The sequence below is a fragment of the Hyalangium versicolor genome (assembly GCF_020103695.1).
GTDB lineage: Bacteria > Myxococcota > Myxococcia > Myxococcales > Myxococcaceae > Hyalangium > Hyalangium versicolor.
Genome location: NZ_JAHXBF010000018.1, coordinates 228,603 through 286,273 on the forward strand (window position 1 = coordinate 228,603; position 57,671 = coordinate 286,273).

A 57,671-nucleotide genomic window follows, 5' to 3' on the forward strand; every position below is an offset into this window, starting at 1 on the left:
GATACAACCGTTCCTCCAATCAAGAGGCTGAAGATGCGCACGAATTATATCGCTTTCACCGCAACGGATGCGCCGTTCATCGTGAAGACGGGAGGGACTCCTGATCAACTGAAACAAGAATTCGTATTCAACATCCCGCAGAGCATTGATACCCAGCACAATGCCGTTCTCATGTTCATGGTCAACGGTACGGCTGGAAGCAACAACCTCGTGGCCCAGGTCGCGATCAACAACAATGTTGTTTCTACGTACGGCCCGGCCGATACAGCGCTCACCCGGCCTTTCCACGAGATCTTCCCGGGCGGATTCCTGAAGACGGGCAACAACAACAAGATTGCCGTTCAGATCGTGGGCGGCAGCGGTACGTTCAAGGTGTCGGATGTCGTGATCTGGTTCATGGATAATCAGCAGTAGTCAAGGCTGCACTGGCTGACGTGCCTTGCTGGCGCAAACCTGCTTGGAGGGACCCAAAAGGGTCCCTCCACAGCGACGGCCTGGATGCCTGAGAGGGTGTTGAGGTGTCCGTATAACGCAATATGATAACGCCCATGGAGAAGGATCAGTCGACGTTGCAGTCGAGCGGGCTCACGACTGGCAAGGACTCCTCCGGGGTGGAGTGCCGCCCCGGGCTGCTGCATCTGTTCTGCGCGGGCAAGGCCTTGGCTGCCGCCCTGCCCATGAATGGACAGGAACTGGTGCTGGGTCGAGGCACTGCAGCGCTGGGCGAACACCAGGATCCGCGGATGTCACGGCGCCACGCCCGGATCCGCTTCGACGGGCAGCGCTTCTGGGCCGTGGATCTCGGAAGCCAGAACGGAACCTTCGTGGACGGAGAGCCCTGCCCCTCCGGTACACCTCGAGAAGCCGAGCGGGTCATCCGCATGGGGGACTCCCTATTTGTGCCCTGCGCGGATGTGAATCCTCTCGCGCAGCGCGGAGTCAAGACCGTGGATGACTTCATTCGGGGCCCTGCCCTCCAAGCACTGCTGGCGGAGGTGGCTCGCGCGGCGCAAGCAGGTGGAGCACTGCACATCCATGGAGAGAGTGGTACGGGCAAGGAAGGGGTGGCTCGCGCGTTCCATCAGAGTGGCCCTCGGAGCGCGGGACCCTTCGTGGCGGTGAACTGCGCGGCGATCCCGCCGACGCTGGCCGAGAGCTTGCTGTTCGGGGCCAAGCGAGGAGCGTACTCTGGAGCCAATGCCGATGTTCAGGGCTACCTTCAGTCGGCTGATGGCGGCACGCTGTTTCTCGATGAGGTGGTAGAGCTGGACCTGGCGGTGCAGGCCAAGCTGCTGCGGGCGCTCGAGACCAAAGAGGTGTTCCCATTGGGAGCCTCGCGCTCAAGGACGGTCGATATCCAGTTCTGCTCCGCCAGCAATAAGGACTTACGCGCGCTGGTGGCCAACAAGCAGCTGCGAGAAGACCTCTACTTCCGCATGGGCCGCCCCCAGGTGACCCTGCCTCCGTTGCGGCAACGCCCCGAGGAAATTCCGCTCCTCCTCCAACGTGAGGTGCTGCAAGCACGCCATGAGCTGAAATTGCATGTTTCCCTGGTGGAGGCATGTCTGTTGCGGCCATGGCCGGGGAATGTCCGAGAACTCCTGGTCGAGATCCGCAGCTCCATCCAGACCGCGCTCCTGCAGCAAGCACAACGCGTGGAGGTGAGACACCTGCGCCCGAGCGCGGGTACCGCATTCGGGCCCACCGCGCCTTCCCAGGAACCCTCACGGCAGAGACAGCCTCTGAGAGAGCGCCCGGCGAGTGAGGCACCGTCTCGGGCCAAGCCTCTCGCGGACGAGGAGCGACATCGTATCGAGGAGACTCTCCGGCAACAGGGCGGTAACGTGGCGGCGACGGCCCGCGTCCTCGAGATGCACCGCACGCAACTTCGGCGGCTCTTGGAGCGTTACGAGATTGTCGTGCCCGAAAACGGCGAGTCAGAAGAGCCTTGAGGACAACACGAGGGGTCACCTGCTCCACGCCGTAGTGACCCGGCATCTTCCGATCCAGGGGACATCCAACGGACGCGGTCTCGCGAAGAGAGGCTGATATGCTCCCGCGTTCGACCCGGCACAGGGTAGAGGGAGTGAAGCATGGCCGCGCCCGCGCCGCCGGACGGCTCCGTACATGTCAGCCTCGGGCAGGTCCTCACCCAGACGCTGGTCGAGGAGATCCTCGGCACACTGCCTCGCTGGCATTCCGATACGGGGAGGATCCTCCGGGGAGAGGTCCAGTTCATCCTCGAACACATCCTCCCCACCCGCGGAGTCAGGTTGGGAGGGGCTCGCCACGTATCGCGCATCCCCGCAGCCCACTTGAAACGGGCCCTCCGTCCCATCGTGGAGAGCAAGAACCCCGCTTCGTTCATCCTCTGCTGCGTGTGGGCAGATCTGCAGGAGGAGCTGAAGCGGCACGGGGCCAGCGTCCTGCAAAACCTGGGGCGAGGGCTGTGGGACACCTTGCGCAATGCCCAGCCGGTCTTCGCCGGGTGGGAGCGGGCGCTCCTGGAGCAGGCCACCCAGGCCCTGAAGCAAGCCGTCCCGGGAGTGCGCGAGGAGCAGGCCCGCCTCTTCCTCTTCTTGATGGCCACGCGGGAGCCCAACACACTCTCCACCGAACGCGTGAAGCCGCAGCCGGGAGCCCTCAAGCCGGCGCTCGAACTTTTGACCGACGCGCAGGCTCAGACGCTCTGGCAGGTGCTGCGTCGGATGGAGGCACGGCTGGGGATTGGCCCGCTGCGGCAGGCGGCGCGGGAGGCAGCGTTCCTCGGCAAGGCGTCGCGGCAGGTCGACTTTGTCGCCTTCAAGCGGCTCATCCCCAACGTGGATGCGTTCGCGAGCCTCCTCGGGCAAGGGCTCGACAGCCGAGACTTCCAGGCGAGCTCGCTGCGGACCCTTCAGCTCTTTGCCTTCAGCGCCTGTGAGGACCCGTCGCTGGATCCCCGCGCTCGCAACGCCTTCCAGCGGGCGCGCAGGGCCTTCAAGACAGGGGACTGGGAGCAGCTCCGGCGCTCGGGGGAGGACCTCGCGAAGGTGCGCGAAGAGGAGCCGCACCCGCTCCTGGAACTGACGGAATACCTCCTCGCGTTCCTGTCCGGAGATCTCGAGCGGGTGCTGAACGCCCTCTCGCTGCCTCTCGCCGCCCCCTCCGAGCCGCCTCTCGCTCCAGAGCCCGCCCCGTCCGCGCTCCCCGCCACGGCCAGCCATGCCGCCTCTGAGAGTTCAGCGGCGCGCGACCTGCTCATGCGTTGGGCGGAGGCCGCAAAGGCGGACGCCCCCGTGCAGCCCCTGCCCCGGTGCCTTGCGTTCCTGGGCGAAGCCATGAAGCTCCGGGGGGAGGTCCGCGAGGGCACCTCAGCCATGGCCTTCGATCGGATCGTGGCCGCCCTCGCCCTCCAGTGCGCGGCCCGGGATCGGCTGGAGGCCCGGGGCCGGAGACGACTCGCGGCCCTTGCTGGCGCCAACGACGCCCAGGAGCTCGAGAGAAGGCTCGTGGAGTGCGCTCAGGCAGCCTGCCACTCGTCCGCACTGGCGCGGGTCTGCACCGAACTGGTGGCGCGCGGCCTCCACGCCCCCCTCGCGGAGGTGGGCGCCGCGCTCTCCCAGTCTTCACCGGCGACTGCTCGCCGGTGGGTGGAGGCCCTGGCCATTGCCGTGGCGCTGGTGGGCAGGGAGCAGAGCGCCGCCTGCCGCGCGGGCCTGCTCCGGGCGCTCGGCGCCCATCACCAGGACTTGGAGCCCATCGAGGACTTCCTGGACGATGCAGAGCGGCAGTCCCGGCGAGGCCCGCAGCCCGACGTGCTACCACTGAAGTCCACCGGGCCGCTCGTCACGAGCTTCGTCACGGCCATGGGCAGCCGCCTCTGGGAGCGAGGGCGGGAGAGCACCTCCGCCGCGAAGCTCAGCTTCTCGGTACCCAGGGCCGCCGCGCCGGGGCTCTTCTTCACCCCCGGCACGAGGTACATCGAAGTGCCCCTCCGTATCCGCAACGAAGGGGAACTCCCCATCGGGGGGCTGAGCCTCCAGGTCAGCAGGCCCGCGGGGGGAGACTCTCCTCTCGGCTCCGCTCCCGTCGAGCTGCACATCCCCTGGCTGGGTGGAAAGGGCCTGGAGGACTCCTCTTCGGTCATCATCGCCTGCCGGCTCGAGCTGGATCCCGACAAGACGGAGCAGTTCAACGAGCTGCGGCTGGTGCTCGAAGCCTCCTGGTTCGGCGGCGCCGCCCGTGAGACGTACGCCCTGCCGCTGCGCTTCGAGGAGACCCTCCCCGAGGACGCCGAGCTCGCGGGCTATGACGGCCAGCCGCTTGACCTCCAAGACGCGCAGACACTCCGGCTGTCCTCCGCCTCCGTGCAGGCCTGCTTCAGGAAGCTGCGCGAGCGGCTCCGCCTGGGCAAGAGCGTTCGCGCCGTCATCTTCGGGCGGCGCCGGCGAGGCAAGAGCTCCCTCTGCGTCTCCCTGGAGCGTGACGAGGAAGTGCGCAGGCAGTTCGCCGTCCGCTACCAGTCGTGGAACGGCTCCCGGATGACGACGGTCTCCACGGCCTTCTCGACGCTCTCGGAGCTCCTCGTGGGTGCGCTGGCCCAGACTGGCGTGGAGGCGAAGCGGCTGGACGTGTCGGAGCTCTCCCGCGCGGAGGAGGTGTCTCAGCGCTTCCTGTACTGGTTCGACACGCTGGCGGATTCGCTCCCGGAGAAGCGGCGCGTCCTGCTGATCCTGGACGAGTTCCAGAGATGGATCGCGGGGCTGGGCTCCCCACAGGAGCGGCTGGCGCTGCTGTCGGCGCTGAGGCACTTCAACGATCGGAGCGGAAAGCTCGAGGTGTCCCTCGTCCTGAGCGGGCTCCAGAGCCTGAAAGGACTCGTGCAGGAGTCCACGGACCTGGCCAACGCCGTGGAGTTCTTCGAGCTGAGAGCGCTGACCGAGGAGGAGGCAGACCGCTACCTGCGAGAGCAGGTGCCCCTGGAGCTGGATGGGGCTACCCGCCGGCGGCTCACCAGTCTGAGCGGTGGCAACCCCTACGTGCTCAACCGCCTGAGCACCAGCCTCCTGGAGCTGTTGCGGCACCAGCGGCGCCGCTGGTGCACGACCGCGGACGTGGACCTGCTGCTGCTGGATGACGATGTCCGGACGGGGCGCCTGGCGGAGTTCGTCCGGTACATGCTCCACGAGGATGAGGACGATGGAGCCCCGACGCTCCGTCAGCTCACGGTCCTCCGAGCCGTGGCCTCGCTGCTCCACGAGCGCGGGGACTTCGACGGAGACACCCGCCTCGCGGACGTGGAGGCCTGGCTCCAGCGCAGCGGCGTGGAGTTCGAGCCCGGGGAGCCCGAGCGTCAACTCGACGAACTGGCGCGGATGGGCCTCCTCCAGCCGCGCGAAGGAGGGCGCTACGCCCTGCGGGGCGAGTGGCTCTGCAGGCAGCTCGCCGCGCTCGAGGTTGGCAGGGTGAAGCTCCTCCCCGTCACCTCGCGACCGGATCCGGATCTGGTGCTCGGGCGCTATCGGAAGAAGCAGCAGTTGGGACAAGGCGGAGAGGCGGCCATCTGGCTCGCCGAGGACGTGCACGAGGGCGGTCCTGACGTGGTGCTTCGCCTCCACCCCCCGAGCACCCTCGGGCTGCACCAGCGCATCGAGCGGGAGCGCGACATCCTCTCGCGGATCCGCCACCCGAATGTCGTGGGGTTCCTCGGAACCGGCATCGACGAGCGCCACGGAGGGGTGGTGGTCCTCACCCATGTCCAGGGACACACGCTGGAGCACCTCCTCGAGGCGAATCCGCCCGCCGCGCGCTCCTTCCTGCCGGGCGGAGAGCTGGCCACGCAGGTCCAGCTCCTGAAGAAGATCGTGGGTGCCGTCGGGGCGTGTCACGCGGCGGGCATCGTCCACAAGGATCTGTCACCGCGAAACATCATGGTGGCCGAGGAGCTCGGCGTCTGGGAGCCCAAGCTGATCGACTTCGGGCTCTCCGGGCTGGACAGCCGGCCGATGTCGGAGACGACCGTGCTCGGCACTCCGGGCTACGTCGCGCCGGAGAAGCTCCGGGGCGAGCGACGGACGCCAGCGGCCGACATCTACTCGCTGGGTGCGCTGTTCCTCCGGCTGGTGACAGGGGGTGAGCCGTCCGAAGGCGCCCTCACGGAGGAGCGGGTGCGCCGCCGGTGCGAGGACGCGAAGGTGCCCGCGCGCCTCACGAGCCTGCTCCAGCAGATGCTCGCGGAGGAGCCGGGGCTGCGTCCCTCGGCCTCGGAGGTCCGTGGGTACCTGGAGACGGTGCTCCAGCCGCTCTCGTGGCGAGAGCTCCGGGAGCAGGCCGCCGCGGCCTTCATCGATGATCGGGACGATGATGCCATCCACCTCTTCGGGCAGGCGCTCTCAACCGTGGCGGGCAACGAGCGCCGCGGCGAGCAGTACGAGCTGCTGCTGGGAGAGGCCGCGGATGCGCTGGAGCGCTCGAGCCAACCGGTGCCGTGGGATGCGCAGTGGCTGGACCAGTGGCTCCTGTTGGCCCGGACGGCGTCCAAGCCGCTCGGGAGCGCGGAGAAGATTCCCTCAGCCCTGGCGAGCTACAGGGTGAGGTTCCCGCGGGAGGGTGCCAGGCGGGTCCATCAGCTCGCCACCGCGCTGGCCCAGCCGCCGAGCTCTCTCGCGTTGGCCCCGCTGTTGAGTGCGATCGCCAGGCAGGATCTGTTCCGGGAGCCGGAGTCCGCGACTGCCACCTTCGAGGCCCTGGCCCGCTACTATGCCGAGAAGCTCTTGGACGTAGGGGTGCTCGAGAGCTTCGGCACCGCGTGCGCCAGGCACGCGCGGGTGCGTCTCCAGCAGCCGCTGATGGCGCAGCTCTGGCTCCAGCGCGTCCGCAGCCTGGGGCACCCGGCGCGGGGAGATTACGAGCAGGAGCTGCAGGCGCTCATGGAGTCTCGTCGGAAGACCGGCAGTCTCCAGGCCCTGCCCGAACCGCGGCAGCAGGAGCCCATGAAGGTAGGGGCCGACGAGCGTGCGCACCTGGTCATGGCGAAGCTGGAGGAATTCGACCGGCGCGTCTTGCGGCTGTTCCCGTTCATCTACCGCCTGGAGCGGGTCGCCAAGGATCGACACCTCAAGGCCTCACGCCCCACGCTGCTACGGCTGGACAACATCGCCAGGCACCTGCCGCAGGGGAGCGAGGACCCGGGGAACCTCATCCCGCTCGCGCTCGACGGCTCCTTCACTGCCGAGGGCATCGCCCTGCGGATGAACATCGTCCTGCCTGCCCACAGCACCTCTTCTCAGCGAGACGCCGCGTTCGCGGTCCTGCAGGCGTCGGCGGAGCTCTTCGACTTCCACGGGTAACCCGACCTGGCCCCAAGCACCGTGTCCAGCCAGACGGCCTGACCGTCCGGGGGGTTCACAGCGGCTGTATCGAGTCGAGGATCGCCAGGTTGCGCGCCAGGGTTCGCTCGAGATGAGCCAGCGGCGACTTGGTATCCATGCACAGGAGCATCGTTCTGTAGGTGCGCACCTCGCGAATGCGCACGGTCGGGTAGGTTTCCTGGGTGCCGTAACGCATGGCTCGCGACCCGGCGTAGCGGACCAGGTCCGGGTGATCGATGGTCGTTTCGACGCCGAAGCCCTCGAGGTTGACCTCGGCCAGTTCCTCCAGCTCCGCCGGGTCCACGTCGCGGACAACCTGCAGGAGAAACTCGTTGCGACAGGGATTCTTCGATTGCTCCAGCCAATCGATCGCCGGCGCCGAGAACGTCACCGCATCGGCCACTTCACGAGTGATCTGCCAGGTCTCCGGAAGCTGGAATCGAAACCCCTTCGCCTCGACTGCACGCATCGGCACCTCGTAGGACGCTGCCAGCGCACGCAATGCCAGCAAGCCCGGCTCGGCAAGCCGGGTGATGAAGGCGTTCCGGGTTCTGGCCAGCTTGTCGTCGAGCCGTTGCAGGGTCGCCGCGTCCAGCGGCGCCTGGTTGAGGAAGAAGCGCATGCAGTCGTACTCGACCCAGTCGAAGCCGTCATCCAGGTGCCGTAGCGCCAGCGGCGCCGCGTCGGCGTACCAGCGATGCGCGATGGCCTCCAGCGCCAGGCTGCCCAGGCGCCGCATGTGCGGCGAAGCCCGAGCGAACAACTGGCGGATCACGGCGAAATCCCGTTCGTCCTCCACCATGCCGGCCAGTTCCTGGCCGACACGCAACTGCTCTGCGAAATCGGCAATGCCGTCGCCTTCCTCCAGCTTCTTCTCGAACCCGCCGATGCGGTCGTTCATGCCCTCGAGTTGACTCGACATCATCCGCTCTGTGTCAGCGACCAATCCATGAGGGTGAGGCGTTGCGAGTTCGTCAGCATCGTGGGTCAATCCGGGCTCTGATCGTCGCTGCAGCACGTAGCTCCGGCGGCAGGTGCTGTCGTGGCGGTCTACCACAGAGAGAGCCCACCCCGCCCAGGAGCTGAAGAATGCCGGGAGGGAACTTAGAAGAACGCGCGCGGGTTCTTTGACTCCGGCGGAATCGGCTGGAGCACATCCCAGTGCTCGACGAACACGCCATCCACCACTCGGAAAAGATCCACCACGGCGAGGCCAGTCGGGTGGGCGGCGTTGACCAGGCGATAGTGAACCATCACCAGCTCCCCGTCTGAGAGCATGCGCTGAATGTCGACCTTGGCTCCGTCGAGCGGCGTACTTCCGCGTTGGAAGTAGGCGAGGAAGGCCGCTCGACCTCCATCGGAGCGATCCGGCAGCGGAGCGAGCTCGGGGCTGTGATCGACGAAGCCGGGGCTGAGCAGTCGCTCCACCTCGTGCCAGCGCTTCGCCACCACCGCCTGGTACAGCGACATCAGCAGTTCCTTGTTGTGTTGGGTCGAGATCATGCGCGAGACGGTACAAAGCAGCCGCGACGATGACTTGAATCTGCGCGCCAACCTGCGCGATGCCCCGATGAGTGCATCTCTCGACGCATCGCGGACGAACACGCCCGCAGCACCTGTCACCGCCGCCGCGCGACTCGCCTGTACTCGCTGGGCGTCATCCCCGACGCGGCTCGGAACGATCGGCTCAGGTGCGCGGCGTCGCTGAAACCGGTCTCATGCGCAACCTCGGTGAACGAGCGCTGCGTCTGCGCGATCGCCAGCGTCGCCGATCGGATCCGTAACCGCCTCTGCATCACGCCAATCGTCTCACCGCGTGACTGGAAACGGCGATTCAAGGTCCGCAGCGACTGGTGGGTAGCTGTGGCGAGAAGGCGCGGCGTCCAGTCGGCTTCGGGCGCGGCCTCGAGAGACGCGACCACCTGGGCCACAGCGCCCTCCGTTGCTTCCGAGAGCCGAAGCCGGGGCGAGGTGCGCGTCGGTCCATGGCTCCAGGAGATCCGAATCGACTCGCCGTCATCGAGATCCATCGAGACGTCTCGATACCCCTGCGCCCGCAGCAGCCCCAAGACCGCGCCACAAATCATCCAGCGCTGCGGTCCGGACGGCCTCCTTCCGTCGAACGGCAGAGACGCCAGCCGCACGGAACGCGGGCTTTCCCTCGAGAACGCAGTCAGATGCTCCACGCCCCAGGCGAACTCGAGAGCGCGCCAGCGCAGCGCGAGTGCCTCAGTGTCGTCCGCACCCTCGAGCAGGTACAGCGCCGGCGAGAACGACAACCGCGACAAGCTCGAGCCGAGTGCCACGACCGCATCCCGCCCGCCGATTCGGGCCACCTCCGCGACCTGCGTCCTCAACAGCCCCACCGGCTGCAAGGCGAGCAGACACGGGTCAACAAGGTGAGAGGGGGCCGCCAGCTGAACGAGCATGGCACTGACGCTCTGTTGCACGCGCACGAAGCTACCTCACCTCTCGCCCAACCCCCGCTTCCAATGCACAGGGGTCGGCGGCCTCGGCCCCTCAGGAGCCGCCGCTCTGCAGGCATCGTGCGGAATCCGCAGCGGCTCGTGCGGGTCCTGCATGGACGAGGCAGGCTGAGGACATAACCGCGCGAAACCACGGGCTCGCCGTGGTTGGTGCGCGCCTTGCTCAGGCTCGCGAGGCCAAGGAGCCCGGAGGCTCCTTGCGAAACCCACCTGAGGACAAGAGACACGCCATGAGGAATTCCCGATCGCCGAAGACGAACCTGTTCCTTTTGAGCCTGGCCATTCCCTCGCTCGCCGTGCTCCTTCCAGCCTGCGGGGCCGAGATGGAGAACGGCTCCGAGAAGATTGAAAGCGTGGAGCTTGCCATCTCCAGCATCGCTCCTCCCATGCAAACCGGGAAGACGTTCTGGGGGACCGGCGGGCTCAAGGAGTTCCGCGCGATCACCGCGTCGGACTGCTATACGCCCTGCTTCAACGACGCAGCCTGCTCGGGCGGTACCTTCAACCCGGACAAGCAGTACTGCTGGCTCCGCACTGGCTCAGGCACCGTCGGCGCCGGCCTCGTCTCGGATAGCGCGTTCACGATGCCGTCCGACCTGCGCAACTCGTACTTTCAACCGCTGCTGAGCTCAGGGCAGACGTTCTGGGGAACGGGCGGAGTGCGCGAGTTCAGCACGCCCAACGCGGCGGACTGCTACCTGGCCTGCGTCAGCGAAGCGTCGTGCACGGGCGGCACCTTCAACCCGGCCAAACAATACTGTTGGCTCCGCGGCGGGGGCGGAAGCGCGGGCGCTGGGCTCCCCTCGGACTACGCATTCAGGATGACGCCCGACATGAGCGACATCAACACGGTCGTCCAGCGGTACTCGCCCGTCGTCGTGCTGCACCCGTCCGAGACGTACATGCCCGACAACGTCCAGCACTACCTCCAGAACGTGGAGCTCCACGCGGGGCTGCTGCTCTCCGGCGAGGCCGACTCCGATTACGACACGTTCAACCTGCTCCACCTGGCGTCCTACTCCACGCTCCCTCAGGGCCTCACCCAGAGCGCGAGCTCGCTCCGAAGCACCGTCAATGACTACGTGACGAGCAGCAGTCACTTCCGCTGGTCGCCGAGCGGCCCGATCGCCGGCATGACCTGCACGCAGATCACCGAGGGCGCCGACCCGTACACCTGGAACGACAACTACTTCTGCAACGACCTCGGGATCACATTCTCCTGGTCGTCCTCGGGGCCTATCGCAGGCAAGAAGACGTGCATCCAGGTCAACGAGCCTGCGGACCCGCACACGTGGAATGACAACTATCTCTGCCACGACTCCGCGGTGGAGTTTCAGTGGTCCTACGGTGGGCCTATCTCCGGGATGAACTGCACGAACTGGAGCGAGGGGGCGGATCCGCACGGGTGGAACGACAACTACCTGTGCAACAAGCCGCTCTCCAACTACACCAAGGTGTGGACCCAGATCCCGGCCGACAAGGACAGCCTGAAGAACGGCGATGTCGTGGCGGCGAAGAGCTATGTCGCCCTCGAGCAGGCTGCCGGTTCGAACGAGCTCAAGATCCAGTACTGGTACTTCTACCCGTACAACGGCCCTGGCCGGGTCGAGATCTGCGCCTCCGGCAATCTCTGCAACAACTACCAGCTCCCGAACGTCGGCCGCCACGAGGGAGACTGGGAGCACGTCGACGTCGTCGTCAACACCCAGACCGGTAGCGTCGTCTCGCTCTTCCTTTCGCAGCACGGTGGAGGCAGGACCATCGGCACGAACGAGCTCCAGTCGAGCATCGGCTGGCTCGGTGGCAGGCACCCGGTCGTCTACTCCGGCTACTACTCGCATGCGTTCTATGCGAACGCGGGGCGCCAGGAGTACGAGCGCGCGTGGAACTACGATTACTGGATTGGGACGGCCTCGGTGGACCTCTACGATCTCACGGGCGAAGGGACTCGGTTCTCGGCCTACAGCCCCGCTCAGTTCCAGGTCGTGGCAGCAAACGTCCCGGGGCTCCAGGTCACGAAGCCGGAGTGGGCCTCCTTCTCCGACCGGTGGGGCAAGTACGAGAGGAACCAGGTGACCTTCGTGATCGATTATGGGGTTGGCACCTATAACTACACCCAGAAGATGATCGGAACTGGCCCGTACAAGTCGTTCTGAGCGCTGGGTGCGCAGCCGCTCTCAGTCGGGGTCCGGGTGACCGTCCACCCGCAGCTGAAAGAGGAAATAGGGAGGAATGCAGGCGCCCTGGGTCTCCGAGACCTTGGCGCAGAGGTAGTCATCGCGGCAGAGCTGGGTCTCGTCACAGGACTGCAGCGCCCCAGGCCGCACGTTCTCCCTCAGGCACCTCGCGAACGGCAGCCGCCCGCGCGACAGGCACTTGTTGAACGTCTGGAGCACGGCGATCGAGCCACACACTTCGCCCGGACGCAGGTTCTCGCAACCGCCCGAGCACATGCCTCCGGGAAAGCCCACAGCCGTGTCCTCGCAGTGGCGACCGGGGCCGCAGCTGACTTCCGCGCCGGGCAGGAAGCGATCCACGCGGGGATCTTCAGCGGGCTCCACCTGACCAGGTTGGCAGAAGGAGCCTGCTCGGGCCTCTCGTGGCATGCACACACCCGTGGGGCTCCCTCGCGGGTCCCTCACGAGCGCTCGGCATTCGAGCCCCTCGGCGCAGCTCCAGTCGCGGAACGATGGATCGCCCAGTCCGCAGTGCGCCCCGATGCCTCCCTCCCCCGCCGGGGCCTGGGTAGAGGGCGCACGGAAGGCCTCGGGGGGACGCTCGGCCAGCACATCCTGGAAGAAACGCTGGCGTCGTGCCTGGTCGAGCAGGAAATGGGGCGAGGCCGAGACGAAGATGGAGTTCACCGCGTCCGTCTCGCGCCTGTCCTTCCCCAGGAAGTGGAAGCCCGCCGCGGTGCGGCCCTGATGGCAACCCATGCAGGTGAGATCGTCCAGGCGCCGCAGGAGTCCCTGGGGCGATCGCACCGTCTTCCTGCCTGTGAACGAGAGCTGCGCGAAGTCGCTTTCCTGGAAGAGCCGATGGGAGGGCGCGTTGGCCAGTCGATGGGGACCGGCCAGCGCCACGGACTGCGCGCGGGTGGCCAAGAACTCCTGCGGTAACTGGACCACGCCTTCGTCAATCTTCACCAGGTTCCTGGGCTCGGCGATCCAGGCGCGCAGCCGCTCCTTCAGGCCCGGCTCCGCCTGGAGGCGCTCCACGTCGGGAGTGTTCTCGAGGAAGCCCGGCTGGAAGCGGTCCCCGTCCTTGAGGAAGACGCGCAGGAGATACTCCGCGTAGCCCCCGAAATCCGGCCGCACCGTGGACGGCCAGCGCACGGACTGCAGGTTGAGCTCGATCGACTTGAGTTCGAGTGGCCCGAGCGAAGCCGGGGTGACGGAGCGGGGATCCCACGCGAGCGCCTGGAGGAAGTCCTGCCAGGCCCGTGCTCCCTCGACGCATGAACCCGCGTCTCCGGGTCCCCAGAAGACCACGCTGAGGGTGAATGGGAGGCGGGAGTAGATCGGCTCGCTCGCGGGGATGCGGTAGGCCAGACGGTAGATGAAGCGAAGCTCCCCACAGTGCTCGGGATGGAAAGGCGCGCGGTCGAGCCGGTTCACGATGCCGACCAGCTCGAAGAACGCATGGGGTGATTGCAGCCATTCGCCATCGAAGAGGCGGTGGGGGTGGCGCATGGAGACGCCCAGGGAGTCATCTCCGTCTTCCAGCTCTTCGAGCTCCTGCGTCACGCTCTCCGCGATCGAACGGTAGGCACCATTCTCGAACAGGCTCTGGTTGTCCGGGACGCGCTTGGGAGTAACGAAGGCCAGACGCGCCAGGTCGAAGCCTTGGCTCTCCAAAGTCTGCAGCAGGGCAGGATCATCCACGCGCAGAGGAGCCTGCACGCACACAGAAGCCAGCGTCAGCCATACTGCCAGGTGAGACACCACTCAGCCCTCACAGGAGAACGCTCAGCTCCGCGAGCGGTCAATCGCTGAGGGTGACATCTCCCCAGAAGCCAATCCATTGGTCCACCTGCTTCATGAAGGTCTGCGGCTTCTCGTAGGACCACGCGGCGCGCTCGCTGCGACCGCTGGCGTCGGCGACGTCGTAGAACTGGACTCCGTGCGGACACACCTTGTCACTGGCGTTCTTCGGCGCGGCCGTGAGCAGCTCCATCCTCACCGCCGAGCGCGGGAAGTAGCGGTAGCCGCCCACCTCGAGGGTCTGCGCGCTGTCCGCGATCACCTGACCATGCCATGTCGCTTTCATGGGCTCGACGCTAGCCTGCGGGAGGCGAAATCGCGAGGTGGGCTCCCCTCCCCAAGTTCGCCTTCGGGGACGCTCCTGAATCAGTGGAGGCCCGTTCTCGACGAGCCAAGACATGCTCCGGGTGGCCGAATGCGAGGCTCGCAGGGCTCCCAACAGCGCCAGCGCGTCGGCGAACGAGAGCGCATCGAGCACGATGCGCGTGAACGTATCTCCCGCGTCCAGCTTGCGCGCCCCTACCCGGGCCCACTCAAGGAACTCTCCGTTCCCAGCCAGGAGCCATCGAGCGACACCAGCGAGAAGCCCGAGGCGAGCAGCTGGCTCTGGGACAACCAGACGTTCATGAAGCAGATCGGGCTCGCGCAGTAGCGCTGTCCGCTCAGGCAGCTAGCTTCGCCAGCTGCGCTTCCATGGCCGAGAGCGAAGGCCGCGCAGTTGGAGCCGGCGACAGTCCCGCAGAGAGCAGCGATGCCAGCGCGGAAGGAGCCGAGGTGCGGCTCCACGTGCCAGTCATCATCGCGGCCATGCGATCCGCCACCGTGTTCCCGGGGAAGGGATACGCGCCCAGCGTCGTCCACGCCAGGATCGCCGCCAACGAGAAGACGTCCGCGGCAGGCTCCGGCGGCCGGAGGGCCAAGATTTCGGGAGCTTGATACAGGGTCTCGAAGGGCGGACCGAACCCGTGACAAGGCCGCTCCGCGGTCTCCATGAAGCGCTCGTAGCGAGGCACGACTCCGGTCAGCCGTGGCCGGAGCGTGCCCCAGCCAGGGAGATACTCCGGATCATCCGGGGACGACCCGGTGAGCGCCGCGAAGAGGAGCTCGGGGCGCAGGCCCACGAGGACCCGCCCCTGCCGGTGGGCCGCGGCCACCCAGCCCAGCATCGGCAGCAGGAGGCGCGCGGCCCGCTTCACCGAGATCGCGCCCGGCAACAGCTCGGGGAGCGGAACTCCCGCGGGCCGAGCCTCCAGCATCGCAGCGTACTCGGTCCCTTCGTGGTCGAACCTCACGAGGCCAAGCAACTGCGCGAACCCCTCCTTCGGCAACTCGAGCTCGGCACGCTTCAGTTCCAAAGCCGCCGTCTGCCGCAACCCCAGCGAGACATAGGCCTCCTGCTCCTCCGCCCCCACGCGCCGCGCCTCGTACAGCCCGCGCTCCCGGATGCCACCGATGAGACGGACGATGCCATACGCACCGTGCTCACCGCCCACGTCGAGCACCTGACCTAACGGGAACTCCTGCACCGGAGGCGGCTCCACGGGCCGGTCCGGGGGCGCGGGCGCCCGCCGATTCGCCACCGCCACATAGGCACCCATCAGCGAGGCGAGATCTCGATAGCGAAGGTCCGAGAGGAGCACGTACCCCGGAACGCCAGCATCCGCCAGAGACGCGCCACTCAGCTCCCCGGCCATATCGGCCCTGGCGTAAAGCCCGGAAGCGCGATCCTGCGCACGCGCCCTGGCCCAGAGGAAATACCGCGAGCGCTCCACGGCCCCCAGCAAGCCATGTCGCGCGAGGGCCTCGCGCACCTCCGTGCGCCCGGCCGTCATCCAGATCACCCGCGCGCGGAGCTCCCGCGGGACGTCCGCCAGCGTCTCCTCGAGCGAAGGACAGAAGAGGATGAGCACGCCCTGGGGTGGTGCCTCATCGAGCGTGCCGTGGAGGACCTCGACCTGCTGCCCCAGACGTCGTCCGAGCTCCACCTGCAGCTCGTCCACCCGGTGCGAGGCATGGAGCGCCGTGCTGTCCGGACCGCTGGATCCACGAGCTCCCACCACGACGATGGTGACATCCGAGCTCATTGCTTTCCTCCCGGCCTGGGCGCGGAGTCGATGACGATGTCGAAACCGGAGAGCACCTCCGTGCTCGGATCCAGCTTGTATTGTTCCGGGATCCGTGCCGCAAGCTCCGCCGCCTGAGCCGTGCTCTCCTGGTGCTTCGCCACCACGTCGCTGAGCTTCATCACCTTGCCGCCCTCCGCCTTGGCGCCGACCACCTGGTGTCCGCTCTGGGTGAGGAGCGTCTCGGCGTAGAAATATGAAGCGCTCTGGGCCACCACCTTGGACACGTTCTCGGGCGTGGGCTGCAGACCGAGCTCATGCAGCTTGACCGTGATCTGGCAGATGGCCTCCACGTTCTCCACGGTCTTCAACGTCACGCGGCTGACCTCGCCTGTCTTCGCGCCGAAGCGCTTCATCTGTTGCGTCTGCACCCAGACATGGGTGGGCGTCGCCGTGCCCACCATGGGCTTGTCCACGCCGTCGAGCTTGCTCGGGATGCCCGCCAGGTTGATCTCGCGAAGCTCCATCTCCACCGTGCCGTCCGGCTTCCGCCGGAAGGCTCGCTCGACGTACCCGTGCACCGAGTCTCCGCCACCGGTCGGCTTGAACTCAACCAGCGTGGTGTGCACCTGCCAGCCTTTGTCATCGTACGGCTCGAGGTGCTCGAACTCCACCCTCCCGCCATCCGGGTTGGTGTGGGCGTTCTTCGCGCTGGTGGGCACCACGTCGTAGAGCCCCTCGGTCATGGTCTGGACACGAGCGCCCTTCTCCGTCCCGCTCTTGGTGGCGCCACCCTTGGGCTCCGCGCCCTTGATGCCGGCCTCCGTGCCCGGGAGGGGCCTGGCCTCCACCAGGCTGCCAATGGCCGGGTGATCCACCGTCCACATGGGGCCACGCCAGATCTCCTTGCCACCGGCGCGGGCGACCATCTCGGCCTTGTAGACAGGAATGTCCTGGTTGCCGAAGAACGAGCCGACGTGCTCGGGCTTCCCGATCTCAATGTCGATGCGCGGCTCGTTGCCCCCCGGCGTGGGATTGCCCACCACGCCCTTGCCCTTGTCCACGTAGGGTGTGTGCACCACGTGGCCCTCGATGTTGTTGCGAGCGCAGAACGCCACGTCCGCGGCCGAGGGCGCCAGGTTGACGCGGTTGGTGGAATTGCCCTTCTCACCGCTCATGATGTCTCGGATGTGCAGATCCTTGGGCTCACCCGAGATGTACTTGCCGGGCACGAGCGGGTGGCTGTGCGCCACGGGCTTGACGCCGGGGAACGGAGCCCAGTCCACGTAGCCGCCATGACCGCGGATGACGATGAACGAGCCATCCGGTAGCTGCCCGAGCCCCCACTCCACGGTGCGCGGATCGAAGCCCTCGGGCATCTCCACTCCAAGGACCCGGAAGCCCTCCGGGTCTCCGCCGGAGACCTGGCGCATCACCTTGTGCGCGGCGGCCTGATCCATCTCCAGCTTGTTGCCGACGATGATGTTCGCCTTGCCCTTGATGTCCGCGGCGCTATAGGTGGGCCGGTAGATCGGCGGGCTCACGTCGGGGCGGGTCGCTCCGGGCTCGCGCGCGCTGCGGTGGGCCCACGCCGCGTCCAGCGCATCCTGGAAGCCCTGGCCCTCGCCCACGGTGACCTTGTAGCCGCCCTCGGGTGTGGCCTCGACCTGGGTCTTGGCGCCGCGCACCACGTCCACCTTCTCTGGGCCGGTGCCAAGCATCTTCGCGAGCTGCTCTGTCCTGGTGGCCAGGTCGGTGGCGTACGTCTTCTTGATGCGCTCGAGCTGGAGGATGCTGAGTTCCGGTAGGTGCTGGGTGTCGATGTGGAACTTGCCCGTCGAGGGATCGTATCTCGGCTCCTTGAGCCCAGGGGTATGCTCGAACAGCCCCATGCCCTGGAGCTGACCCAGCTTTGCCCCCATCACCTTCTCGGTGATCTTTCCGAACACGATGTTGGGCGCCAGCATGAGGAGCCCCTGTCCAGCCATCTCCAGGAACATCTTCGTGCCGGCGGTGCGCGTCTCCAGGATCTTCAGCTCGAGCTCGCGCCGCTTGGCCCTGAGGTCTGGGTGCGCGGGGTTCTTCTCGAGCTTGCGGACCTCCTCATCCAGCTCCGCGATCTGCTTCATCTGCCCGTCGCGTAGGTTCTTGAGCTGCTCGAGCCCGGTGTCCCGCATGATGACGACCATGCCGGCCATCTGGACGCCGTCGATCACGAGGAAGGTCGCGCGTGCCGTCTTGGCGAAGACCTTGGCGCGGCCCACGTAGGGCAGCAGGTCCATACCAATCATCGCCACGCCCTTGGCCACCTCTTTCTTCGTGAGGAGGCCCTTGGCCTCCATCTCGGCCATGTTGTCGATGGTGCTCACCGCGTTGTACGACGCCAGGACGCCGAGCACGATGGGCGCCGACACGGGGAGGAAGATCATCACCGCCGTGCCGGCCACGTTCACGATGATCTGCGCCGGCGTGCTGTAGAGCACGCCCTTGACGGACTTCCACGCCGTGCCCGTGCCCAGCTCGAAGCCCAGGCGCTTGCCCGTGGTGCGCTCGCCCTTCTCGTCGAGCTGCTCGAAAGCAGCGGAGACCCTGCCCGGGGGATAGGTCTTGGCAAGCTCGTAGAAAACGGCCTCCAGCGCCTTGTCGAAGGTGTCCTCCGTGGCGTGGAAGTGATAGTCCACCTGCTCCCAGATCTTACTGAGGTCGTGGAGCTTGACCTCGACCTTGCCGTCCTGGGTCTTCCGGGCCATGCCGAGGAGGGTCAGCGGGCCCTCCTTCATGCCCGTCTCGCGGGTGGAATACACACCGCGAGCCTCGAAGGAGTGGTAGCCCTTCGTCGCCTCGGTGCCCAGCAGGGTCCTGGACTCGTCGAGCCGCTTCAGAGCCTCGGTGGCGTACTGGAGAAGATCCGCGTTCGCGTCGGACCCTTTGTAGTGGTCGACGAGCTGCTTCAACCGCTCACGGTCTTTCTCGAGGAACTTGATCCGAGCAGCGAAGGTACGCCGCCACTCCGCGGGGAGCTTGCCCGCGCCTTGGTAGCCCTCGGTGTTGGCGTCCAGGCCCACGCCGAAGGACTTCTTCTCCCACTCGAGATCCCCGAACCCCGCCTCGGCCTCCATCTGCGAGATGTGCTCGCGCTCGCTGAGCACCTCGACGGGGATTTCGAAGTGCGCCGGGTAGAAGAAGTTGTGATCGACGAAGGCGTGGATCTGGTAGAGGCCCGGCTTCTTGAGGATCTGGTCCGCGTTGAAGCGCTCGGACTCCGACTCGCGGTCGATGTAATGGGCATGATCGCTCTGGACCTGCCCTTGGGGGATGAGCTGTCTCGGGTTCGTGTCGTCTCGCTTGGCCGCATGCGCGCGCCACTCGATGGTGACCCAGGGCACGGCAAAGACGACGTCGGTGTTGGTGACCTTGAAGAAGAACTCGGCCTTGTCCTTCTTGTCGGTGAGGATCCCGGAGCGATTGATGATCTGCCCCTTGAGCCGCGAGCTGGTGAGAGGCTTCTCTCCGCCCGGCTTGCGCTCCGGCATCTCGAGCGTCTTCCGGGCCGTCTCGAGGTCCACCTGGGCGATGAGATCCTCGATCATCTGGGCGCTGAGCGCATCCGGCGCGTCCTTGCCGCTGCCCTTGGCATTGCGGATTCGCTCGAGGATCTGCTGCTTGAGCGGGTGAGCGTCGAGCTTGCGCAGCAAGGAGATCTGATAGCTGGTAATGGGCTCGCGGTTCTTGTCCGGATCCGGCGAGGGCGGGAGGTTCAGCTCCTTCAGGAACTTGTCGAGGAACTCGCGATCTTCCTTCGACAGCTTCGGCGCCACAGGGACGCCGCCGACGCTCTCCTGCGTCGGCTTGCCACTGATGGTGCCCGTCTTGAGAAAGCTGGCCCACCGCTGCTGGCCGAAATAGTAGGCCCCCGCCTCCGGCATGAAGTTCCAGGTGGCGGCGCGAACGTCGTTGAGGACCTCGATCGTCCACTCGTTGTCCTCGGTCATCTTGCGGTTGAGCTCGAAGGTGCGGACGTTCTCCTGCATCTTCATGCCCACCTCTGCCTCGAGCGCGGTGAAGATGCGCTCGCGCAGGTTCCTATCCGGAACGATGCGGCTGCCAACCCAATAGCTCGAGCCCTTGAACGTGCCGAAGTCGACGATGATGTAATAGTAGTTGGCGACGCGCTGGCACTTGATCAGGGCGTCCTGCGGGGCGCCGATGTGGCGCAGCACGGTATGGAAGAGGGGGAGCCCCGTCCCCGGATCATCCGGCACGGGCCCCTGGAGCTTGACCTTCGGGTGCTTCACCGCCTCGTCGAGCACCTTGTCGTCGGCCCAGGCCAGGGTGCCATGGGCCTTGTACTGGGCGAGGATCCACCGCAAGAGATCGGGGATGTGGATCTCGGTCTTCTTGGCCTGCTCCTCCAGCAGCGGGTACTGGGAGAACAGCCACGCACGGCTCGCCACCAGGAGATCGCCCTCGAACTCGAAGGTGCCATTGGCCGGCGCAGGGCGCCGAGCGCCCTTCCCCTTCGAGCCCTCGGGTGGAGTGTCGCGCAGGAGCAGTCTGCTCGTGGGAGCCGCGGCAGGAGCAGGGGCGGCGGGGAGGCTCGGATGCGCGCCATGTCCCTGCGCCACGGTGGCGGCCCGCTCCTTCGCCTCTCGCTCCAACGTATCGCCCGGCTGGCTCATCCGGGCGCCGGTGGCCGTGCGGCCCTCGTAGGACTGCACCACGTGAGTCAGCTCGTGGGCGAGCAGCTCACGGCCTCCGCGCTCGTGGGGTGAGAGGGACTCGCTCGTGAAGATCTCCTCCCCGACCGTGAACGCCCGTGCGTGCACCGCCTGCGCAGCGCGCTGCGCTCCTTCGTCCGAGTGGATGCGCACGCGGCCGAGGTCGACGCCGAATCGCTCGCTCATCTCCTGCCGCACGCCCGCCGGCAGCGGCTCCCCCTGGCCTCTCCGTTGGAGCGCCTCGTGCACGGCGGGATGATCTGGATCGGCCTCGAGCCCGGAGGGCGCCTCACTCCGGAACAGCGTAGGAGCCGGAGCGGGAGCCGGGCGTACGGAGAAGTAGGCCTCTCTCTCCACCTGCGCTCCCGGCGGCACCTCGCCCCCCGCGCCCGCGGCCGAGCGAAGGACGTAGTTCCAGTAGGACGTCCCGGGCATCGACGCCGTGGCTTGTGGCGCGTTCTCGGGCTCGCGCTTGGGGGCTTCGATCTTCTGCGGCTTCCGAGACCCGAGCATGGAGTGAGTGGAAACCAGCCAGGGAAACCCCGTCAAGCAGAACGGCTCGAGTCTGGTTTCCGCAGTGTCCCAAGCGCACGTTTGAATTGCCTGTGGGAGGCCATCCTTCCCACCTGAATTCCTCGGCGAAGGGGCCTGACGAAACCATGACGCAATCATGGCTATGCGAGGGCCATCGCTCCTCCAGGAGTCTCTAGCTTGAGTGCGTGAGGAAGAGCAGCCCGTTGAGGCTCTCCTCCCGAACTCGGAGCCCCCATGTCCCTTTCCCTGTCATACCGCCTTTCTCCCTGTGTCAGCACCGTGCTGGCCCTGAGCATCGCCGCTGGATGCACGAGCCGGACTCCTTCGCCAGAAGCCACGCATGTGATGAAGGTCCCCGCCGCGCCGCCCGCCGTGATGAGCCCGCCCATCAAGGAGGTCCAGCTTCTAGAGGCAGCCGAGGACTTGCCCGCCGCGGAGGAGCACGGGGAAATCGTGGGTGGAGTCGAGGGTGAAGTCGTTGGCGGGGTCGTCGGCGGAGTGCTCGGCGGTACGGTGGGAGGAACCAGCGAGGAGGACGTGCTGGCCTTTCGCGCCGCGCCCCCCTCCCCGCCGGAGCACGATCCCCAATCCACCTCGGGCAACTCCTTCGAGGCCCATACACCCAACGCATTCACCGACACCCGGGCCGATCCCCTGTCCACTTTCGCCGTGGATGTGGACACCGCCTCCTACTCGCTGGCGCGACGCTACTTGGAGCAGGGCCGCCTGCCCCCGCCCGAGTCCGTGCGCGTCGAGGAGTTCGTCAACTACTTCAAGTACCGCTACTCCGCGCCCCAGAAGGAATCCTTCAGCGTGAACCTCGAGGGTGCGCCTTCTCCCTTTGGAAAGGGCCGCCACTTCCTCCGTGTGGGCATTCAGGGCAAGCAGGTCTCTCGCTCGCAGCGCAAGCGCGCCCACCTGGTCTTCCTGGTGGACACCAGTGGCTCCATGCAGTCCCCGGACAAGCTACCGCTGGCCAAGGAAGCGATGAAGCTTGCCGTGAAGAATCTCAATGAGAACGACACGGTGGCCCTCGTCACCTACGCGGGCTCCACGCAGGACGTGCTGCCGCCCACCCCAGCCACCGAGCAGGAACGCATCTACGCGGCCATCGACTCGCTGCGGTCCGGAGGTGGCACGGCCATGGGCTCGGGCATGCAGCTGGCCTACCGTCACGCGCTGAAGAAGGCCTCCGGCAACGTCGTCTCCCGCGTCATCGTCCTCACGGATGGGGATACCAACATCGGGCCCCACCTCTCGCCCGAGTCCATCCTGGAGAGCGTGCGCGGCTCCGTGTCCGAGGGTGTCACCCTGACGACGGTGGGCTTCGGCATGGGCAACTACCGTGACGACCTGATGGAGAAGCTGGCGGACCAGGGCAACGGCAACTGCTTCTACGTGGGCAACTACCAGGAGGCGCGCAAGGTTTTCGAGACGCAGCTCACCGGTACACTCGAGGTGATCGCCAAGGACGTGAAGCTCCAGGTGGAGTTCGACCCGGCGGCCGTGCGGCGCTACCGGCTGGTGGGTTACGAGAACCGGGACGTGGCCGACCGAGACTTCCGCGACGACAAGGTGGACGCCGGCGAGATTGGCGCGGGCCACAATGTCACCGCCCTCTATGAGGTGGAGCTGACGGGCGAGCAGCACGCACTGGCCACGGTGCGCATCCGCGCCAAGGCCCCCAACGGGGCCGAGGCCGCCGAGCAGGCCTTCCCCTTCGAGCGCTCGCGGGTGCGCTCGTCACTGGAGAGCGCTTCGCCGGACTTCCGCTTCGCGCTGGCGGTGGCAGCCACCGCGGACATCCTGCGCCACAGCCCCTCGGCCCAGGGCTGGAGCCTGGCTGCCGCGAGCAAGCTGGCCGAGCGCACCACCGAAGGCCAGGCCGAGCGCGCCGAGTTCGTGAAACTCGTGACGCAGGCCCAGACTCTCATGAGCGCCACGGCCTCCCACGAACGGAGGTAGAGCCAGGGGTCGAGCGCGCCGCGCTCGACTGCTCCTCGCACCGGGGCCAGCCTCGCACCTGCCGTGGCCAGGCCCAGTTGCAAAGGGAAGGGATGCCTCGGGCGAGGAGCGGCGCGCGTCCGGGTTGGTACTTCACTTGATATGTAAAAAGCCACGTGGGCCCAGACAAAGCACTCGCCGCTACATCCAAGGATTGATGACACACGTGACAGCTGACATGTCAGCGTGTGTCACTGACATGTCAGCGCCTATATCTTCTCGGGCGCGACGCTAATGCTTGAATCCTTCGCACGGCGCGTGGATAGATGCCGCCCGTGAGAGTTCGCCGCTCGGCGGCGACTCCGGATGGGGGAAGTCCTCATGAGAAGCGAATTCACGAGCGCCGTCATCGCCTTGGCATGTATTGGGGCCAGTGGCACGGCGCGGGCCGCCGCTCCGCAATGCACAAACACCGTCACCGCCAAGGTGGCTGCGATTGATCAGCCCCTGATGTTCAACCGGTTCGGCGCCGGTGAGCCCGGGGGCATGATGTTCGCGCTCCTGCGCGACGTCGTCTCCACGGATGGGGGCTCCACGCTCACGCCCGGCAAGGTGATGCTGCGCCCCGGCAAGCGCCCCAGGCCCCTCGTGCTGCGAGTCAACGAAGGCGACTGTCTGCGCATCGAGTTCACCAGCCTGCTCTACTCCCCACAGCCAGGACGGGCCCTGCCTTCTTACTTCGGCAGCCCCAATGGGACTGTCAGCGCGCTGCCAGGCGCTCAGGGAGCGCTCCCGATCCCCCCGCTGACGACCCTCACGGCGAGCGCCACCGTCGTCGGGCTCGATCTCGTCAACACGATCTCCAGTGACGGCACCTTCGCGGGAGCCAACCCGAACGCGCTGGCCGCATCGGGAGGCACGACCGTCACATACACGTACTACGGCGCGAAGGAGGGCACCTACCTGCTCCAGAGCTCCAGCGCCCTCTTCGATTACAAGGACCCCTCCACCGCGGGACAGCGGATGAAGGGCCTCTTTGGCGCCGTCATCGTCGAGCCCAAGGGCTCCGAGTGGTACCGCAGCCAGGTGACAGCCCAGGAGCTCTTGCTGGCGAAGACAGGGAGCACCTCGCTCAACCAACCCCTGCTGAACTACTCCGCTCGCTACCCCAGCGACACGATCCGCTCGGATGGCACCACCATCCCCAAGGGCACGCCCGTGCTCAGGATGCTCGATTCCAATAACGAGATCGTCTACAGCGACCTCAACGCGATCATCTCCGGACCCAACGGCGGCCGGCTCGCCGTGGCCTACCCGCCCAACCCCGTGCTGCCCGATCGTCAGCAGCCCTTCCGCGAGTTCACCGTCATCTACCACGAGGACCGAGACGCGGTTCAGGCGTACCCCGCCTTCAACGACCAGAACACCGCCAAGGGTGGCCTGGGCCCCGTGCTCTCCAACGGCTCGGACACCTTCGCCATCAACTACGGCGCCGCCGGTGTCGCCACCGAGGTCTACGCCAACCGGATCCGCAAGGGCCCCGCCAAGGACTGCGTGGAGTGCAAGTTCGAGGAGTTCTTCCTCAGCTCATGGCCACTGGGCGATCCAGCGATGATCGTCGACAACCCCGCCAACAGCGGCGCGGTGGCGACCCAGGCTCTCTTCCCGGACGATCCCTCCAACGTCCACCACAGCTACCTCAACGATCACGTCCGCTACCGGGTGCTCCACGCGGGCATCAACTTCTACCACGTGCACCACCTGCACGCGCACCAGTGGCTCTACGACGCCGACAGCGACACGAGCGCCTTCCTCGACAGTCAGGCGCTCGGGCCGGGCGCCACCTTCACCCAGGAGATCGCCTACAACGGCAGCGGCAACCAGAACCGCACCGTCGGGGACTCCATCTTCCACTGCCACTTCTACACGCACTTCGCGGGCGGCATGTGGGAGCTGTGGCGAGTGCATGACGTCTACGAGCTGGGGACGGCGCTCGACGGCCAGGGACGGCCTGTCCCCGGTGGGCGTGCGCTGCCGGATGGAGAGATCACCCGCGGCACGCCCATCCCCGCCATCATCCCGCTCCCGGGCCTCCCGCTGCCGCTGGTGCCCGCCATGGTGTCGCTGTCACCCGATGGCAAGACCGTGGGCACCGTCACTGGCACGGGCAATCCAGGCTACCCGTTCTTCGTGCCGGGCCTCGCCGGGCACCGGCCGCCGCACCCTCCCATGGACTTCGCCCTGGACGAGAAGGGTCAGCCGCTGAATGGCGGGCTGCCGCGGCACATCGTCACCGGGGGACAGGTCGGCCAGGAGGCTCACACTCCGCGAGACTTCACGAAGGAGAGCGCCCTGCTGACGGCGCAGGAGCTGCCCGAGCAGGGCACGAACCTCGAGCAGCGGGCCATGAAATTCCATAGTGAGGCCCAGCGCACCTTCACGCCCTCCAGCAGCACCGGGGGAACCGGCATCGCCTCGCTCTTCCAGACGAATGGACAGGCCCCGCAGCAAGGGGCGCCCTACGCGGACCCATGCCCGCCCAGCGCCTCGCGGAAGATTGTCTACAAGGGAGCCAACATCCAGCTCGACCTCACCTTCAACAAGAAGGGCTGGCACATGCCGCAGGGGCGCATCCTCACCCTGTGGGAGGACGCGCTCCCGGCGCTGCAGGGCAGTCGGGCGCCCGAGCCGATGTTCATCCGCGCCAACTCTGGCGACTGCATCGAGTACTGGCACACCAACCTGGTGCCCAGCACCTATAGGGTCGACGACTTCCAGGTCACCACGCCCACGGACATCATCGGCCAGCACATCCACCTGGTGAAGTTCGACGTGACGTCCGCGGACGGCGCCGCCAACGGCTGGAACTACGAGGACGGCGCCTTCAGCCCAGACGAGGTGCGCGAGCGCATCGTCGCCATCAACAAGGCCGGCGGCCTCAACGGCAACGCCAACCCCAAGCTGCTGACGCCGCTCCCGCCGCCGAAGGTGTTCGGCAACGATCCGGCCTTCGTGGGCGCGCAGACCACGCTCCAGCGCTGGTACGCCGATCCCATCCTGGACAACGCGGGCAACGATCGGACGCTGCGGACCGTGTTCACGCACGATCACTTCGGCCCGTCGACGCACCAACAGGCGGGCCTCTACGGAGGACTCCTGGTGGAGCCCGCGGGCTCGCAGTGGCTGAACGTGACGAGCGGCCAGGCCTTCGGCAACAGCCCCGGAGCCAGCACCCAGGCCAAGCGGGATGACGGTGGGCCCACGAGCTTCCAGGCCTATATCCAGCCGTCGCGGGCGGGCGCGTTCGAGCCCTACCGCGAGTTCGCCTTGGAGTATCAGGATCTCCAGCTCGGCTACCGGAAGGGCACGCCGAGCTCCACCACCGCGCTGACGCCGCCGCCGAGCGAGCAGTGTGGAGCGACGGGACAGGCCATCAGCCGGCCGTGCCCGCAGCTCATCTCCTCCACCCGCGTGGGCGCCGCCACGATCAACTACCGCAGCGAGCCGCTGCTCTACCGAACCAACCCGGTGCAGGGCGGACCGCAGGTCGCTGGCAACACCGATCTCTCCCACGTGTTCCAGTCGATGCCGCGGCAGGACACCGAGCTCAACACGCTGGGGCCATTCCCCATGGCGGGCGCCTCTCCCTACGATCCGTACACGCCGCTGCTGCGCGCCTATGAGGGAGAGAAGGTCCAGATGCGCGTGCTGGTGGGGGCACAGCTCACGCCGCAGCACCTGGGTGTCCAGGGGCTGAAGTGGCGCTTCCAGCCCTCGGAGGTGAACTCCGGCTACCGCAGCAGCCAGACGCTGGGCATCTCCGAGCACTTCGAACTCGAGTTCAAGATGCCGCAGGGAGCGGCCGCGACGGCGACCGGCGCAACGGACTACCTCTACACCGGGACCATGGCGGACCCGTGGATCACCCAGGGCCCCTGGGGTCTGCTCCGCGCCTACGCGTCACAACAGACGGCGGCCACCGGTGGAGCGCTCCAGCCCGTGCCGGCTTCTCTGAGCACCACGCCCAAGCCCGCCGCGCCGGATTGTCCGGCCGAGGCTCCACTGCGGCTGTACAACGTGAGCGCCGTCAGCGCCCGGCAGGTGCTCGGCTCGCAGCAACTCGTCTACTACCAGCGCGCGCTGGACAAGAGCGGGACCACGGACATCGTCTCGGATCCGGACGCTCTGCTCTATGTGCGGTCCGAGGATCTCGAAGAGGCGCAAGGCAAGCTCTCGCTGAAGCTCCTGCCGGGCCGCAAGCCCGAGCCCCTGGTGCTGCGCGCGAACGCGGGAGACTGCATCCAGGTGACCCTCTCCAACCGGCTGCCGGCCAACTTCTCCTTCAAGAACGGTGACATCCAGAAGGGGCTCAGCAACCTGGGCAACTTCGGCACCATCACCATGCCCTTCCCATCGCTCGAGGTGGGGCTGCACCCGCAGCTCGTGGACTACAACTCCAGCCAGAGCAACGGCTTCAACGTGGGCATCAACCCCGTGCAGACCGTGGCCCCCGGGGGCGCACCGAAGACGTACCGTTGGTACGCGGGGAGCCTGGACACGGGCGCCAGTGGTCAGGTGGTCGGCACGCCCATGGAGCTCGGCGCCAGCAACCTGGTCGCCTCGGATCCGCTCGGCCAGCCCGAGCATGGTCTCGCGGCGGCGCTCGTCATCGAGCCGGCGGGCTCCACCTGGCAGGAAGATCCCAACACAGCCCTCTCGGCCACCGTCACCCCGGGCTCGGGCAGCGCGTTCCGCGAGTTCGTCATCATCGAGCAGCAGAACCTGAACCTGAGCAACCCCGCCACCAAGAACAACGTCTTCGCCGCGCTCAACTACGGGACCGAGCCGATCACCAACCGCTACGGCGCCTCGACGGTGGTGCCGCCGGATCTCTCCTGCGCGTTCTCCAACCAGCTCGCGTGGACCGCGGAGCCGGTGGGGGATCCCCAGACGTTCGTCTTCAGCGCGCCCGCGGGCATGCCCGCGCGGTTCCGTGTGCTGCACTCCGGACCCTCGGGAGATGCCGTCATCACCCTGACGGGTCACTCCTGGCAGGAGGAGCCCTACACCCAGAGCTCCACTCGCATGGGTGACAACCCCAAGTCGCGCGTGACGACCAGTCGGGCCGGGTTCGGGCCGGGCGGGCACTTCGACATGGTGGTCCAGGCCGGTGGCGCCCAGGCCATCCCCGGGGACTACCTCTTTACCGACTATCCTGCCCAGAACCTCTCCTCGGGCACCTGGGGCATCTTCCGCGTCACCCCCAAGAACACGGACACGCTGACCTTCACTTCACAGCAGACACAGTCCGGCGCCAACACGATCCTCCGGCTCGCCGGCAATGTCACGCTGGGGCCCTCGGGACAGTTCGCTTCCGCCGTTGAGGTGTTCGGCGGCAGCACGCCCACCTCCGCCGACCCTTGCGGCACGCAGAGCCCGACGCGCACCGTCGCCAACGTGCCGGTCGATCGCACCACCGGCCAGTGGAGCGCCAACCTCTCGTTCCCCTCGAAGTCGCCCTTCCTGTGCGTGCGCTCCACCAACGGCGCGCTCAAGCCGCTGTCCAGCCAGACACCTCCGCCCACGGCCTGCTTCAAGCCCACGGAGAAGGTGAGCACTCTCAGGAAGATCGAGACACCTCGAGCCGAGCGCCCGGCCTTCAAGGAGTTCTACAGCCGGCAGCAGGCGGATGAGGAGAACGTGGTCCGCTTGAAGAAGCGCCAGAACGCTCCTCGCACGAAGTGAAGCCCACGCCGATGGACTCCAACACGAACATCGACTCGAACACGCCTCGACGCGCCGGCCGCAACGGCGCGGCGAGGTGGCTGTGGTTGGCGGCAGTGCTCGGAGTGGGGCTCGCCGCGTGCCTCCTGGTGCTGCGGTACCGGAAGCACGCTCCGGAGAGCGTGCACCACTGGCGGGCGGTCCGCGAGGGCGTCGCCTTGGAGCTGGAGATGGAAGCGCTGGACCCCGCCCAGCGAGAGGGGCCGCTGCGCGAGGGGCAGGATGTGACGTTCCGGCTGCGGCTCGCCGACGCCGAGTCGGGGACGCCGTACACCCGGGTCTGGCCCGCCGCCTGGATGGGTGGGCGCACCCCGGATGAGCACGGCGGCCTCGCGGACTGCCGCGCCAAGGTGAAGTCCTACCTGGAGGACGGGCTGTTCCGCGGCAACGAGCTCGACCTGAACACGTACCAGATCCTCGTGCTGAATCAGGATGCCTCCATCTCCGTGGTGGATCCCCGCTTCAGCTTCGGAGGCAGCCGCCTGCTGGCCATGGCGCTGCTGCGCAGCCCCGGCGCGGACTGGGCGTTGACGGGCGATCAGTCCCGGCTCTTCGTCTCCATGCCCGGCAGCTCCCGCGTCGCGCTGGTGGACACACTCACGTTCAGGGTGGAGCGCGAGCTGGAGCTCTCGGCGCCGCCGTACCGTGTGGCTCTCCAGCCGGACGAGGGCTACCTGTGGGTGGGCGGCGGGGCCGAGCCCTCCGAGAGCGCCGGCATCGACGTGATCTCCGTCAGGCCCGAGCCTCGCCTCGTCCGCCACCTGCCCACAGGGCAGGGGCCGCATACGCTCGCCTTCACCGATGACAGCCGCTTTGCCTTCGTCGCCAACGCGGGGGCAGGCACGGTGTCGGTCATCGACGTGCGGACGCTGTCGATCGTCCAGACCGTCAAGACAGGGCGGGCGCCCACGGGGCTGGCGTACTCGGCCACGGCAGGCGCGGTGTATGTCACGGACGCAGTGGACGGGATGATCACAGTCATCGATCCACAGCGCGGGACGATCCGCGCGAGCATCGCCGCGGAGCCAGGAGTGGGGCCCATCGGGTTCGAGCGGCGCGGGCGGCTGGCCTTCGTGCTCAACCCGGAGAGCAGTTCGCTCCAGATCATCGACGCCGCCTCCAACCGCATCATCCAGAGCGGGAAGATGGAGCAGGGGCCGGATCAGCTCGGCTTCACGGACACGCACGCCTACGTGCGCCACAGCGGCAGCGAGACGGTCCTCATGGTGCCACTCGACGGAGTCGGAACACCCGGCGCGAGCATCCCCGTGGTGGATTTCCCCGCCGGACAACACCCCCTGGGCAAGTCCGCTCTCCCCGCTGGCATCCTCCCCGCCCCGGGCGCGTCGGCGGTGCTGGTCGCCAACCCCGCCGATCAGGTCATCTACTATTACCAGGAGGGCATGGCCGCCCCCATGGGCAGCTTCTCCACGCACGGGCACACGCCCCTGGCGCTCCAGGTGCTGGATCGCACGCTGCGCGAGAGCTCTCCGGGCGTGTATGAGACGACCGCCCGGCTCAAGGGCCACGGAGTGCAGGATGTGGCGATGCTGGTGAACTCGCCGCAGCTCGTCCACTGCTTCGAGGTGGAGGTGGCCCCCGCGCTGAACCAGACGCCCCCCGCCGCCGCGCCGCGAGTGGACCTGCTGACGGACACGCAGAACGTGCCCGTGGGCAAGCCTGTGCATGTCCGGGTCCGGCTCCGTCACCCGACGACGGAGGCCCCCTGGCAGGAACTGCCGGATCTGACGGTGCTCACGTACCTCGCCTCCGGGCTCTGGCACGAGCGCCAGCAAGCAGCTCCCCAGGGCGACGGCGTCTACGCGGTTGACTTCGTTCCGCCGAAACCAGGGGTCTACTACGTCGCCTTCGAGGCCCAGAGCGCAGGCCTGAGTCTCCACGGATCGCAGCGGGTGCTGGTCAAGGCCAGCGCTGAGGAGATGACGCAATGAAGCGAAGGACACAGTGGAGCCGAGCCGTGGTGCTCACCACGCTCATGCTCTTCATGGCTGCGTGCGAAGACAAGGCCAGCGAGCCCGTGGCCGCTCCCGCCTCCAGCACCTCCGAGCGAGAGGAGTCCCTGGGGCAGATCTCGCTCCCCGATGGCGCCTTCGTCGATCAGGACGGCAAGCCGGTGCATCTCCAGCAGGACTTCGTCCAGGGCCGCGTGGTGGTGATGAACTTCATCTTCACCCGCTGCACCACCATCTGCCCGCCCATGGGGGTGGGCTTCTCTCGCTTGCGGGAGCTGCTGGGAGAGCATGCAGGCAAGGAGGTGCAGCTCGTCTCCGTCAGCCTCGACCCGGAGTACGACACCCCCGAGCAGCTCCGCGCCTGGAGCAGCAAGTTCGGCTCGGGCTCGGGGTGGACGTTGATGACAGGGCCCCGAGCGGACACCGACGCGCTGCTCAAGGCGCTCAAGGTCTATACGAGCGCCAAGGAGCAGCACGCCCCGCTCGTCCTGGTGGGCAACGGCGTGTCGGGCGAGTGGGTACGCGTGCACGGTCTGGCCGCTCCTGCCCGGCTCAAGGCCGTCATCGATCGGATGCTCCCCCTGCCCCATCCAGGCCCCACGGCAGCTGGCGCGACGGCGGCCAACCCGGAGGATCTCGCCGCCCAGAAGTACTTCGGTGAGACACCACTGATCGATCAGGACGGGCGGCAGGTGCGGTTCTACAGCGACCTCGTCCAGGGCAAGATCGTCATCATCAACACCTTCTTCACCTCGTGCGGCAGCGTGTGCCCGGTGGTGTCGAGGACGCTCGGCAAGTTGCAGGAGCGGCTAGGGGATCGGCTCGGGCGAGAGGTGCGCATGCTGTCCATCTCCGTCGATCCCGTGGACACGCCCGAGAAGCTCAAGGAGTACGCCGGGCGGCTCCAGGCCAGGCCCGGCTGGTACTTCCTGACAGGAGACAAGCAGAACGTCTTGGAGGTCCTGGGGCGACTCGGGCAGGCCGTGGAGGCGCCGGATCAACACTCGACGGTGCTGCTCGTCGGCAATACCCGAACGGGGCTTTGGAAAAAGGTCCTCGGTCTGGCCAAGCCTGAGCAGGTGGTGGAGGCAGCCATGAGTGTCGTGGACGATCGCGGAGAGGAGACGGGTGCTCTGTGAGGCAGGCGTGCATCTGCCTCGCGGCCATCCTCGTTGCCTGCACCGAGCCTCCCGCTCCGCCTCAGCGCGCTGCGACGACAGCCGTCCAGCGCGGGCAGGCCATCTACACTCGTGGCATCAGCCCATCCGGAGGACAGATCCTGGCGCGCGTGAGCCGCGAAGGCCCACCGGTGTCCGCCACCCTGTTGCCGTGCGTCGGCTGCCATGGGGCGGACGGACGAGGACGGCTCGAGGGGGGAGTCTCCCCGAGCAACATCCGCTGGGAGTCCCTGACGCGGCCCTATGAGGCAACGGAGGCCAGCGGGCGGCGACATCCTCCTTACTCCGAGCGCAGCTTCCGCAAGGCGATCTCCTTGGGGATCGATCCCGCGGGGCAGCAGCTCTTGGATGCGATGCCGCGCTTCGAGATACCCCGAGCGGACACGGATGATCTGATCGCGTACCTCCAATCGCTCTCGCTGCGGGCAGATCCCGGAGTCTCGGCGGAGGAGCTTCGGATCGGGTTCGTTGCGCCCGAGGAGGCAGAGCAGGCGGAGGATGGGCGCGCCGCCCGGGCCGCGGTGGAGGCCTTCTTCACCGAGATCAACCGGGGAGGCGGCATCTACGGTCGCCGGCTCTCATTGAGCTTCGCTCTGCTCCCTTCCGCTCCCGAGGAGCGCGTCGCCGCCTTGAGGCGCTTCATCGACACCGAGCGGCCCTTCGCGGTGCTGGGCATGGTGCTGGGAGGCGCGGAGGACAGCGTGAGCACCCTGTTCGACGAGCAGCGGCTGCCCTTGGTGGGGGCGCTCTCGGCCTCTCCGAGGCCTGAGAGTGCCGAGCGCCGGTATGTCTTCTACCTCCAATCGGGAGTCGCCGAGCAGGCGCAGGTGCTGCTCGGCGACGCGATGAAGGAGAAGGGCTCGACGGCACGCATCGCCCTGGTCCGCCCCGAAGGAGAAGAGCCGGCTCAGCTCTCCGGGCGGCTCGCCTCACTGGGGCGGGTCCAGGGGGTAGGAGGGCTCACGGAGCATGTGCTCACCGCCGGGGGCGAGGAGGCGCTGGTCGCGGAGCTCTCACGGCAGAGGGTGGATGCGGTGCTTCTGCTGGGCTCCTGGGGACGAGAGAACGCGCTGTGGCAGGCCTTCAGCCGCGTGAGCTGGGCGCCCTTGCTCCTCATTCCTGGCGCCCTCCTGAGTGACGGCGAGCTTCCTCCCCTCGGGAACCGTGCCAACCGTCTGCGGCTCGCGTTTCCGGCATCCCCCTCGGAGCGCACCCCCGAGGCGATGGCGCGCTACCAGCGACTGGCCACCACAGCGGCGCTCCCCTCCGAGCATCTCCCTGCCCAGCTCTCGGCGCTCGCCAGCGCGCTTGTCCTCGTGGAGGGAGTGGTGCGCTCGGGGCATGACCTTGATCGCGAGCGGCTCGTGGATGCGCTCGAAGGGCTGCGAGGTTTCAAGACCGGGCTGCTGCCTCCCATCTCCTATGGGCGTGATCGCCGACTGGGCAGTCGCGGAGCCTACGTCTTCACAGTGGGCTCGGATGGGAGTGTCCGCCCGCTTGGGAGCTGGGTGGAGCTTCCCTGATCCGACAGCGGAAGCTCCAATGGGCGACGCGCCTCCGGCCGGCAAGTAGCCCTACACTCCGAGCGCCTTGCACACCTCGACCAGGACGACCTCCGCGCCGGCGGCGATGGACATGACGCCATCACCGCTGACGCGAGGAGTAGGGTCGATGTTGAAGATGGGCACGTTGCGAATGCGCGCTGAGCGCAGCACCAGGTCGGTCACGCCCACCGAGAACGACGTGCCGGCGAAGATGACCAGCTGCGCCTCCTCCGCGGAGCGGCACACCGCCTGCCAGCCATAGCTCTGGTGCTCGGAGTAGTACTCGTCGAACCAGAGGACGTGCATGCGCAAGAGGCCGCCGCAGGACGGGCAGCGCGGCACGTTGGCCTCCACCGGGTCCTTCCGGAATGCGGTGAGATCGACCTCGCTCGCGGCAATGGAGCCCTCGGGGGCGCCCAGCGCGCAGTCGTCCACGGAGCAGCGGAAGCGATCGCTGGAGCCGTGCACCTTGATCATGCGCTGCGAGCCCGCCTGCTCGTGCAGGGTGTCGATGTTCTGCGTGATCAGCAGGAAGTCGCCGCCCCGGGCGAGCTGGAATCGCTCCAGCGCGGTGATGGCGAAGTGCCCCGGGTTGGGCTGCTTGCCCTCAAGATTGGCGAACCGCGAGAGGTACCACTGCCACGAGCCCGCGGGGTTCTCTCGGAAGAATCGGTAGGTGCCGAGCTCCGTGACATCGCGCTTCCAGATGGCGTCCTTATCGGTGCCCCGGAAGGTGGGAATGCCGCTGGCGTGGCTGACGCCAGCGCCGGTGACAATGAGGATCTGCCCGGGGTGCGTGGCCCGCACGGTCTCGAGGAGGGTGGAGATGGCTTTCTGCATGGGGAAGAGGGTAGCTGACCTGGAGGACCTGACGCGACAGGAGGCTGCGGACTACGGCACGGGCGTCTGCAGGGCCGCTGAAGGGGTGACAGTCTGGAAATGGTCATCGTCCACTGAAGGCGCGGCTTTCCGAACTACACTGCCCTCCTATAGTTCGACCATGCACTCCAGATGGATCGAATGGCTGGGTGTCGGTGTCGCGCTGGGAACCTGGCTGTTCGCCACACCCGGAGGTGCCGCGCAGCCCAAGTCCCAGCGCTCACTGCTGATCGTCTCGAAGGCAACCCACACCCTGGCGATCGTGGATCCGGCCAACCTGAAGGTCATCGAGCGCGTGCCCGTGGGACCGGATCCGCATGAGGTGGTCGCGTCCTCGGATGGGAAGGTGGCCTACGTCTCCAACACGGGGTTCGGCAGCTTCCATGAGCTGAACGTCATCGATCTCGTTGCGCGGAAAGCGCTGCCTGCCATCGATACCGCGCCGCTACTCGGCCCACACGGACTGGCCTTCGTGGGCGGGAAGGTGTGGTTCACAGCCCAAGGCTCGAAGGCTGTTGCTCGCTATGACCCGGCAACGGCCAAGATCGACTGGATCATGGGCACCGGCCAGGACCGGACGCACATGCTCCACGTCACCGCGGACGAGAAGAAGATCTACACCACGAACGTGGACTCCGGGACCGTCAGCATCCTGGAGAATGTCCTGCTGCAGCCGACGGTGCCTCCCACGGGAGTCCTGCCACCCGGGGCCAAGCCTCGCCTGGACTGGGTTCAGACCGCCATTCCGGCGGGGCAGGGCGCCGAAGGCTTCGATGTCTCACCCGACGGGCAGGAGCTGTGGACAGCGCTTCCAGGAGGTTCGCTCTCCGTCGTCGACCTCGCGAACAAGAAGCTGAAGACCACCCTGGACGCCAAGCTCCTCGGTGCCCACCGGCTGAAGTTCACTCCGGATGGCAAGCGCGTGCTCGCGGTGAGTGTGCGCACCGGCGAGCTGGTCGTCTACGACGCGGGAGCGCGCAAGGAGATCAAACGGCTGAACATCGGCCATGGCGCGGCCATGTTGATGGACCCCGAAGGCTCACGGGTATTCGTGTCCTGCACGCCGGACAATGACGTCGCCGTGATCGATCTGAAGACGCTGGAGGTGATCAATGGCGCGACTGATGAGCGCCAGGCTGCTATTCGCAAGGCCGATGTTGCGCAGCGCAGCGCCGTGCGGACCTTGCATCACGCGCCACAGGATCTCGCGCTCGATGGCCTCGGCGAGCACGGGGATGTCCGCTGGGGCATCGACGAGCCGCACGTACCGGCGAAACGCATCCAGCAGCTCGTCGGAGGCCTTGCCCGTCGCGACGGCCAGCGGCGTCTCTCCCTTCTTCACGTTCCACTGGCGAAGCGGCGAGTACGTCGTGATTCCCGCGCAGAGCAGCGGCGCAGCGGCCGCCGGATAGAGGATGTCGATCGCAACGTCTCGGGGTCCAGGCTCGCGCCTGTCGATGGTGAATGAAGCGAGCGGGCGATCAGCAGCGGTGGCGGCGTAGGCGGTGGTCTTCATCGGCGTCTCCTTGAGCGTTCGAAGCATCAAGAAGGTGCCCCATGAAGCGCGCTATCCGCGCGCCCGTTCCAAGCAATCTCTTGCCTTTTTCGCTCAAGGCACGGGCATGGGCCTATCCCGGGACGGCCCCCAGTACCGGCGTCACATCCGGATCGGCCTTCTGCATCGCGCGGCGATAAGCCGGCCGCGCGCCGATGCGCTGCAGATAGGCCAGGATGTTCGGCCAGGGTGAGAGATCATACGGCTTGAACAGCCGCATCGTGGTCAACGAGAACACGGTCATGATATCCGCCGCCGTCAGCTCGTTGCCGGCCAGATAGGGCGCCTCCCCCAGCCGCTTCTCCAAGGTCGAGAAGACCAGCTTGAACCGGTTTTTGGCCATCTGCAGGGGCGCGTTCTTGTCCGAAGGATCGATGCGCTCCAGAGACCACACCTGCAAGACGAGCGGTTGCAGCGTCCCGTTGGCGAAGTGGAACCAGTAGAGATAGTCCGCGAAACCGGGTTCGCCCCGCTTCACAGCGAGCCGGCCATTGCCATGGGTCTGGATCAGATACTCGCAGATCGCCGCGGATTCCCCGAGGACGAGGTCGCCGTCGGTGAGGATCGGCGCCGTGCCCATCGGATGAAGCGCCTTGTACTCCGGCGGGGCCATTCGGTTGTCGGCCCGGCGCTCATAGCGCTTCAGCTCATAGTCGAGCCCAAGCTCCTCGCAGAGCCAGACGATCCGCTCCGATTGCGAACGTCCGAGATGATGCACCGTCAGCATATGAACTCCCTTGCCCGAAGCGTTGTCCGGGGCATGCGCGAACCGTAAGCTGCGCGAACCCGCTGGAAAAGGTGTGCCCGCATACCGGTATGGCGACTACCACCCTCCCCGAGTTCCTCCGCGCTCGCCGCGAGCGGCTTCACCCCGAATCGACCGAGCGGCGTCGCACTCCCGGACTTCGTCGCGAGGAAGTCGCGGCGCGCGCCGGCGTGAGTGTCACCTGGTACACGTGGCTCGAACAAGGCCGCGGCGGCGTGCCGTCCGACGACGTGCTCGAACGCCTCGCTCGCGCACTCGAGCTTGACGACACGAATCGCGAGATGCTGTTCCTGCTCGCGCACGCTCGTCCGCCACCGCGCCGCCCCAAACAGCCCGCCGAGGTCACGCCGGCGCTGCAGCGCGTGCTCGACAACCTGCGCGTGCCCGCGTTCGTGAAGACGCCAACGTTTCAGATCGTCGCGTGGAATCTCGCCGCCGTGGCGGTGATCGGCGATTACGCCGCGATTCCCGAGCGCGACCGCAACATGCTGCGCCGGGTCTTTCATCCCGAAGCCACCTCGTTCCTGCCGCATGGCGATGACATGCGTCGCACGTGCCTCGCTGCGTTTCGCGTCGACATCGCCCGTGCGGGAGCATCGGAAGAGGCTGCCGCGCTCGTCGACGAGTTGATGGAGACGAGCGAGGAATTTCGCCGGCTGTGGGCAGAGAATGAGCTGCACACGCATGGCGTGAGGTACAGGCGACTCGTCCGACCAGACGTAGGCGAGCTCGTTTTCGAGGCCTCGGTGTTCTCCGTCGACGACTGCGACGGCCTCAGCATGTTTGTCCTCTCTCCGGTAGACGACGCTTCTGCGCGTGGAGTTGAACAGCTGATCCGCGAGCTTGCCGAGTAGCACCGAGCCAACTGCTGCGTGAAGGACTGAGCTCACGCCCCGTCGGCAATCTCCCGACCGAGCCTCAGCACGGCGGCGACAAAGCGATCCAGGTCCCCCCGGCGCGTGCGGTGGTGCGAGAACAGCCTTCGCTCCGAGGTGCCGGTTCGAAATGAGGACAGGTCTCAGAACTCGATCACCAGCCCGACGCGCTGGGGCAAGGACTCCTCTTGGGGTGCGGTCAACCTGTAGGGAGGATTCGACAGGGCCCGGACGACGCAATCGCGCTGCTCGGGCCGCAGCTCCGCACTGGCTCCTACAGGCTCCAGCTCATGATCCGATGCCGCGCCGCTGCGCGGATTCACCGAGGCCGTCCAGCGCAGGCTGCCGGGACGATCGGAGCCCGTGAAGCACTGCGCGAGCCTGGGGCTCCGCGCCGCTACCTGAAGGCGAAACTCGTCAATCCAATCCGGTGATGCCCGATCGGCTCCGCGATAGCTGGTGCGATCCTGTGACGCGATCTGCCCACGGAGCGGCGGCCGCCGGGGCGGCGTTGGCACAGGGCGCTTTGCCTGGGGTTCTTCCGGCGCCTTCGCTTCAACCTTCGGCACTTCTGCTGGAGGAGGATGCGAACACTCGCAATCCAGAAAGGAGGCCAGCAGCACCAGAATCGCGATGCCCACCGCGCGCCGCAGACGCCGCCGCGTTCGCTCGCGACGAACCGCAGGCAACTGCTCGAGGCGCTCGCGCGCCTGTCTTCCAGCGAGCCGCATCTGCTGGCGCAGCTCGCTCCGGCGCTGGCGCATCGCCTGGCGCAGCTCCCGGGGATTCATTCCGTGAGCCTCCACCCCATGACCAGAGCGCCCTTCGCGTCCCGCCACTCCACGGGCTCGAGCAAGAGGGGGACGAACGCCGACGGGCTCTCAGGCTCTGGGGCCCGGAACGGCCAGGGCAACGCGTCCGCGGGAGCGAGCCGGATGGCGCCCGCGAACGCCTCGTGGCGAGGCGATAGCGCCTGAGCCTTGCTGGACACAGACTGCTCGAGAGAACCCAACCCCTCGAGGATGGCCCGCGCCCGCTGGATGAGCTCCTCCGCCGTGCGCGCGTGGGAGCTGTTCTCTCCGCCTTTCTCGGCGAGCGAGTCCAGAACTCCGATCATGAGCTTCAAGGTGGGGATGTTCGCCGCGCGCACATCTGCTTCCTCGGCCTCGAGGTTCTCGAGGAACTGTCTGATGAAGCGCAACGTGAGGTAGGGCTCCTCGGAGGCCGCATCCCGCAGCCCCGAAACCATCTCCCCTGCCTTTCCATGAGCCAACGGCCGGAGCCGTTCCACGCGACCATCGAGCGCGCTCCCCCGCCGGAGGCTCGCGACCACCAGCTCGAACGACTGCGCATCCGCGCGGAGCGCTGCCTTCCAGATGAGATCTTCCGCGACCGGGTTGTATTCCTGCCGCGGCACCAGCGCCTTCAGCATGGCGAGGATCTCCGCGTTGGTCCGATAGCGCGACAACACATAGGACAGCCATCGCCGAGCAAGCCCCAGCGTCGCGGCCGACTCGCGAGAGCCCTCCGCATTCGCCATCGCGTACGCAAACGAGCGGAGTGCCTCCTCGAGCTGCCCGGCCTCGAGGAACGCGACCCCTCGGTGCAGGGCGATGGGCGCGCGCTCCCGAAAGCCAGTACTGGGATCGAGCTCCAGGAGCCGCTTTCCTCGCTCGCCCGCGATGAGGGCGCTGCGCCGACCTGGCGCGTCACGCGCGTCCAGGAAGCCGATCCACGCCTCCAGCTCCTCCCCACTTCCCTGCTCGATGAGCCCGTCGATGATGGCCAGCACCAGCCGTTCCAGGGCTTCCGGGTCCTGGGAATAGGGGCGCGCCTGCGCGAACAGGGAGAGGCGCCGGGCTCGGCTCAATGTCAGCCACTCGCTCGCCTGCCAGGTCAGAGCTCTCCGCAAGAAGGCCGCCTGCTGCGAGGTCGCCGGCCACGCCGCAGCCGCATCGCGCACCTCCTTGGCTCCTGCCTCGGAGACTCCGAGGCTCCTGGCACGCTGCCTTGCCGCGAAGCCCTCCTGCCGCGCCCGTCGGGCCTGCAGCTCCGCCAGGGCGAGATCGAGATCGAAGATGCGAGCTTCCACCGCGGCGACGTTCTGGACCTTCTCGCGCACCAGGGTTTTGAGCGACATCTCCAGGAGCCGCCGCATCAGCCGCCCGGCCGCGAGTCGATCGCTGAGGTCCGCCCAAGGTGTCCCCCCCACATCCCAAAGCGTGACGCGCGGAAGCAGGCAGAAGGTCCGATGGAAGGTCACCGAGCGCAGCTCCTCGGCCGAGAGAACGTCATTCAGGGAAACGAACCGCTGCTGACGCCCCACCTCGAGAGCGTCGAATGGTGGCGGCACCTCCGGGGGTGGCCCCTTCGTCGCAACCTGGACGAGCCAGTTGTGCAGCGCCAGCGGCCACAGCCCCGCGCCGTGCTCATCCTTGGGAAAACCGTCCTGACATAGGCCCAGGTCCCCGAGAGAGGCCCAGACGACCGAGCGGAAATCCTCGTCATGGCGGCTGCGCTCGCCCTGCTCCGTCAGCCTGTTTCGCAGCAACCACAGCTTGAGCGCATCCGTGGGATGATCGTCTCGGAGGGCCAGCCGGGCGTTGTAGAAGACGAGGGTCTGCTTCGGCGGCGCGTCGTCCGCGAAGGCGGCCGTCGCCAGGGTGAGCGTGAGGAGGATGCTCGCCCAGGACATCAGAACATCCACCCAGCGCTGAACGTCAGCTCCCACCACAGACCCAGACCGGTTCCGGTGATGGGCAGCGCGACCATGGCACGGGGCGAGAAGAAGCCTCCGGTCTGGAAGTAGACGTCCAGGTTGAGGCCCGTGAGCAGGTTGTATCGCGCTTCATCCAGCTCCATGCCCGGAGGCAGCTTGCTGTCGAGGTTCTCCAGCTCCTGCTCCGACAGTCTGGGAGAAATGACCGACTTGGCGACCTGGCCGAAGGAAGCGCCCGAGAACCCCCCCGGATAGAACGCATACCGGATCCCCGCGTTCGCGGAGAGCACGAGTTCGGTCGCGGGGAAGAACCCAGGCCGCGCGGTCGCCACACCCTCCGCCAGCGGATAGCCGAGGTTGACGTCCAACTCGATTCGACTGGGCCGCCCGGACTGGCGATACGGAGTCAGCGCCAGCTTGTCGGTGCTGTCACTCCCCCAGGTCCAGACCCGGGCGATGGCCAGTTCCCCCATGAAGTTTCCCAGCGGCTTGCGGATGAGTCCTCCGAACCGCGCACTGCTGAAGTTGTTGAGTTCCAGGAGCTGGCTGCCGATCAGTCCGACGCCCAGCGTCTTCTTGCGCCAGTCGAAACGCACGGCTCGCGAGGCAACGCCAATCATCCGCTCATTGAGCACATCGAAGGGCGTCCGATGACGCTCGATCGTCTCACCCTCCGCGGCTGCTTCGGGAGGAGGCCCTTCCTTCTTGGGCTGCTCAGGCTGCTCGGGCTGCTCGGGTTGCTTGGGCTGCTCGGGCGTATCCGTGCCTGGCGGCGCGTCACCCTCGCGACGAGCGGTCTCCGCGGAGGCAGGAGAAGGCTCCTCGGCAGCCAGCGTCGCCGACGGCAGCCCCAGAACGGCAATGAACAGGAGCACGCTACGGATCAAGCGGAAAGCCTCCGTCGCCGAGAGCCGGATAGCGCGGCCGATAACATTGCCTCTGGTAGCTGTCGCGGAAGCTCGCGCGGACATTGTAGACCCCCGCCGAGTCGAAGGTCGGATGGTCGCAGAAGCGGGTGCACTGCAGGAGCACCGTGCTGAGCGGGAACTCTCCTCCCTGCCACAGCTCGGTGCCGTAATACGCCTGGTCCGAACTCGAGATCCCGAACGGCACCGTGAGCGAGAACGCACTGGCGGCCCCGGCGAGAAAGACCTCGTACTCGGCGCGCAAGAGGAAGGGGAAGTCCCAGACCAGCCCCAGCGCGTAGGAGGAGCCCCGCAGCGCCTCGTGAACCTGCGGCAGGCTCTGCAGCGGCAGGGGATCGGTGTCCGGCGCGGTGCGAAAGACCACCGCTGACGTGCGCGGGTCCTCGGGCTGGCAATACGAGAACGCATCGCTCGGGGCAGCCGTCACAATCTCATTGTTGAAGAAGGTGGCGACACCGAAATCCCCGACCTGGACATTCTGCGAGATCGGCGTCCGCTCGGGAGCCAGGAAGAGCAACTCGCGCATCTTGCCCGCCTGGGCATCGGAGTACTTCGAGAGGAACTTCAAGTACTGCGCACGGGTGGGAAGAATGGGCAGGCTCGAGAAGCGAAACGGCCCGAGGTTCAGATCAGGAGTGTCCGGCAACAGGGGGCACGAGCGCTGGGACGCCGGCGAGATGACGTCGAGATCATCTTCCTGTATCGCGGGGCACCAGAGCACGAGGTGCTTGAGCTGTGGGCGCACGATTGAATAGCCGAAGCTGTCGAACACGAAGGCCCCACTGACCCGGGGCGAACTCTTGTCCCGCTCGAAGGGGAGGACCTGCTCCAGAGCATCCTCGATGACCCGCGCGAGCTGCCCGCTCGAGTCATCCTGGTGCAGGGCCAGGGAGAGGACCATGTCTCGTCCCTGAGCACGCTCCGTGTCGATCCGCTCGCGGAAGCGGGCGGCGAGCTGATTCGCGAAGCCCGGATCGCGCCAGTTGTCGGTACAGATTTCGGGGGAGCCATCGAGCAAGAGCCGCTGGACCTGCATCGCCCTGTGGGGTTCGGAGATCGTCCGCGCACAGGGCCTCAGCAGGAACCCCAGGACGGCGTTGGTACGGATGGGGTTGCGCAAACCCGGGAAGGCAGCGCTCACCTCCGGGTTCTTCCGTGCCAGCGCCACGGCCTCGAAGGTGCCTCGCGCGTCCGTCACCGTCGACTCGGCGCAGACGATGGACGCCGCCGAGGCCGCCGCTGGCAACCCGTCCGCATGGAACACCGCTCGTGTCGACGTCTCGACCGGGGCCCATCCCAACGGGGTCAGCGATCCAGGACACGCAGGGGTGGACGCGTAGCCGTAGGGGCTCTCCTCGAACGCCTGATCGAGATCGCCGTACCGCGGTTCGCTGATGCGGAAGGTGCGGCGCAACCCCAGCGCCTGCACCTCTTCATTGCGAAGGGTCGGGAACTGGTGGCGAGCGCGCCACTGCACATGGGTGTTGGCCTCGTCAAAGACGCCGTAGACGACCAGGCTGCGATGGGAATAGGCCGGCCCCGCACCGATGAGGTTGAGCTTCACCGGAGCGGAGAGCGTGAGTGCACCCTCCCGGTGGTAGCGCAGGCGCACTCCGACATTCCTGGGGGCTCGCGCGACATGAAGGCTGGTGCTGCCACAGCGGGCCTTGTTCCCACAGTCCACGGGCAGGTGGGTGTGCACCGGGGTGAACTCGGAGACAGGCGTCCAGGGAACTTCTCCGTCATCCGTGCGATAGGAGATCTCGATCTGACTCTCGGGCCCGAGGCCCTGCTCGGCCTCGACGCGATAGAAGATGAAGAGCGTCTCCTCCTGCGAGAACCACGCCGCATCAGCGAGCGTGAATCCGGCGTAGATGTCGGAGATCGGCACCTTCTCGCAGGCCGCGCACAAGGCGAGCGCGAGCAGCACTCCTATGCGGACCATGGCACCCACTCAGGACACGAGCTCCGTGAACGACACCCGGCCCCCCGCCACCAACCGCTTCACCGCCGACACCAGCTCATCGTGGCCCCGGCGAGCCATGCGGAACTGATCCTCCGGAGAGCTGAACGCCATGTTGGCGCGCACGGCGTTCTGCATGGACGGCGCGAGCGTGCTGATGAAGCTCTCCCGCCATGCCGGCTGCTGCACCGAGGACCAGCCCGCCAGCACCTTGACGTCCACCTCGAGCAGCATGTCCGCCTGGACGTCCCGGGGCAGCTTCAGGAGCATGTCCGGGTACAGGATGTCCTGGTACCAGGCCGGGAAGGCTCCGCTCGAGCGCTGGAGCATGCCCGTCAGGAGCGACTGGCGATCCTCTGCGCCAATGTACGTGAAGAGGACGGACAGCGCCCCGGCCGCGTCGAACTCGTGGCCCCTGTCGCGGATGGCATCCGGCGACGACTCCGGAGGATGCGGCAGGGAGCGGCCGGCCCGCGCGGCGTCCAGCGCCTCGAACAGATAGCTCTGCTCCTCGGGGGACATGCGGTTGGACGACAGCAGTTGGCTCGCGATTTTCATCTGGAGCGCGGGAGAGAGCGTGCGCGCCACCTCGTGCTGGGAATCCGAGGGCGCCAGGGCGAAGAGGAGCGCCGCGTGGCGCGGCGTCAGGCTCTCGATCAGGTGCGCGATGCCGCGGCTTCCGAACTCCTCGCGAATGCTCCGATAGCTCTCCGCATCCGACTGAGAGAGCAGCGACGCGCAGATGGCGTGATGGTTGAGCTTGCGGAAGAACTCCGCGTCCGAGGGGAGCTGCTTCTCGTCCACGTGCCTCAGGTACTCCGCGAACCCCACCTTGCGCATCGCGAGCTCACCCTCTGACGAGAAGGCCGAGGACAGCTTGTCCCCGAAGAGGACGATCGCCTTCGCGAGCAGCTCGAACTCTCCCGCCTTCAGCCACTGACGGAGGAGCGCCACGACGACGCTCTTGTCCTTTGCCAGCTCGGCCTCGGTCATCCGGCCCGCCCACAGCCGCCGCTGCTCGGCGACGAACGCCGCCTCCTCGCGCCCCTCCGCCGCTGGGTTGAGCGCCGCCGAAGCTTCACCCGCGGCACCCGAGGCCGTGGCCCCCACCGGTACCGCGGCCTTGTCGAGGGTGCCAGCCGCCATCTGCGCCAGCATCGCCTTCTCCTCGAGCGACTCCTTCCCGAGGCGGCGAAGCGCCCAGATGATGATCAGCGCAGCCACGGTGCCGAGCACCACGGCGATCATCCATGCGAAGTGTGGCAACAGGCTCACCCACAGCTCGCGGAGCGCGACGCCCGACTCCCACTGGGCCGGGGGGGTTGGGGCAACCGCGGCGGGAGGAGGAGGCTCGACCTTGGGCGGAGGAACCGGCTCGGGCTTGGGTGCGGGGGGCTCGCTCAGCGTTGGAGAGATCGGCTCCAGAACCTGACGTCCCACGGTCACCTTGAGCCACCCCTTCGACAGGCGCTGCTCGAGCCGCCGGACGAGCCCCTGGACGTCCCGAGCGGAGACGGACTTCTCGTGAGCGAAGTCACAGGAGGCCTCCGTGAGGTACTCCTGCACCGGAACGCTGCCGGGGCCTTCGGACTGGCCGATGCCCGGCAACGAGGAGGAGCGCGGCATGTCCACCACCGCATGGTCCCGGTAGACGCAGCCCTTGGAGACGCAGCGCTCGGGAGCACAGTCGCGGATCAGCGCCGAGTCGAACTGCCGCTCGAGGGCGCGCAGTTCCAGGAGCACGGTGGCCGGAATGTGCTTCTGGGGCACCGGGACGGTACTCTCCTGGGCCAGGGCGCTGACCGGCAGCGCGAGGAGCAGGCAGAGAACGAGGCTTCTCATCAGTAGATCCTCACGACGACACGGCGGTGCCGGGCCAGGCGTTCCTGGGGGCTCAGCCCCGTGAGCTGCTCCTCGGGCAGCGGTTTGGTATCGGCGTAGCCCTCGACGCGTATGCGCTCGCGCGCGAGCCCTGCCGCCTCCAGCCGCTGCCGCACCACGATGGCGCGCGCGCTGGAGAGCTCCCAGTTCGAGGCGAACAGTCCGCCGCTGACGATGGGGGTCGAGTCCGTGTGTCCCTCGACCGCGAAGGAGTACTTCGTCGAGTAGGGGGCGAGCACCTGCAGCATCGAGGTGACGGCCTGCTCGAGCTCGGGACGGATCTGCGCCTTGCCCGAGTCGAAGACCAGGCCCGAGTTGAGCGAGAGCTCGAGCCCGTCGGCGGTGACGTTCGTGCGCACCAGCTCCTGCATCTGCTTCTGCGCGATCTGCGCGTCGATCTCCTTGCGAATGGACTCCAGGCTCGTGGGGCTCTCGCTCCCGGAGATGCTCTTGACGATCTGCTGCATGCGACCCTTGCTGAGGTTGGCCGCGGTGAGCAGCACCACGAAGAAGAGCAGCAGGTTGGTGATCAAGTCCGCGTAGCTGAGCAGCCAGCTCTCCTCGCTTCCATTCCGGCGCCGTTGCATGGTCTACCCCGCCCTCGACTCCGCCCGCGACACGCCTCCGCCGCGAGCGATGAGTTCGTTCGCGCTCTTCTCGCACCGCTCGAGGAAGCCCAGCCGTTCATCGAGCAGTCCATTGAGCAGGTGGCCGATGGGCCCGGCAATGCCCGCGCCGAAGGCGACTCCGTAGAGCGTCGCGAGCAGGGCGAGGGACATCGCGGCGCCGATGTTGAGGTTGTCCGCGCTCATGCCGCGGAAGAGCTGGATCATGCCTGTGATGGTGCCCACCATCCCGAACGCCGGCCCCAGCTTGGAGAGCATCTCCCAGTTGTTGATCGCCGGCTGCCAGCGGCTGATCTCCTCGTGCCGAAGCTCGAGGAACTCCTTGGAGCTGGCCGCCTCAGGCGCGCGGCTCAGGATGAGATCGACCAGCTGCTTGATGGGATCGAAGCGGCTCTTCTCCGCGATCGAGAGCGCCTGGCCTCGCCTGCCCTCTCGCCACAGCGTGCAGAACTGCTCCCGCTCGAGCTCCATCGCCGACGTCTGCTTCCCGAAGACCTGCAGGCCCGGGATGAGCTCTCGCAGACAGAGGAGGGTGCGCAGCGCCGTCGTGCGGCTGGAACCCACCAGCACCGCCGAGAACGAGCCCACCACCACCATGACCAGGGCATGGCCGTCGAACGCGGAGATGACCTGGGCATTGCCGCGGTCCTTGAACCCGAACCAGACGACGAACCCCAGAACAACCAGGCCAATGATTTGCACGCGAGACTCCTATTTCCTCTGGCGCTGGAGCTCTTCCAGCTTCTTGCGAACTTCCGGATCGCTCTCGATCGCCTCGACCTGCTCGTAGATTTCGATGGCCTTGTCGCGCTCCCCCATCATCAGGAGCAGCGAGGCCTTGGCGCGCAGGAACTCCGGATGCGACTTGTACCGCTGGAGCACCGTCTCGCACCACTCGAGCGCCAGGGGATAGTTCCCTTCCTTGACCGCCTGCTGCATGAGGGAGCGAGCACGGGTGATGCTAACCTCGGGAGCGCTCTCATCGATGCGCAGCCCTCGCGCGCGATAGGCCTCGACGAGCGACGCATCCGCCTGGGTGGGAGGCGGGGGCACCACGCGCGTCGCGGGGATGGTCTTCACGTCGGGACTCCCGGCCCCGTGCTCGATGACGATGCGTTGGCCCGTCGCCAGCACCGGCACGTCGACCTCGGTGATGAGGTTGCCGTCGTTCCACCGGACCTTCATCACCGTGGTGGAGCCGAAGCCGAGCGGCCGCGTCAGCGTCCCCTCCTCCTTGAGCGCCGGGTGTTTCTGGGGCGCGGGCTCGATGAGGTAGTAGGTGTAGTTGCGCGCCGAGCACGCAGCGAGGAACGGAAGGCTGAGGATGAGGACAAGGAGTCGACTCATGGCAGGAAGGGCAGCAGCGAGACGTTCATGAGGGAGAAGCCGACCCCCACCCGCCCATTGGTGGACGCGGAGAAGGTGACACCGTAGTTGGACCTGGCGATGGGCACGCGGAGCATGAAGACCGCCGTCATCAGCGGGTCGACGACATCCACGTCCTCGCCGCTGATGCCTTGAATCAGGCCGGTGGGCAGGCTCATCAGGAGCTTGCCGCCGACCGTGATGTTGAGGGCACTGGGAATCACCCGGTAGTAGGCGCCGCCCACGCCCAGCACCGGGTCGTAGAGAGACAGCGTGAACCCGGAGAGGTTGGCGTTGGTATCCCCCCACTGCTCCACCCAGTCGAGGGAGACGTGCTGTCCGGGGTACATCGTCACGTCAAAGAAGGCGTGCGTGATGCTGTCGCCTCGAGAGCGGCGGTCGAGTTCCCGGACGAGCGCGAGGTTGCGGCGCGTGCGTGCCGGGCCGGTCATCGACGCGTCGAAGTTCTCCGCGAGCACGATGCGGCTGTTGCGCAGCTCGATGATTCGCAGCGACACGCCCTCGGTGGTCTCATCGAGCCAGATGGCGGTCCGAGCGGGCGCCGAGCTGCCTCGGTTCGCTTCGTCCAGGCGGGTGATCTCGGCCGTCCCCAGGCTCGTGGTGACCTGCTCGAGCATGCCGTTCTCGACATAGGTGCGAGGCGCCATGCAGGCCTCGCAGGAGCGGAGCCCGCCAGCGCCGAAGACGCGCGCCAACGTCGCCAATGCCTCGGTCGGGTACCAGGTCCTCGTCTCCTCGAACGCGGGGTTGACGCTGACAACCACCGCCGGCAACAGGTCCTTGGTCGAGAAGCCACCGCCCTCGAGCCGCAAGGCCAGGGTCTCCTCGAGGCGAGAGAGCGCCTCGCGGCTCGCTTCGCGCTGGGCGAGGGCCGCGGTGGGGAGCAATGCGGCAAGGAGGGCGAGGCGCGCTAGAAGCAAAACGACACCTCCACGCCCATGGAGTGGAAACTGATGACGCCCAGATCCAGGTAATGGCCGATGGCTGGGGCATCGCCCATGGAAGGCAGCGACTCCAGGAAGAATCCAGCGCCGATCCGGTTCTTGAGGCGCAGCTCGAGCCCCAGTTGGAGTGCGCCAAACGTCGCCTCCGGCTGCCGGCCCGTGATCTGTTGCAGGATCGCATCCAGATCTGGGATCTCATCTTGAAAGGTGAGCGCGTTGTTGCCATGGATGGAGATCACCGAGGCGCCAACGAACGCATAGAGATCTGGCCCCGTCAGCGAGCTCTCCGAGCCCGAGATCAGGCGAGACAGGCGCCCCTGTGCCAGCCAGCCGACGTGGAGTTCGGGCGCCCAGCTGACCCCCACCGTGAAGCTTCCCATCCATGAGCGAGCCTGGGTGAGCGAGCCTTCTACACCTGCTTGGAGCCAGGGAAACGGCGTGACCCTCACGGGAGCCGAAGACTTCGAGGCATAGGTGCGTACAGCGATCGTCAAAGGCACCTGGTACAGGCCTCGCCCCCGCAGCGCATCGGCATACTCCCGATGCGCCTCCGAGGCGCTCTTCAGGCGGTCTCCGCTGCGCAGGAGGGCTGGCGCGGAGGTCGAGGTGGAGAGCGTCTTCGCATAGATGATGGGCAGCGCTGGCTCGAGGTTGGTGATACGCGCGCGCAGCACCAACGCGGCGCCCTCGGCCTCGAAGTCGAGGAAGAGGGCATGACGGCTTCCCGCGAGGGTGCCCGCTGCGGAGAGGGCCTCTGGCTCGTCCACCCCGCGCGACACGATGGTGCCTTTGGCACCGGAGTGCACGACCACGGCGGTGCACTGCGGGCAGTGCGTGAGCGCAACGTGGGTCCCCGGGTTGTTCACGATGAGGGACGCGAAGTGATTTTCGATGAGGGCCCTCATCCCGCTGCCAAAGCCGACGGGCACACTGACGTCCGCGAGCACCACCGGCGTCTCGAGGGCGAACACGGGTTGCTCGGTCCAACCGAAGACGAGCTCATCGAGCAGATCGTAGGCCTGGAGCTGGATCTGGGCCGCGATCTCTCCGCGCAAGGCCTCCATCTGGGCCTTCTGGGCATCAGACAGCGGCGACTCCTCTGCCCCGGCGGCGGCCGGCAGCACGACGAGGAGCAGACTCAGGAGCGCGGGCCTCACTGGAGCCATTTCCATTCGCCCCGCGCGCACAGCCCGGCATGGAGGCCAGTCTCCCGGGGGTCGACGATCATCACCCCCAGGAAGACATCCCGCTCCGTGAGCACGCCCTCTGCGAAGTAGCGCTGGCAGGCCAGCGGGAAAGCCTGCTTCGGGGGCATCTTCCACAGGACCGCGATGTCACCGGCGGCGAGCACTGGCACCCGGTCCGAAACCTTGCGGCCGCGCTCGACGAGCTCCGTCTTCGCGGCCACGGAGATCTTCGCCGCCACCGCCGGCTCCGGATAGAATGTGTCCACGTGCCAGATAAGCTCACCCGCCTCGACGGCGCTCGCGGCCTGGGTGATGTCCCCCACCGAGCGGCGAAGGGAAGACAGGATCACCTCGTCCCGGGCCGGCCGCTCGCCGTTGCGCATGAAGCGCCGGGTACACGTGAGCGCATCGGTGACTTCCCACGTGCCTCGGGCTGGCGGCTCGGGGACCTGCCCTGGATAGCGCTCGTGCGCCTCGGCCTGGCTGAGGCGCATGCACTCGAGGTTTCGGGCCTCTTCCTTGCTCTGAAAGATCCCAGGGGCTGGGTCGTGGGCCCGTCCCATGAAGACCGGCAGAGGCATCAGGAGCATGATGAGGAGGGTCTCCATGGGTGTCTCTACTTGGAAGATGGACTCTCTGGGGCTTGGGTCGGTGCCTCGAAGCCGCGCATCATCATCGAGCGCATGCGTGCATTGAAGGCAAGCTGGCTGAGCTGCCCGTGGAAGTCTCGCGAGAAGTCCCTCTTGGCCGCGTCGCCCGTGAGGTCCTCCTCGTCGGAGCGAACGAACAGATCCAGCAAGCTGTTCACCGCCCAGAGGCCGGCGCCGCAATACCGCACGAAGCGCCCTTGCAAGGTGTCCGAGGCGAGCAGGAAGCCGGTGGAGTCCCGGATGATGACCTCCTGCGAGAACGTGAAGTCGGTGATGGCGGGAACGAGTGTGAAGGTGATCCCCGACAAGGTCCACAGGAGCGCGCTGTTCTCCTCGTGTACCAACCGCGCCTTCAGGTCGATGATCAGATCGACCTTCGTGACATCTTCGTCACTTCGGGCCGACACCCCTGCGCGCGGGACCTGGACCTCGACCTGGGCGCCCTGCTTCGTGAAGAGCGAGCGAACGTTGCGGCAGAGCTGGTCCGCATCCGACGGTTTGAGGTAGTCGCTGGGGAGGCAGCGGATCAACATGCGCTGACCTTCGAAGTTGGCGAGCTGCGGATCCACCACCACCGGGCGCTGAAGCGAAACGAGGGGCTGGTAGACCGTCACGCAGCCGGATGCCAGCAGGGCGAGGAGACAGGGCACGCCGACGCGGAGCCACCCAGGAACCGGGAGCTGAGGTGTGCTGAGAGGGCGCGGGTGCACGCGCAGTCCCCGAGCAACAATCGCGCCAACCTGATGTGGTAGAGGCATGGATGGATCTGCGCGCCCCCGTGGCGTGCCGTGAACCGCGACACCCGTGTCCTGGTTTCGAGCCGTCTGGGCCATCTTCGTAGAAGCAGCCGTGTTCTACCAGAGACTGGCGGCAGCGCCTCTTCGAGTCCTCGGGCGCGCGCCCGGAACGCGCGGACGTTGTCCTATGAGCGGGTTCGCAACGTGCTTGTGAACCCGCTCACAGCCTCTCTCATCATCACTCGATACCGTCACAGCCACCTGGAACCAGGAGGCTCCCGTGCACCCACTCAGGCCCGTACGTCGAGCGTCCGCAGTGTCAAGGAGTGCCGAACATGCCTCATGACTGGGATTGGTCGTGCCTGACCGGCAGCGTCGTGCTGCCTGGCGACCCGAGCTACAACATCGACAGGACCAACTACAACACCCGCGACACCCGCTCTCCCGCTGCCCTCGTCTTCTGCCGGAACGTCGAGGACGTGCAGAACGCCGTCAAGTGCGTCCGCGCACATGGCATCCCCTTCCGGGTCCGCAGCGGGCGCCACAGCTATGAAGAACTCTCCCTGATGGATGAGGGGCTGATCATCGACATCAGCCGTCTGACGAAGGCCGCCATCGACCCCACGACGGACACCGCACGCGTGGAAGCCGGGATGAGCCAGCAGGCCATGTGGAACCTGCTGGGAGAGAGCCAGACGTACGCCTTTCCCCTGGGCACCATGGGCGGCGTTGGCATCGCGGGCGTGCTGCAGGGGGGCGGCATCGGCATGCTGACCCGTGCCTTCGGCCTGGCCATCGATCAGGTCCTCAGCATCCAGTTGGTGACCGCCTCCGGCAATGTGGTGGAGGCCAACGCCACCACGAACCCCGACCTGTACTGGGCGCTCCGAGGCGGTGGCGGCGGCAACTTCGGCATCGTCACTGCCTTCACGCTCCAGCTCGTCCACATTCCCAAGCTGGCGATCTACGCGCTGAGCTGGCCCACTGCGCGATTCCCATCCGTGATGAGCTACTGGCAGCACCATGCGCCCACCCTGAGAGATCGCCGCCTGACCAGCCAGCTCACTTTCTCCTCCGATGGCTCTGGCTCGTTGCACTCCGAGGGTGTCTACCTGGGTGACCTCGAGGAACTCCGTGAGCTCCTGCTGCCCTGGATCGCCAACTGCCCGCCCCCTCACCCCGTCCGGATCGAGCCGCTGTCCTGGTTCATGTCCACCGTGTACTTCAACAGCTTCGACAGTCAGTGCAATCACCCGTTCAAGACCACCGGCGCCTTCGTCTACCAGCCCCTGCCCGACCCGGCGCTCGCCTCCATCCAGAAGGCCATCACCTCCGCTCCCCCGCGCGTCAGCTGCGATATCTGGATGCAGAGCTTCGGCGGAGCCATGGCCGACGTCCCCTCCACCGCCACCGCCTTCCACCACCGTCAGGCCCAGTTCATCCTCGAGTTCGGCGGCACCTGGCAGGACAGGAACGACACAGACGCCTGCCAGAATGCCGTCCAGTGGACCCGTGATCTGCGCACAGCGCTGCGCGAGTACACCGAGGGCTCCTACGTCAACTTCGCTGATCTGGATCTCGGCAGCCGCTCCACGGGAAACTTCGACTACCTGGATATGTACTACGGCGACAACGCCGCCAGGCTGCGGGCCGTCAAGAGCGCATGGGACCCGGACAACCTGTTCCACTTCGAGCAGTCGATCCCGCCCCAGGGAGCCCCGCCATCGCCGTGAGCCGCGAAGCGGGAGCACTCCCTACACGGCAGATTGAGCAGGTCAAGACCAAGACCCAGAACCGCCTCCAGGCAGGCGGGCAAGGAGCGGTCCAGGCGTCCAGATCGTATCGCGCTCAGTTGCAGCCGCTGCCCGTGGTCGGACCGAGGTCCGCCCATTGGATCCTGCCGTCGGGGACGCCCCAGCGCGCGTTGGTATAGCTCTCGAGATCGATCAGCGCGTCGGCGTCCCCCTTGTTCCGGGTGCAGCAGCCGCTGCAGTCCGAGTCGGCGCACGTGTCGAGCACGGTGACCACGATGGTCTTGGTACCCGACTTCAAGCAAAGGTCATGGAGCTTGTACGCGTTCATGTTGGGGAACACCGCGACGATGTTGTGCGCCGCCACCCACGACTCCGGCTTCTTCGCGGAGCACGCCGCGAACTGCCCTGCCCACGTGCAGCCGTTGTACTCGGTACACTCCTCGCTGTTCGGGTCCGGATACGACGTGTAGTTGGTCTTGTTGGCGGTCTTCCAGACAAGCCCGGCAGCGTTGCAGCCCGTGCCGGAAGGAGGCGGCGTCGTACCCCCGGACAAGCCAGAGATCGTCAACCGCTCCCACGAACCGAGCGCGGCCCCATACGCGAACACCGTGCTGCCGCCGCCGTTCTCCGCCGACACCCAATGGCCCGTCGTCACCGTCTGCAGGCCGACGATGTCGCCGTTGGCGATCGGGCCGCTCCCGCTCTGCTTGACGATGCGGAACGTCTCCCAGCCCTGGCGATTCCCGCTGGCGGCATTCAGCGTCGAGCCGCCGCCGTTCGCGGCCTGAAAGTACTGCCCGGTGCCCGCGCTGATGAAGATCGAGTCTCCACTCTCGAGGGATCCGCCGTTGATGTCATCGATCGTGAACTGCTCCCACGCTTGCGCGGCCGTCGCCGTCGCGATGACCGCGCCGCCGCCGTTGTTCTGCGCGCCCACATACTTGCCGCCGAGCACCGTCTTGAAGCTCACGCCGGAGATGAGCAACGAACTCGAGGCGGATTCCGGGACGTCATCCTGCCCGTCAGGTGAGTTGCTCACCGGAGCGCAAGCGCCCGTGAGCAACAGCGTCGAGCACGCGGCACGAAGGAACAGCCTTGAACGGTCGAAATGGAGCATGAGCCCTGCCTTGGTCAACGGGTCCAGGTTGAAGCGTGTCCTCACACCTATAGAGACGCGTGCGGCCGAATTCGGGTTATCGGAATCGTCCGAGTAATCCAACCCATCAAGAAATACTGGATTTTTATATTTGGCTCGACTTTGCTCGAGGCCACAACCCCGAAGCAGGAGGCCCCTGTGAAGAAAGAGATCGAGAGCTTCAACCCGGTGGTGTGCAACGTCTCCACCCTGGTGGAACTCGACGACGAGCAGCTCGACGCGGTGGTCGGCGGCTACGCCCGCGACGTCGAAGAGTGTCCCACCAACAACGCGTGCGAGCCCAACTGCCACGGACTCTGCACCAACCTCGCGTAGCCGAAGAGCACCAGCGCAGCCCCGCGAAGGCCCACCATGCCAGAGCCACGAAGCACTGGAGCGCAGGGACTCGAGGAGATGATCCGGCTCGAGCCGTTCGAGCTGCCTTCTGCCCCGTTCATGCCCCCGGGCCTGTCTCCTCTCAAGGTCACCAAGGCGGAGCTCGAGGGGCGGAGCGCGCTGCGCGCCAGCAGCTACACCATCTACGTGGATCTGCCCGGCAACGCGGACGACATGCTGCTCGTCCACGCCTACACGGGGGCGTATGACCGGGTCTCCAAGCGCGTGGCGACGTACCTGCGTTCCATGGAGTCCCGCCATGCCCCCAACCCGCTGTATGGCACCTGGACGCCCGAGCCCACCATCGAGGGCCAGGTGCCCCTCCCCTCGGACGAGACCCTCGCCATCCTCCGGGAGCGCGGCTACCTGGTCACGCTGACGCCCGAGGAAGAGGAGACCCTGTTCGCGAAGCTGAGCGCGCGCCGGCACCTGGCGCACCTGCGCAGCGCACCCAGCTACATCGTCATGCCGACGTATCAGTGCAACCTGCGCTGTCCCTACTGCTTCCAGGACCACATGCGCACGGATCCGCGTTACTCACATCTGCTGCGCGTCATGGATCGCGCCATGGCGGACCGGCTGCTCGCGGGCATGCGCACCATCGAAGCCGCGCATGGACTCGCGGCGGACGCGGAGCTGTCGCGCGGCCTCACCTTCTTCGGTGGCGAACCCCTGCTGGCGCGGAGCCGGCCCACGGTCCAGTACCTCATGGAGCAGATGCGCACGCGCGGCAAGGTGCGCGTCAGCGCCATCACCAACGCCACCGAACTCGACGCCTATGAGGATCTGCTGGGCCCGGAGAACATCGCCTCCATTCAGGTGACGCTCGACGGCGTGCCCCAGGAGCACGACCGCCGGCGCATCTACCCGGACGGCTCGGGCTCGTTCGAGCGCATCGCGAACAACATCACCCTCGCGCTGGAGCGGGGCGTGGTCGTCAGCGTGCGGATGAACATCGATCGCAACAACATCTCGCAGCTCCCAGCGCTCGCCGAGGTGTTCGCCGCTCGCGGGTGGACGGGCCGCAGCCAGTTCTCGCCTTACGTCGCCCCCATCCACGCCGGCAACGCTAGCGTGGACGCCCGATCGACCTTCACGAGTTGGCAACTCGCCCAGGCCATGGAGGAGCTCCGCCGGCAGCACCCGGGAGTGGGCCGGATCGGGTTCGCGGACGACTCGCTCCAATTCAAGGCGCGGCAGATCTTTGATCAGAAGGCGCAGAGCGCCGGCTTCAGTACGGCCTTCTGCGGCGCGCACACCACCATGTACGTGCTCGACGCCTTCGGGGACATCTACGCGTGCTGGGAGCGCACGGGGGATCCGCGCGTCCGCATCGGCCACATCGCCGAGTCCGGGGAGGTGCTCATGAGCCGCGCGCACCTGCACGCGTGGCGTGGCCGGAACGTGGTCTCCAACCCCGTGTGCCGCAAGTGCCGCTATGCCACCTCGTGCGGCGGAGGCTGCGCCGTGCTCGCAGAGGGCGCCACCGGGACGCTCTACAAGAACTTCTGTGACGGGTACGCACAGCGGTTCCGCGCCAAGGTGGCCCAGGCTTATCTCGAGCATGCGAGCGGGAAGGAGTCGGGCCTCAACGTCTCGCGACTCTGCGAGGCCTGAGGGACAAGCGCTCGGGCTCACCCTCCCACCAGCCCTGCACGCGAACCGCCTGGAGCGTTTTTCGTGCGACTTCTGACGCCATCTCCTGTCGCGGAGATGGGCTGCGCGGACGCGGCCCGGTGCTCCATTGGGGGAGCGCTGTCGACATCAGAGGATGTTCATGCATCGAGAACGAGGTGGAAACCGGGTCCTGAGAGGTGTGAGCTGGTGGGGGGGAGTGCTCTCCCTCCTCATGGCGGGGAGTGCTCCCGGTAAGGCGCCCACCTCGGGACAGGAGGTGGCGCGCCTCAAGCCCGCCACGCAGTCGAGCACCTCTGGGACGGGGGCCGCGCTCCTCGCCGTGACGGGCACACCTGCTCGTCGGATGGATCTCAACAACGACGGCAAGAGCGACATCAGCCTGTGGAGCCCCAATGCGGGCCACTATTGGCAGGACACCTCCTATTCACTCGTGCCTCAGGCCAACGTCGCCTCCTACGGCTTCGACGTCTTCTTCGGGTTCCCGGCGACCGCGTCCCACTTCCGGGAGGGGGGCTCGGCCCACTACGCCATGGTTCGTGGTGACTTCGATGCAGACGGACGCGGCGACCTGGTGGCTCTGAGCTCCAACGGCGCCGGAACGTGGGCCACCTCCATCGACGTCAACCTCGTTGACAGCTACACGCACTGGACGATCACGGTCCCCGCCAACACTCCCAAGCACATGCGCAATGGCGGCTCGGCCGTCTACCGGACGTTCGCCGGGGACTTCGATGGGGACGGGCGCGACGACCTGGCGACGATCTCCCCCAACGGCGGTGGCGGGTGGGCGAGCTGGTGGTCCATGGAACTCTCCCGCGGCTCCCTGAGCTTCAGCTCCGTCACGTGGGCGAGCAGCACGCCCCAGCACATGCGCAATGGCGGCGTGGCCATCTACAAGACGCTCTCCGGCGATTTCAATGGAGACGGCCGAACGGACCTGCTCACCCTCAGCCCTGACGCGGGCGGCGGCTGGCGTGACTGGGTGTCCATGGATCTCTCCACCGGTGCTGGCTTCTCCAGCACCATCTGGTTGACGCCCACTCCGCTGCGCATGCGCGAGGGTGGAACCAGCGCCACCTATGAATCCTTCGTCGGCGACTTCAACGGAGACGGCCGCAGCGATGTGGCCACGCTCAGCCGTGATGCCACGGGCTCGTGGAGCAACAACATCCTCGTGGATCTCTCCACCGGCAGCGGCTTCGTCACACAGTGGTGGCGCGCCACCACGCCCCTGCACATGCGCAACGGTGGCTCCGACTCCCTCTACAACGTCTTCGTGGGCGACTTCGATGGGGACGGGCGCAGCGATCTGGCGACGATCTCCCCCAACGGCGGTGGCGGGTGGGCAAGCTGGCTCGCGGTGGAGCGCTCCTCAGGCACGGGCTTCATCAGCGAGGTCTGGGCGAGCCCCACGCCCCAGCACATGCGCAACGGTGGTGCCAACGCCACGTATCTGACCACCGTGGGCGACTTCAATGGGGATGGCCGCACGGACTTCGCCACCCTCAGCCCGGACGCAGGCGGGGCCTGGACGGCCAACCTCTCCGTGGATCTGTCCCAGGGCACCACGACCTTCAACAGCTTCTTCAAGCCTGCCCTCGTCGCGGGGGAGATGCACGCGGGAGGATCGTACGCGGACTACTTCGTGTTCTCCGATGTGCAGGCCCGGAGCGATCTGGGCTTCGAGGAGGTGTGCCCCACCTACGCCCTGCGTCGCGTGCGCACCCCCATCCTCCACAAGTGGAACCTGATGGGACGACAGCGCTCGTGGCTGGGGTGTCCCGTCTCGGACACGCTGCCCACGGCGGATGGCGGAGACCAACTCCTCTTCGCGGGAGGCCGCATCTCCGCAGGGCCCGGCAAACCCGCATACGCGGTGGGCGAGCCCTTCCTGTCCAAATGGCTGACCACCTGCAAGCCGGGCACCTCCGCGTGTGGCGCGGACGGTCCGCTGGGCTACCCCACCTCCGACGCGCTGGCTTCCGGAAATGGCTACACCCAGCAGACCTTCGCGGGTGGTTTCATCCAGACCTCTTCCGCTGGAAATACCTTCGCCGTCACCGACTCCATCTACACGGCGTGGACGCGGGCAGGC

General features: G+C 67.0%; 39 protein-coding genes (1 of these 39 only partly in view). 15 read left to right on the forward strand and 24 right to left on the reverse strand.

Features of this window, described 5'->3' with window-relative positions:
• Window positions 1-33 precede the first annotated feature (33 nt).
• The 3 genes from KY501_RS33895 to KY501_RS33905 all read left to right on the forward strand — a co-directional run bounded on the left by KY501_RS33895 (window position 34) and on the right by KY501_RS33905 (window position 7,331).
• Window positions 34-414 carry a hypothetical protein gene (locus KY501_RS33895; protein WP_224367827.1) on the forward strand — a complete coding sequence of 127 codons (381 nt, stop codon included), beginning with the start codon at window positions 34-36 and terminating at the stop codon, window positions 412-414.
• 134 nt (window positions 415-548) lie between these two features.
• Window positions 549-1,952: an FHA and sigma-54 interaction domain-containing protein gene (locus KY501_RS33900; protein ID WP_224367828.1), complete on the forward strand. Its 1,404-nt coding sequence runs from the start codon at window positions 549-551 to the stop codon at window positions 1,950-1,952.
• A gap of 141 nt (window positions 1,953-2,093) precedes the next feature.
• Window positions 2,094-7,331 carry a serine/threonine-protein kinase gene (locus tag KY501_RS33905; protein ID WP_224367829.1) on the forward strand — a complete coding sequence of 1,746 codons (5,238 nt, stop codon included), beginning with the start codon at window positions 2,094-2,096 and terminating at the stop codon, window positions 7,329-7,331.
• Between the two features lie 55 nt (window positions 7,332-7,386).
• Here KY501_RS33905 and KY501_RS33910 read toward each other — a convergent pair whose 3' ends face one another.
• The 3 genes from KY501_RS33910 to KY501_RS33920 all read right to left on the reverse strand — a co-directional run bounded on the left by KY501_RS33910 (window position 7,387) and on the right by KY501_RS33920 (window position 9,781).
• Complete coding sequence (locus KY501_RS33910) at window positions 7,387-8,253, reverse strand: hypothetical protein (protein WP_224367830.1); 867 nt, start codon at window positions 8,251-8,253, stop codon at window positions 7,387-7,389.
• A 203-nt stretch (window positions 8,254-8,456) separates the two neighbouring features.
• Complete coding sequence (locus tag KY501_RS33915; protein WP_224367831.1) at window positions 8,457-8,855, reverse strand: nuclear transport factor 2 family protein; 399 nt, start codon at window positions 8,853-8,855, stop codon at window positions 8,457-8,459.
• A 116-nt stretch (window positions 8,856-8,971) separates the two neighbouring features.
• Complete coding sequence (locus KY501_RS33920; protein ID WP_224367832.1) at window positions 8,972-9,781, reverse strand: AraC family transcriptional regulator; 810 nt, start codon at window positions 9,779-9,781, stop codon at window positions 8,972-8,974.
• A gap of 287 nt (window positions 9,782-10,068) precedes the next feature.
• Here KY501_RS33920 and KY501_RS33925 point away from each other — a divergent pair, with 287 nt between their 5' ends.
• Window positions 10,069-11,994, forward strand: a complete 1,926-nt coding sequence (locus tag KY501_RS33925; RefSeq protein ID WP_224367833.1) for a Vps62-related protein — start codon at window positions 10,069-10,071, stop codon at window positions 11,992-11,994.
• Window positions 11,995-12,015: 21 nt separating this feature from the next.
• Here KY501_RS33925 and KY501_RS33930 read toward each other — a convergent pair whose 3' ends face one another.
• Both KY501_RS33930 and KY501_RS33935 read right to left on the reverse strand, forming a co-directional pair.
• Window positions 12,016-13,782: a hypothetical protein gene (locus KY501_RS33930; protein WP_224367834.1), complete on the reverse strand. Its 1,767-nt coding sequence runs from the start codon at window positions 13,780-13,782 to the stop codon at window positions 12,016-12,018.
• A gap of 40 nt (window positions 13,783-13,822) precedes the next feature.
• Entirely contained in the window at window positions 13,823-14,107 is a 285-nt protein-coding gene (locus KY501_RS33935) for a DUF427 domain-containing protein (RefSeq protein WP_224367835.1), read from the reverse strand.
• 129 nt (window positions 14,108-14,236) lie between these two features.
• Here KY501_RS33935 and KY501_RS33940 point away from each other — a divergent pair, with 129 nt between their 5' ends.
• Entirely contained in the window at window positions 14,237-14,473 is a 237-nt protein-coding gene (locus tag KY501_RS33940) for a hypothetical protein (RefSeq protein ID WP_224367836.1), read from the forward strand.
• A 10-nt stretch (window positions 14,474-14,483) separates the two neighbouring features.
• On the opposite strand, the gene KY501_RS33945 is transcribed toward KY501_RS33940, so the two are convergent.
• Together KY501_RS33945 and KY501_RS33950 are read right to left on the reverse strand one after the other, a co-directional pair.
• The gene (locus tag KY501_RS33945; protein WP_224367837.1) at window positions 14,484-15,905 is read right to left on the reverse strand and encodes a protein kinase family protein; all 1,422 of its coding nucleotides are present in this window, start codon (window positions 15,903-15,905) and stop codon (window positions 14,484-14,486) included.
• The gene (locus KY501_RS33950) at window positions 15,902-21,115 is read right to left on the reverse strand and encodes an eCIS core domain-containing protein (protein ID WP_224367838.1); all 5,214 of its coding nucleotides are present in this window, start codon (window positions 21,113-21,115) and stop codon (window positions 15,902-15,904) included. The genes KY501_RS33945 and KY501_RS33950 overlap by 4 nt, the downstream gene beginning before the upstream one ends.
• Before the next feature lie 255 nt (window positions 21,116-21,370).
• On the opposite strand from KY501_RS33950, the gene KY501_RS33955 reads away from it, so the two are divergent.
• From KY501_RS33955 to KY501_RS33975, 5 genes are all read left to right on the forward strand, one after another.
• Entirely contained in the window at window positions 21,371-23,101 is a 1,731-nt protein-coding gene (locus KY501_RS33955) for a vWA domain-containing protein (RefSeq protein ID WP_224367839.1), read from the forward strand.
• Between the two features lie 360 nt (window positions 23,102-23,461).
• The gene (locus KY501_RS33960) at window positions 23,462-28,825 is read left to right on the forward strand and encodes a copper oxidase (RefSeq protein WP_224367840.1); all 5,364 of its coding nucleotides are present in this window, start codon (window positions 23,462-23,464) and stop codon (window positions 28,823-28,825) included.
• 11 nt (window positions 28,826-28,836) lie between these two features.
• Window positions 28,837-30,816: a YncE family protein gene (locus KY501_RS33965; protein WP_224367841.1), complete on the forward strand. Its 1,980-nt coding sequence runs from the start codon at window positions 28,837-28,839 to the stop codon at window positions 30,814-30,816.
• On the forward strand, window positions 30,813-31,976 hold the full coding sequence (locus KY501_RS33970; RefSeq protein ID WP_224367842.1) for an SCO family protein: 1,164 nt from the start codon (window positions 30,813-30,815) through the stop codon (window positions 31,974-31,976). The genes KY501_RS33965 and KY501_RS33970 overlap by 4 nt, the downstream gene beginning before the upstream one ends.
• Window positions 31,973-33,538 (forward strand): cytochrome c/ABC transporter substrate-binding protein, encoded by a 1,566-nt coding sequence (locus tag KY501_RS33975; RefSeq protein ID WP_224367843.1) that lies wholly within the window; start codon window positions 31,973-31,975, stop codon window positions 33,536-33,538. Before KY501_RS33970 ends, KY501_RS33975 begins: the two co-directional genes overlap by 4 nt.
• A gap of 51 nt (window positions 33,539-33,589) precedes the next feature.
• On the opposite strand, the gene KY501_RS33980 is transcribed toward KY501_RS33975, so the two are convergent.
• The 4 genes from KY501_RS33980 to KY501_RS33995 all read right to left on the reverse strand — a co-directional run bounded on the left by KY501_RS33980 (window position 33,590) and on the right by KY501_RS33995 (window position 36,720).
• Window positions 33,590-34,399, reverse strand: coding sequence for an SIR2 family NAD-dependent protein deacylase (locus KY501_RS33980; protein WP_224367844.1), 810 nt, complete (start codon window positions 34,397-34,399; stop codon window positions 33,590-33,592).
• Window positions 34,400-35,216: 817 nt separating this feature from the next.
• Window positions 35,217-35,447, reverse strand: coding sequence for a hypothetical protein (locus KY501_RS33985; protein ID WP_224367845.1), 231 nt, complete (start codon window positions 35,445-35,447; stop codon window positions 35,217-35,219).
• Window positions 35,448-35,477: 30 nt separating this feature from the next.
• Complete coding sequence (locus KY501_RS33990) at window positions 35,478-35,981, reverse strand: AraC family transcriptional regulator (protein ID WP_373691670.1); 504 nt, start codon at window positions 35,979-35,981, stop codon at window positions 35,478-35,480.
• Between the two features lie 85 nt (window positions 35,982-36,066).
• On the reverse strand, window positions 36,067-36,720 hold the full coding sequence (locus tag KY501_RS33995; RefSeq protein WP_224367847.1) for a glutathione S-transferase family protein: 654 nt from the start codon (window positions 36,718-36,720) through the stop codon (window positions 36,067-36,069).
• Window positions 36,721-36,809: 89 nt separating this feature from the next.
• Here KY501_RS33995 and KY501_RS34000 point away from each other — a divergent pair, with 89 nt between their 5' ends.
• Entirely contained in the window at window positions 36,810-37,613 is an 804-nt protein-coding gene (locus KY501_RS34000; protein WP_224367848.1) for a helix-turn-helix transcriptional regulator, read from the forward strand.
• 164 nt (window positions 37,614-37,777) lie between these two features.
• On the opposite strand, the gene KY501_RS34005 is transcribed toward KY501_RS34000, so the two are convergent.
• Genes KY501_RS34005 through KY501_RS34060 form a run of 12 tightly spaced genes read right to left on the reverse strand, consistent with a single transcriptional unit; the run spans window position 37,778 to window position 50,566 of the window.
• A complete protein-coding gene (locus tag KY501_RS34005) occupies window positions 37,778-38,425 on the reverse strand; it encodes a hypothetical protein (RefSeq protein ID WP_224367849.1) in 648 nt (215 codons plus the stop codon).
• The gene (locus KY501_RS34010; RefSeq protein ID WP_224367850.1) at window positions 38,422-40,329 is read right to left on the reverse strand and encodes a coiled-coil domain-containing protein; all 1,908 of its coding nucleotides are present in this window, start codon (window positions 40,327-40,329) and stop codon (window positions 38,422-38,424) included. The genes KY501_RS34005 and KY501_RS34010 overlap by 4 nt, the downstream gene beginning before the upstream one ends.
• Window positions 40,329-41,240 (reverse strand): hypothetical protein, encoded by a 912-nt coding sequence (locus tag KY501_RS34015; RefSeq protein ID WP_224367851.1) that lies wholly within the window; start codon window positions 41,238-41,240, stop codon window positions 40,329-40,331. Before KY501_RS34015 ends, KY501_RS34010 begins: the two co-directional genes overlap by 1 nt.
• Entirely contained in the window at window positions 41,230-43,224 is a 1,995-nt protein-coding gene (locus KY501_RS34020; RefSeq protein WP_224367852.1) for a hypothetical protein, read from the reverse strand. The genes KY501_RS34015 and KY501_RS34020 overlap by 11 nt, the downstream gene beginning before the upstream one ends.
• 9 nt (window positions 43,225-43,233) lie before the next feature.
• Window positions 43,234-45,084, reverse strand: a complete 1,851-nt coding sequence (locus tag KY501_RS34025) for a magnesium transporter (protein WP_224367853.1) — start codon at window positions 45,082-45,084, stop codon at window positions 43,234-43,236.
• Window positions 45,084-45,710, reverse strand: coding sequence for an OmpA/MotB family protein (locus KY501_RS34030; RefSeq protein ID WP_224367854.1), 627 nt, complete (start codon window positions 45,708-45,710; stop codon window positions 45,084-45,086). The genes KY501_RS34025 and KY501_RS34030 overlap by 1 nt, the downstream gene beginning before the upstream one ends.
• A 3-nt stretch (window positions 45,711-45,713) precedes the next feature.
• Window positions 45,714-46,451, reverse strand: a complete 738-nt coding sequence (locus tag KY501_RS34035) for a MotA/TolQ/ExbB proton channel family protein (protein WP_224367855.1) — start codon at window positions 46,449-46,451, stop codon at window positions 45,714-45,716.
• 9 nt (window positions 46,452-46,460) lie between these two features.
• Window positions 46,461-47,096, reverse strand: a complete 636-nt coding sequence (locus tag KY501_RS34040) for a tetratricopeptide repeat protein (RefSeq protein WP_224367856.1) — start codon at window positions 47,094-47,096, stop codon at window positions 46,461-46,463.
• On the reverse strand, window positions 47,093-48,055 hold the full coding sequence (locus KY501_RS34045; RefSeq protein WP_224367857.1) for a hypothetical protein: 963 nt from the start codon (window positions 48,053-48,055) through the stop codon (window positions 47,093-47,095). The genes KY501_RS34040 and KY501_RS34045 overlap by 4 nt, the downstream gene beginning before the upstream one ends.
• Window positions 48,046-49,236 carry a hypothetical protein gene (locus KY501_RS34050; protein WP_224367858.1) on the reverse strand — a complete coding sequence of 397 codons (1,191 nt, stop codon included), beginning with the start codon at window positions 49,234-49,236 and terminating at the stop codon, window positions 48,046-48,048. Before KY501_RS34050 ends, KY501_RS34045 begins: the two co-directional genes overlap by 10 nt.
• The gene (locus tag KY501_RS34055) at window positions 49,233-49,874 is read right to left on the reverse strand and encodes a hypothetical protein (protein ID WP_224367859.1); all 642 of its coding nucleotides are present in this window, start codon (window positions 49,872-49,874) and stop codon (window positions 49,233-49,235) included. The genes KY501_RS34050 and KY501_RS34055 overlap by 4 nt, the downstream gene beginning before the upstream one ends.
• 8 nt (window positions 49,875-49,882) lie before the next feature.
• The gene (locus tag KY501_RS34060) at window positions 49,883-50,566 is read right to left on the reverse strand and encodes a hypothetical protein (protein WP_224367860.1); all 684 of its coding nucleotides are present in this window, start codon (window positions 50,564-50,566) and stop codon (window positions 49,883-49,885) included.
• Window positions 50,567-50,988: 422 nt separating this feature from the next.
• Here KY501_RS34060 and KY501_RS34065 point away from each other — a divergent pair, with 422 nt between their 5' ends.
• Window positions 50,989-52,386: an FAD-binding oxidoreductase gene (locus KY501_RS34065; protein ID WP_224367861.1), complete on the forward strand. Its 1,398-nt coding sequence runs from the start codon at window positions 50,989-50,991 to the stop codon at window positions 52,384-52,386.
• 115 nt (window positions 52,387-52,501) lie between these two features.
• Here the strand turns inward: KY501_RS34065 and KY501_RS34070 are convergent, their stop codons facing one another.
• Window positions 52,502-53,524 carry a fascin domain-containing protein gene (locus KY501_RS34070; RefSeq protein WP_224367862.1) on the reverse strand — a complete coding sequence of 341 codons (1,023 nt, stop codon included), beginning with the start codon at window positions 53,522-53,524 and terminating at the stop codon, window positions 52,502-52,504.
• Window positions 53,525-53,701: 177 nt separating this feature from the next.
• Between KY501_RS34070 and KY501_RS34075 the strand changes: the two genes are divergently transcribed.
• From KY501_RS34075 to KY501_RS34085, 3 genes are all read left to right on the forward strand, one after another.
• On the forward strand, window positions 53,702-53,878 hold the full coding sequence (locus KY501_RS34075) for a hypothetical protein (RefSeq protein ID WP_224367863.1): 177 nt from the start codon (window positions 53,702-53,704) through the stop codon (window positions 53,876-53,878).
• Window positions 53,879-53,914: 36 nt separating this feature from the next.
• Window positions 53,915-55,555 (forward strand): radical SAM/SPASM domain-containing protein, encoded by a 1,641-nt coding sequence (locus KY501_RS34080; protein WP_224367864.1) that lies wholly within the window; start codon window positions 53,915-53,917, stop codon window positions 55,553-55,555.
• Window positions 55,556-55,772: 217 nt separating this feature from the next.
• Window positions 55,773-57,671, forward strand: the 5' portion of a protein-coding gene (locus tag KY501_RS34085; RefSeq protein WP_224367865.1) for an FG-GAP-like repeat-containing protein. 1,716 nt of this gene lie beyond the right edge of the window; only the first 1,899 of its 3,615 coding nucleotides appear in the window; the start codon lies at window positions 55,773-55,775; its stop codon lies beyond the right edge, outside the window.

Bases quoted from the DNA above. Each gene is read 5' to 3' on its own strand.
- KY501_RS33895 (WP_224367827.1), top strand. From the start codon at position 34: ATGCGCACGAATTATATCGCTTTCACCGCAACGGATGCGCCGTTCATC.
- KY501_RS33900 (WP_224367828.1), top strand. From the start codon at position 549: ATGGAGAAGGATCAGTCGACGTTGCAGTCGAGCGGGCTCACGACTGGC.
- KY501_RS33905 (WP_224367829.1), top strand. From the start codon at position 2,094: ATGGCCGCGCCCGCGCCGCCGGACGGCTCCGTACATGTCAGCCTCGGG.
- KY501_RS33910 (WP_224367830.1), bottom strand. From the start codon at position 8,253: ATGAACGACCGCATCGGCGGGTTCGAGAAGAAGCTGGAGGAAGGCGAC.
- KY501_RS33915 (WP_224367831.1), bottom strand. From the start codon at position 8,855: ATGATCTCGACCCAACACAACAAGGAACTGCTGATGTCGCTGTACCAG.
- KY501_RS33920 (WP_224367832.1), bottom strand. From the start codon at position 9,781: ATGCTCGTTCAGCTGGCGGCCCCCTCTCACCTTGTTGACCCGTGTCTG.
- KY501_RS33925 (WP_224367833.1), top strand. From the start codon at position 10,069: ATGAGGAATTCCCGATCGCCGAAGACGAACCTGTTCCTTTTGAGCCTG.
- KY501_RS33935 (WP_224367835.1), bottom strand. From the start codon at position 14,107: ATGAAAGCGACATGGCATGGTCAGGTGATCGCGGACAGCGCGCAGACC.
- KY501_RS33940 (WP_224367836.1), top strand. From the start codon at position 14,237: ATGCGAGGCTCGCAGGGCTCCCAACAGCGCCAGCGCGTCGGCGAACGA.
- KY501_RS33945 (WP_224367837.1), bottom strand. From the start codon at position 15,905: ATGAGCTCGGATGTCACCATCGTCGTGGTGGGAGCTCGTGGATCCAGC.
- KY501_RS33950 (WP_224367838.1), bottom strand. From the start codon at position 21,115: ATGCTCGGGTCTCGGAAGCCGCAGAAGATCGAAGCCCCCAAGCGCGAG.
- KY501_RS33955 (WP_224367839.1), top strand. From the start codon at position 21,371: ATGTCCCTTTCCCTGTCATACCGCCTTTCTCCCTGTGTCAGCACCGTG.
- KY501_RS33960 (WP_224367840.1), top strand. From the start codon at position 23,462: ATGAGAAGCGAATTCACGAGCGCCGTCATCGCCTTGGCATGTATTGGG.
- KY501_RS33965 (WP_224367841.1), top strand. From the start codon at position 28,837: ATGGACTCCAACACGAACATCGACTCGAACACGCCTCGACGCGCCGGC.
- KY501_RS33970 (WP_224367842.1), top strand. From the start codon at position 30,813: ATGAAGCGAAGGACACAGTGGAGCCGAGCCGTGGTGCTCACCACGCTC.
- KY501_RS33980 (WP_224367844.1), bottom strand. From the start codon at position 34,399: ATGCAGAAAGCCATCTCCACCCTCCTCGAGACCGTGCGGGCCACGCAC.
- KY501_RS33985 (WP_224367845.1), bottom strand. From the start codon at position 35,447: ATGGCCGATGTTCAGCCGTTTGATCTCCTTGCGCGCTCCCGCGTCGTA.
- KY501_RS33990 (WP_373691670.1), bottom strand. From the start codon at position 35,981: ATGCTTCGAACGCTCAAGGAGACGCCGATGAAGACCACCGCCTACGCC.
- KY501_RS33995 (WP_224367847.1), bottom strand. From the start codon at position 36,720: ATGCTGACGGTGCATCATCTCGGACGTTCGCAATCGGAGCGGATCGTC.
- KY501_RS34000 (WP_224367848.1), top strand. From the start codon at position 36,810: ATGGCGACTACCACCCTCCCCGAGTTCCTCCGCGCTCGCCGCGAGCGG.
- KY501_RS34005 (WP_224367849.1), bottom strand. From the start codon at position 38,425: ATGAATCCCCGGGAGCTGCGCCAGGCGATGCGCCAGCGCCGGAGCGAG.
- KY501_RS34010 (WP_224367850.1), bottom strand. From the start codon at position 40,329: ATGTCCTGGGCGAGCATCCTCCTCACGCTCACCCTGGCGACGGCCGCC.
- KY501_RS34020 (WP_224367852.1), bottom strand. From the start codon at position 43,224: ATGGTCCGCATAGGAGTGCTGCTCGCGCTCGCCTTGTGCGCGGCCTGC.
- KY501_RS34025 (WP_224367853.1), bottom strand. From the start codon at position 45,084: ATGAGAAGCCTCGTTCTCTGCCTGCTCCTCGCGCTGCCGGTCAGCGCC.
- KY501_RS34030 (WP_224367854.1), bottom strand. From the start codon at position 45,710: ATGCAACGGCGCCGGAATGGAAGCGAGGAGAGCTGGCTGCTCAGCTAC.
- KY501_RS34040 (WP_224367856.1), bottom strand. From the start codon at position 47,096: ATGAGTCGACTCCTTGTCCTCATCCTCAGCCTTCCGTTCCTCGCTGCG.
- KY501_RS34055 (WP_224367859.1), bottom strand. From the start codon at position 49,874: ATGGAGACCCTCCTCATCATGCTCCTGATGCCTCTGCCGGTCTTCATG.
- KY501_RS34065 (WP_224367861.1), top strand. From the start codon at position 50,989: ATGCCTCATGACTGGGATTGGTCGTGCCTGACCGGCAGCGTCGTGCTG.
- KY501_RS34070 (WP_224367862.1), bottom strand. From the start codon at position 53,524: ATGCTCCATTTCGACCGTTCAAGGCTGTTCCTTCGTGCCGCGTGCTCG.
- KY501_RS34080 (WP_224367864.1), top strand. From the start codon at position 53,915: ATGCCAGAGCCACGAAGCACTGGAGCGCAGGGACTCGAGGAGATGATC.